At 41.0% G+C, this 57671-nt stretch carries 59 protein-coding genes (2 of these 59 running past the window's edge); 22 read left to right on the top strand and 37 right to left on the bottom strand.

All coding sequences use genetic code 11. From position 1 onward, the window contains the following. On the bottom strand, positions 1 to 364 hold the beginning of the coding sequence (locus SAE01_RS07270; RefSeq protein WP_246113181.1) for a L,D-transpeptidase family protein. Its footprint begins 401 nt before the window's first position; only the first 364 of its 765 coding nucleotides appear in the window; its start codon is at positions 362 to 364; the stop codon falls past the left edge of the window. A gap of 170 nt (positions 365 to 534) precedes the next feature. On the opposite strand from SAE01_RS07270, the gene SAE01_RS07265 reads away from it, so the two are divergent. Further along, positions 535 to 1668 (top strand): 5-(carboxyamino)imidazole ribonucleotide synthase, encoded by a 1134-nt coding sequence (locus SAE01_RS07265; protein ID WP_147203004.1) that lies wholly within the window; start codon positions 535 to 537, stop codon positions 1666 to 1668. 27 nt (positions 1669 to 1695) lie between these two features. Here SAE01_RS07265 and SAE01_RS07260 read toward each other — a convergent pair whose 3' ends face one another. Together SAE01_RS07260 and SAE01_RS07255 are read right to left on the bottom strand one after the other, a co-directional pair. Next, complete coding sequence (locus tag SAE01_RS07260) at positions 1696 to 1992, bottom strand: type II toxin-antitoxin system RelE/ParE family toxin (RefSeq protein ID WP_147203003.1); 297 nt, start codon at positions 1990 to 1992, stop codon at positions 1696 to 1698. Further along, the gene (locus SAE01_RS07255; RefSeq protein ID WP_147203002.1) at positions 1977 to 2219 is read right to left on the bottom strand and encodes a hypothetical protein; all 243 of its coding nucleotides are present in this window, start codon (positions 2217 to 2219) and stop codon (positions 1977 to 1979) included. Before SAE01_RS07255 ends, SAE01_RS07260 begins: the two co-directional genes overlap by 16 nt. Positions 2220 to 2370: 151 nt before the next feature. On the opposite strand from SAE01_RS07255, the gene SAE01_RS07250 reads away from it, so the two are divergent. Next, positions 2371 to 3384, top strand: a complete 1014-nt coding sequence (locus SAE01_RS07250) for a phosphatase PAP2 family protein (protein WP_147203001.1) — start codon at positions 2371 to 2373, stop codon at positions 3382 to 3384. A 116-nt stretch (positions 3385 to 3500) separates the two neighbouring features. Continuing rightward, positions 3501 to 4124: a DUF4142 domain-containing protein gene (locus tag SAE01_RS07245; protein WP_246113180.1), complete on the top strand. Its 624-nt coding sequence runs from the start codon at positions 3501 to 3503 to the stop codon at positions 4122 to 4124. Between the two features lie 204 nt (positions 4125 to 4328). Here SAE01_RS07245 and SAE01_RS07240 read toward each other — a convergent pair whose 3' ends face one another. After that, on the bottom strand, positions 4329 to 4910 hold the full coding sequence (locus SAE01_RS07240; RefSeq protein ID WP_147202999.1) for a DUF3347 domain-containing protein: 582 nt from the start codon (positions 4908 to 4910) through the stop codon (positions 4329 to 4331). 155 nt (positions 4911 to 5065) lie between these two features. Here SAE01_RS07240 and SAE01_RS07235 point away from each other — a divergent pair, with 155 nt between their 5' ends. Continuing rightward, positions 5066 to 7042 (top strand): ABC-F family ATP-binding cassette domain-containing protein, encoded by a 1977-nt coding sequence (locus SAE01_RS07235; RefSeq protein WP_147202998.1) that lies wholly within the window; start codon positions 5066 to 5068, stop codon positions 7040 to 7042. A gap of 111 nt (positions 7043 to 7153) precedes the next feature. On the opposite strand, the gene SAE01_RS07230 is transcribed toward SAE01_RS07235, so the two are convergent. The 9 genes from SAE01_RS07230 to SAE01_RS07190 all read right to left on the bottom strand — a co-directional run bounded on the left by SAE01_RS07230 (position 7154) and on the right by SAE01_RS07190 (position 17501). Continuing rightward, on the bottom strand, positions 7154 to 8200 hold the full coding sequence (locus SAE01_RS07230; RefSeq protein WP_147202997.1) for a formimidoylglutamase: 1047 nt from the start codon (positions 8198 to 8200) through the stop codon (positions 7154 to 7156). A 228-nt stretch (positions 8201 to 8428) separates the two neighbouring features. Then, positions 8429 to 9244, bottom strand: a complete 816-nt coding sequence (locus SAE01_RS07225) for a CHRD domain-containing protein (protein ID WP_147202996.1) — start codon at positions 9242 to 9244, stop codon at positions 8429 to 8431. A 76-nt stretch (positions 9245 to 9320) separates the two neighbouring features. After that, positions 9321 to 9890, bottom strand: coding sequence for a hypothetical protein (locus SAE01_RS07220; protein WP_147202995.1), 570 nt, complete (start codon positions 9888 to 9890; stop codon positions 9321 to 9323). A gap of 127 nt (positions 9891 to 10017) precedes the next feature. After that, positions 10018 to 11226 carry a T9SS type A sorting domain-containing protein gene (locus SAE01_RS07215; protein ID WP_147202994.1) on the bottom strand — a complete coding sequence of 403 codons (1209 nt, stop codon included), beginning with the start codon at positions 11224 to 11226 and terminating at the stop codon, positions 10018 to 10020. 65 nt (positions 11227 to 11291) lie between these two features. Then, positions 11292 to 12107: an N-acetylmuramic acid 6-phosphate etherase gene (gene murQ / locus SAE01_RS07210; protein ID WP_147202993.1), complete on the bottom strand. Its 816-nt coding sequence runs from the start codon at positions 12105 to 12107 to the stop codon at positions 11292 to 11294. A gap of 239 nt (positions 12108 to 12346) precedes the next feature. Next, a complete protein-coding gene (locus SAE01_RS07205) occupies positions 12347 to 13201 on the bottom strand; it encodes an N-acetylglucosamine kinase (protein WP_147202992.1) in 855 nt (284 codons plus the stop codon). A gap of 24 nt (positions 13202 to 13225) precedes the next feature. Further along, the gene (locus tag SAE01_RS07200) at positions 13226 to 14659 is read right to left on the bottom strand and encodes an aromatic amino acid ammonia-lyase (RefSeq protein ID WP_147202991.1); all 1434 of its coding nucleotides are present in this window, start codon (positions 14657 to 14659) and stop codon (positions 13226 to 13228) included. A 242-nt stretch (positions 14660 to 14901) separates the two neighbouring features. Beyond that, the gene (locus tag SAE01_RS07195; protein ID WP_147202990.1) at positions 14902 to 16392 is read right to left on the bottom strand and encodes a family 43 glycosylhydrolase; all 1491 of its coding nucleotides are present in this window, start codon (positions 16390 to 16392) and stop codon (positions 14902 to 14904) included. 29 nt (positions 16393 to 16421) lie between these two features. Continuing rightward, positions 16422 to 17501: a glycoside hydrolase family 43 protein gene (locus SAE01_RS07190; RefSeq protein ID WP_147202989.1), complete on the bottom strand. Its 1080-nt coding sequence runs from the start codon at positions 17499 to 17501 to the stop codon at positions 16422 to 16424. Positions 17502 to 17789: 288 nt separating this feature from the next. Here SAE01_RS07190 and SAE01_RS07185 point away from each other — a divergent pair, with 288 nt between their 5' ends. The 4 genes from SAE01_RS07185 to SAE01_RS07170 all read left to right on the top strand — a co-directional run bounded on the left by SAE01_RS07185 (position 17790) and on the right by SAE01_RS07170 (position 19685). After that, positions 17790 to 18299: a hypothetical protein gene (locus SAE01_RS07185; protein ID WP_147202988.1), complete on the top strand. Its 510-nt coding sequence runs from the start codon at positions 17790 to 17792 to the stop codon at positions 18297 to 18299. A 16-nt stretch (positions 18300 to 18315) separates the two neighbouring features. Continuing rightward, entirely contained in the window at positions 18316 to 18879 is a 564-nt protein-coding gene (locus tag SAE01_RS07180) for a GNAT family N-acetyltransferase (protein ID WP_147202987.1), read from the top strand. A gap of 43 nt (positions 18880 to 18922) precedes the next feature. Then, positions 18923 to 19318, top strand: a complete 396-nt coding sequence (locus tag SAE01_RS07175; RefSeq protein ID WP_246113179.1) for a DUF7793 family protein — start codon at positions 18923 to 18925, stop codon at positions 19316 to 19318. An 85-nt stretch (positions 19319 to 19403) separates the two neighbouring features. After that, positions 19404 to 19685 carry a DciA family protein gene (locus SAE01_RS07170; RefSeq protein WP_147202986.1) on the top strand — a complete coding sequence of 94 codons (282 nt, stop codon included), beginning with the start codon at positions 19404 to 19406 and terminating at the stop codon, positions 19683 to 19685. A 324-nt stretch (positions 19686 to 20009) separates the two neighbouring features. Here SAE01_RS07170 and SAE01_RS07165 read toward each other — a convergent pair whose 3' ends face one another. Together SAE01_RS07165 and SAE01_RS07160 are read right to left on the bottom strand one after the other, a co-directional pair. Beyond that, positions 20010 to 20774: an SDR family NAD(P)-dependent oxidoreductase gene (locus tag SAE01_RS07165; protein ID WP_147202985.1), complete on the bottom strand. Its 765-nt coding sequence runs from the start codon at positions 20772 to 20774 to the stop codon at positions 20010 to 20012. Between the two features lie 32 nt (positions 20775 to 20806). Beyond that, on the bottom strand, positions 20807 to 21316 hold the full coding sequence (locus tag SAE01_RS07160; protein ID WP_147202984.1) for a GNAT family N-acetyltransferase: 510 nt from the start codon (positions 21314 to 21316) through the stop codon (positions 20807 to 20809). 145 nt (positions 21317 to 21461) lie between these two features. On the opposite strand from SAE01_RS07160, the gene SAE01_RS07155 reads away from it, so the two are divergent. Continuing rightward, the gene (locus SAE01_RS07155; protein ID WP_147202983.1) at positions 21462 to 22775 is read left to right on the top strand and encodes a gluconate:H+ symporter; all 1314 of its coding nucleotides are present in this window, start codon (positions 21462 to 21464) and stop codon (positions 22773 to 22775) included. Between the two features lie 71 nt (positions 22776 to 22846). Continuing rightward, positions 22847 to 22999, top strand: a complete 153-nt coding sequence (locus tag SAE01_RS24420) for a hypothetical protein (protein WP_170234101.1) — start codon at positions 22847 to 22849, stop codon at positions 22997 to 22999. A gap of 85 nt (positions 23000 to 23084) precedes the next feature. On the opposite strand, the gene SAE01_RS24775 is transcribed toward SAE01_RS24420, so the two are convergent. The 5 genes from SAE01_RS24775 to SAE01_RS07130 form a co-directional block, all read right to left on the bottom strand. Further along, positions 23085 to 23546 carry a YqaE/Pmp3 family membrane protein gene (locus SAE01_RS24775; RefSeq protein ID WP_218029106.1) on the bottom strand — a complete coding sequence of 154 codons (462 nt, stop codon included), beginning with the start codon at positions 23544 to 23546 and terminating at the stop codon, positions 23085 to 23087. A 95-nt stretch (positions 23547 to 23641) separates the two neighbouring features. Next, positions 23642 to 24463, bottom strand: a complete 822-nt coding sequence (locus tag SAE01_RS07145) for an MOSC domain-containing protein (RefSeq protein WP_147202982.1) — start codon at positions 24461 to 24463, stop codon at positions 23642 to 23644. An 11-nt stretch (positions 24464 to 24474) separates the two neighbouring features. Continuing rightward, entirely contained in the window at positions 24475 to 25521 is a 1047-nt protein-coding gene (locus SAE01_RS07140) for an ABC transporter permease (RefSeq protein WP_147202981.1), read from the bottom strand. 160 nt (positions 25522 to 25681) lie between these two features. Continuing rightward, a complete protein-coding gene (locus SAE01_RS07135) occupies positions 25682 to 26800 on the bottom strand; it encodes a BT_3928 family protein (RefSeq protein WP_147202980.1) in 1119 nt (372 codons plus the stop codon). A 2-nt stretch (positions 26801 to 26802) separates the two neighbouring features. Beyond that, positions 26803 to 27345 carry a DUF1599 domain-containing protein gene (locus SAE01_RS07130; protein ID WP_147202979.1) on the bottom strand — a complete coding sequence of 181 codons (543 nt, stop codon included), beginning with the start codon at positions 27343 to 27345 and terminating at the stop codon, positions 26803 to 26805. Positions 27346 to 27549: 204 nt separating this feature from the next. Between SAE01_RS07130 and folP the strand changes: the two genes are divergently transcribed. Beyond that, positions 27550 to 28380, top strand: a complete 831-nt coding sequence (gene folP, locus SAE01_RS07125) for a dihydropteroate synthase (protein WP_147202978.1) — start codon at positions 27550 to 27552, stop codon at positions 28378 to 28380. Positions 28381 to 28638: 258 nt separating this feature from the next. On the opposite strand, the gene SAE01_RS07120 is transcribed toward folP, so the two are convergent. Then, positions 28639 to 29652, bottom strand: coding sequence for an FKBP-type peptidyl-prolyl cis-trans isomerase (locus SAE01_RS07120; protein WP_147202977.1), 1014 nt, complete (start codon positions 29650 to 29652; stop codon positions 28639 to 28641). A gap of 6 nt (positions 29653 to 29658) precedes the next feature. Next, positions 29659 to 30666, bottom strand: coding sequence for a DHH family phosphoesterase (locus SAE01_RS07115; protein ID WP_147202976.1), 1008 nt, complete (start codon positions 30664 to 30666; stop codon positions 29659 to 29661). A 131-nt stretch (positions 30667 to 30797) separates the two neighbouring features. On the opposite strand from SAE01_RS07115, the gene SAE01_RS07110 reads away from it, so the two are divergent. Next, positions 30798 to 31214, top strand: coding sequence for a nucleoside-diphosphate kinase (locus SAE01_RS07110; RefSeq protein WP_147202975.1), 417 nt, complete (start codon positions 30798 to 30800; stop codon positions 31212 to 31214). Between the two features lie 62 nt (positions 31215 to 31276). Here SAE01_RS07110 and SAE01_RS07105 read toward each other — a convergent pair whose 3' ends face one another. The 6 genes from SAE01_RS07105 to rpmB all read right to left on the bottom strand — a co-directional run bounded on the left by SAE01_RS07105 (position 31277) and on the right by rpmB (position 34939). Next, on the bottom strand, positions 31277 to 31594 hold the full coding sequence (locus tag SAE01_RS07105) for a hypothetical protein (protein ID WP_147202974.1): 318 nt from the start codon (positions 31592 to 31594) through the stop codon (positions 31277 to 31279). Between the two features lie 178 nt (positions 31595 to 31772). Beyond that, on the bottom strand, positions 31773 to 32984 hold the full coding sequence (locus SAE01_RS07100; protein WP_147202973.1) for an MFS transporter: 1212 nt from the start codon (positions 32982 to 32984) through the stop codon (positions 31773 to 31775). A 104-nt stretch (positions 32985 to 33088) separates the two neighbouring features. Then, entirely contained in the window at positions 33089 to 34051 is a 963-nt protein-coding gene (gene ftsY, locus SAE01_RS07095; RefSeq protein WP_147202972.1) for a signal recognition particle-docking protein FtsY, read from the bottom strand. Between the two features lie 198 nt (positions 34052 to 34249). Beyond that, complete coding sequence (locus tag SAE01_RS07090; protein WP_147202971.1) at positions 34250 to 34423, bottom strand: DUF4295 family protein; 174 nt, start codon at positions 34421 to 34423, stop codon at positions 34250 to 34252. Between the two features lie 75 nt (positions 34424 to 34498). Continuing rightward, positions 34499 to 34681, bottom strand: coding sequence for a 50S ribosomal protein L33 (rpmG, locus tag SAE01_RS07085; RefSeq protein ID WP_147202970.1), 183 nt, complete (start codon positions 34679 to 34681; stop codon positions 34499 to 34501). Positions 34682 to 34702: 21 nt separating this feature from the next. Continuing rightward, complete coding sequence (gene rpmB / locus SAE01_RS07080) at positions 34703 to 34939, bottom strand: 50S ribosomal protein L28 (protein ID WP_147202969.1); 237 nt, start codon at positions 34937 to 34939, stop codon at positions 34703 to 34705. 137 nt (positions 34940 to 35076) lie between these two features. On the opposite strand from rpmB, the gene rocD reads away from it, so the two are divergent. Beyond that, entirely contained in the window at positions 35077 to 36309 is a 1233-nt protein-coding gene (rocD, locus tag SAE01_RS07075; protein WP_147202968.1) for an ornithine--oxo-acid transaminase, read from the top strand. A gap of 47 nt (positions 36310 to 36356) precedes the next feature. Next, a complete protein-coding gene (locus SAE01_RS07070; protein WP_147202967.1) occupies positions 36357 to 37058 on the top strand; it encodes a VIT1/CCC1 transporter family protein in 702 nt (233 codons plus the stop codon). 107 nt (positions 37059 to 37165) lie between these two features. On the opposite strand, the gene SAE01_RS07065 is transcribed toward SAE01_RS07070, so the two are convergent. Continuing rightward, the gene (locus tag SAE01_RS07065; protein WP_147202966.1) at positions 37166 to 37552 is read right to left on the bottom strand and encodes a hypothetical protein; all 387 of its coding nucleotides are present in this window, start codon (positions 37550 to 37552) and stop codon (positions 37166 to 37168) included. 593 nt (positions 37553 to 38145) lie between these two features. Here SAE01_RS07065 and SAE01_RS07060 point away from each other — a divergent pair. From SAE01_RS07060 to SAE01_RS07025, 8 genes are all read left to right on the top strand, one after another. After that, complete coding sequence (locus tag SAE01_RS07060) at positions 38146 to 39489, top strand: APC family permease (RefSeq protein WP_147202965.1); 1344 nt, start codon at positions 38146 to 38148, stop codon at positions 39487 to 39489. A gap of 170 nt (positions 39490 to 39659) precedes the next feature. Then, entirely contained in the window at positions 39660 to 40826 is a 1167-nt protein-coding gene (locus SAE01_RS07055) for a trans-sulfuration enzyme family protein (protein WP_147202964.1), read from the top strand. 42 nt (positions 40827 to 40868) lie between these two features. Further along, entirely contained in the window at positions 40869 to 41264 is a 396-nt protein-coding gene (locus SAE01_RS07050; RefSeq protein WP_147202963.1) for a VOC family protein, read from the top strand. Between the two features lie 133 nt (positions 41265 to 41397). After that, the gene (locus tag SAE01_RS07045; protein WP_147202962.1) at positions 41398 to 41850 is read left to right on the top strand and encodes a nuclear transport factor 2 family protein; all 453 of its coding nucleotides are present in this window, start codon (positions 41398 to 41400) and stop codon (positions 41848 to 41850) included. A gap of 322 nt (positions 41851 to 42172) precedes the next feature. Next, positions 42173 to 43309 carry a Gfo/Idh/MocA family protein gene (locus tag SAE01_RS07040; RefSeq protein ID WP_218029105.1) on the top strand — a complete coding sequence of 379 codons (1137 nt, stop codon included), beginning with the start codon at positions 42173 to 42175 and terminating at the stop codon, positions 43307 to 43309. A 137-nt stretch (positions 43310 to 43446) separates the two neighbouring features. Further along, the gene (locus SAE01_RS07035) at positions 43447 to 44748 is read left to right on the top strand and encodes an acetylxylan esterase (RefSeq protein WP_147202961.1); all 1302 of its coding nucleotides are present in this window, start codon (positions 43447 to 43449) and stop codon (positions 44746 to 44748) included. Positions 44749 to 44833: 85 nt separating this feature from the next. Then, positions 44834 to 45676, top strand: coding sequence for a sugar phosphate isomerase/epimerase family protein (locus SAE01_RS07030; protein ID WP_246113178.1), 843 nt, complete (start codon positions 44834 to 44836; stop codon positions 45674 to 45676). 64 nt (positions 45677 to 45740) lie between these two features. After that, complete coding sequence (locus tag SAE01_RS07025) at positions 45741 to 46256, top strand: glutathione peroxidase (protein ID WP_147202959.1); 516 nt, start codon at positions 45741 to 45743, stop codon at positions 46254 to 46256. 128 nt (positions 46257 to 46384) lie between these two features. Here SAE01_RS07025 and SAE01_RS07020 read toward each other — a convergent pair whose 3' ends face one another. The 8 genes from SAE01_RS07020 to SAE01_RS06995 form a co-directional block, all read right to left on the bottom strand. Beyond that, a complete protein-coding gene (locus SAE01_RS07020; protein WP_246113177.1) occupies positions 46385 to 47227 on the bottom strand; it encodes an endonuclease/exonuclease/phosphatase family protein in 843 nt (280 codons plus the stop codon). Between the two features lie 25 nt (positions 47228 to 47252). Then, positions 47253 to 49028 carry a RagB/SusD family nutrient uptake outer membrane protein gene (locus SAE01_RS07015; protein ID WP_147202958.1) on the bottom strand — a complete coding sequence of 592 codons (1776 nt, stop codon included), beginning with the start codon at positions 49026 to 49028 and terminating at the stop codon, positions 47253 to 47255. A 50-nt stretch (positions 49029 to 49078) separates the two neighbouring features. Continuing rightward, the gene (locus tag SAE01_RS07010) at positions 49079 to 52306 is read right to left on the bottom strand and encodes a SusC/RagA family TonB-linked outer membrane protein (RefSeq protein WP_147202957.1); all 3228 of its coding nucleotides are present in this window, start codon (positions 52304 to 52306) and stop codon (positions 49079 to 49081) included. Between the two features lie 313 nt (positions 52307 to 52619). Then, a complete protein-coding gene (locus SAE01_RS07005) occupies positions 52620 to 55307 on the bottom strand; it encodes a bifunctional YncE family protein/alkaline phosphatase family protein (protein WP_147202956.1) in 2688 nt (895 codons plus the stop codon). A gap of 251 nt (positions 55308 to 55558) precedes the next feature. Beyond that, complete coding sequence (locus SAE01_RS24770; protein ID WP_218029104.1) at positions 55559 to 55918, bottom strand: outer membrane protein assembly factor BamB family protein; 360 nt, start codon at positions 55916 to 55918, stop codon at positions 55559 to 55561. Beyond that, positions 55911 to 56195, bottom strand: coding sequence for an outer membrane protein assembly factor BamB family protein (locus tag SAE01_RS24765; protein ID WP_218029103.1), 285 nt, complete (start codon positions 56193 to 56195; stop codon positions 55911 to 55913). Before SAE01_RS24765 ends, SAE01_RS24770 begins: the two co-directional genes overlap by 8 nt. Continuing rightward, positions 56192 to 57406 carry an outer membrane protein assembly factor BamB family protein gene (locus SAE01_RS24760; protein WP_218029102.1) on the bottom strand — a complete coding sequence of 405 codons (1215 nt, stop codon included), beginning with the start codon at positions 57404 to 57406 and terminating at the stop codon, positions 56192 to 56194. Before SAE01_RS24760 ends, SAE01_RS24765 begins: the two co-directional genes overlap by 4 nt. 39 nt (positions 57407 to 57445) lie before the next feature. Continuing rightward, positions 57446 to 57671 carry the 3' end of a glycoside hydrolase family 16 protein gene (locus SAE01_RS06995; protein WP_147202955.1) on the bottom strand. It continues 620 nt past the right edge of the window, so only the last 226 of its 846 coding nucleotides appear in the window; its start codon lies beyond the right edge, outside the window; its stop codon occupies positions 57446 to 57448.

The following is a 57671-nucleotide window of genomic DNA, read 5'->3' as shown; positions in this document are numbered from 1 at the left end:
CATTGATGTAGTAAAAACCTTCAGGAACCTGGTAGTCGCCCTGCATCCGCTTTGGGCCAATTGCACCGGCCATCGCACAGACCTTATATGTTTTGAAGAGTTTGAAAGGCTGACCGTTTGTGTACCGGACCCAAACTTCCAACTGGCTATCATATTTGAAAGAGCGGACGTAAATCTGCTTTGCCGGCCAAGGAAGTCCCTGCTTCGCGAACTGGCTTTTTAGTGTATCCTCTTTTAACCTAAGCGCATTTGCTACTTTGGGGTAGGTTCGTTGATAATCAATAAAAGAAGGTTGGGCAAAAACAGTCGACGAGACAACTTGTAGAACAAAGACCAAAAACAGAGAGGATAGTAAACGTTTCATCGGAGTCAAAAATATTCTTTACAGGTTGATTAACGGGAAAAGTAAAGTTAAAGTATGAAAAAGTGCAATTTAAAAGGTAGGATGTGCATTAGTTCCGCGTTGTAAAATATTTTTAGAACAGTAGTCGGAATGGTATCTTCGCGCCTTCCAGAAAGTAATTAATAAGTAATATGAAAGTAGGCATTCTTGGTGGCGGACAATTGGGTCGTATGTTGTTACAGTCAGCACTAAATTATCCCGTTGAGACATTTGTTATGGAAAATGATCCAAACTGTCCGTCTGCCCATTTGTGCCATCATTTTGTTACCGGCAATATCCAGGACTTTGACGCCGTATACAATTTCGGCAAAACACTTGATGCCATTACCATAGAAATCGAAGCGGTTAATGTAGGTGCGCTGGAGAAATTAGAAAGCGAAGGCGTGGCAGTATTTCCTAATAGTTCGGCTATTAAAACGATTAAAAATAAAATACTGCAAAAGCAGTTTTATAAAGCCAGCCAGATCCCTTCTCCTGAATTCCTGGTAACAAATAGTCTTTCCGAGTTACGGGTACAAACCTCTTTTTTACCTGCGGTACACAAGATTGCAGAAGGAGGCTATGACGGTCGCGGAGTACAAATTTTAAGGACAGCCGCAGACTTCGAAAAAGGGTTTGATGCGCCGTCTGTCTTAGAAAAAATGGTCACCATAAAAAAGGAAATAGCATTAATGGTGGCCATGAACGCAAAAGGTGAGACAGCCATCTATCCACCCGCCGAAATGTTTTTTGATCCTGTTTTAAACTTGCTTGACTTCCAGGTAAGTCCGGCCCAGATCCCGCCAAACGCATTATGGAAAGCGGAGGCGGTGGCATTGAGAGTAGTGAAAGAATTAAAAAGCCCGGGCATTTTTGCAGTCGAAATGTTTATTGATAAAAATGATGAAGTGTGGGTGAACGAAACTGCTCCACGTGTACATAACAGCGGCCATCATACAATTGAAGCGAACTACAGTAGTCAGTTCGATATGCTTTGGCGGGTCATACTTAACTACCCTCTTGGAAACACGGATCCCATTCTTCCGGCGGCCATTGTAAACGTTTTAGGAAAGGAAAATTTTTCCGGAAAAGCGATCTACAAAGGGCTGCAGGATGTGCTGAAACTTGACAACGTTTTCGTGCACTTATACGGAAAGCGCGAAACAAAACCAGGACGGAAAATGGGCCACGTTACTATTCTAAGCAACGAAAGGCAGGAACTCATTCATACCGCGCTTAAGATAAAGAAGATGCTTGCGGTAGAAAGTGAGGTCGATAACCTTTAGAAGAGCTTTCAACACGCCCGGAAATAATTAATAAAATCTACTTTTTTTAATGTCTTTGCTATAGGCGTAAATACTTAGTAACACGAGATGTTTTCCTTCAAGCGAAAAGAAAACGGCGTTCTTACGATCAAGTTTATAAATATACACGGCAGTTTTAGAAGTTGGGCGACCAAGGGAAGGTATCGCTGCCAGTCGTTCTAATTTGTTGTATGATCTTAGTATAAATTTTTCTGCAACTTGTTGAGACCATTCTTCTTTAAGGGATTTTACAATTTGCCTGAGATCATTATCAGCTTCTGCTGACCATACTATTTCAAAAGCCATTGCTGCATCTTTGATTTCATCTCTTCGTGGGTGATATACCGGCCGTCTTTATAGTCGTTCAATGCTCGAAGAATTTTAGTTTGAAGTTCCAAAGGAAGGTTGCCCAGGGTAACATCTTCTACTCCTGCCTGTGGATGTACCAACTCATATACTTCCTCAATTAATAGTTCATCGCTAGTTGATTGAAGTGCATTAATAATTTCCTTCTTTTTATCTCCAACTTCCATAAGTGACTTTTAGTAGCTAAAATTACTGGAAACGAATGGAAAATTAAAAAGCCTACGACAAAGGAAAAAGGTATCGGAGTCTTTTATATTTTAATAAACCTCCCAGTATTTGTTTTCAATCTAAATTTGGCCTTCTACTATTTCTTTACCGATGAACAAAGCTTTTCTCTCTGCCCTGCTTCTTTGCTTTTTTAATTCATTTCTCGTTAATGCACAAACTACTATTTTAACCGACACTACTACCCCCCCTAGCAAAGTTGCCAAAACGGAAATGCGATATGATGTAGGCAACGGGAAAACTCTGATCTATAAAACGCCTAAGAAATTTGCTTTCATAACCGATTTACCCAAAGATGCTGCAGGTATCGTAACTACAACTTTCAGCAAAAAAAGCATTAAACCTTTGTTAGCTATAGCAGCAAGTACGGGCCTCTTAATAATCGCGGATCAGCCAATAACAGATGGAGTCGAAGATTTTTCAAGACGGATACATTTAAGTCCTGACGAGAAGAACAAAAACGTGATTGTAAAGCTCGGAAGTAAGGACGTAGCACTTCTTCGATTCCCTGGAAATTTAAACACCGCATTCTACCAGGTTGGTCAAGGTTTTCCAAGCTTATTAATTGGTGCCGGTTTATATACTTACGGAAAGATTAAGGATGACTACCGGGCTTTAAGTACTGCAAGTCAACTTGCAGAAGCTTTTATTCTGATGGGTGTAGGTACGCAAATAGTTAAGAGAATAACAGGAAGACAAAATCCGAGCGAGTCCACCGTGCCCGCGGGAGAATGGCACCCTTTTCCTTCTTTCTCAGATTATCAAAATTACACGCCCAATTACGACGCTTTCCCTTCTGGTCACCTTGCAACACTAATGTCGTCTATTACCATTTTCTCCGAAAACTATCCTGAAAAAAAATGGATTAAACCGGTAGGATTTTCACTTACAGGATTAGTTGCTTACTCGATGATTAATAACAAGGTGCATTGGGCAAGCGACTATCCATTAGCGTTGGGAATGGGTTACCTCTGTGCAAAACAGGTGGTAAAACGAAACAGGCGAGTGGAGTCCAAAACGGGCGCACGTAAAAAACGTGGAGAATTAGAATACACTTTTAATTACGTTGGGGGATCTTTTATGCCAGGAGTCATTTATAAATTTTGAGTTTGTTTAACCCTTATAAATCTGGATAGATCGCAAGGCTTAACAAAAACGTAAACACCTTAACGCTACCTATTGGCATACTTTTTTTGATATTATCGTTAATTAAATCATTGATAATGAAAAAATTAATAATGCCTTTTGGCCTGATGGCCTTTCTTGCTTTCGCGTCCGGATGCGGTGGAGGCACAAGCACTGACACAACAACAAGTGGTGATACATCTACTACCGTTAGTACTACTACAGACACGTCTACTGATGCATCTGCATCAAACACAACCGCGATTGGCGGCAACTCTGACACCAGCATGGCCGAAGATCGCGAGTTTGTAATGGAAGCTGCTAGTGGAGGGCTAATGGAAGTTGCTCTTGGAAAAATTGCAGCTACTAATGCGGCATCAGCGCAGGTAAAAGAATTTGGTCGGATGATGGTTACAGATCACACGAAAGCCAATGCAGAACTTAAAGCGGTTGCTGCAAAAAAGAATGTAACGGTTTCTCCGCACCCTATGGAAAAACATCAAAAGCACATAGATGAATTACAGGCTAAAAAGGGTGCCGACTTCGATAAAGCTTACGTAGAAATGATGGTCGACGACCACAAAGAAGATGTTAGCAAATTTGAAGATGAAGCAAGTAAAGGAAACGATGCAGACGTAAAAGTCTTTGCTACTAAAACTCTTCCCGTGCTAAAAAAACACCTGGAGCACATTCAAAAAATACAGGATGGAATGAAGAAGTAAGCCTTGCTTAATAATTCAGGATCTTAAAAAAAGAGAGGACGTGTTTCACGCCCTCTCTTTTGATTTTAGGTTGACAACACTTTATTTTCAAACTTGTTATTAATAGTGCTAAATGGAAATGTGGGTGACATAATCATGCTACCAATGAAAAATCCTGTCGTAAGTAAACAGGATTTTTTATGAATTGAATTATTAAACTTTTGGTTATTTCCCTCTAAAATCTATTGAGTCTTTCACCTCACCGCAGGTCAGCATCTTCCTACCGAAATAAGGATTTTTAACATCTGCTGTTGCACTTAACCAATAGGCACCGGCATCATTAAAAGCCATCGGGCAGAACTGGTGATAAACTACATCTTTGTCAAAACGTACCGTTCTTACAAGGTCATACATCGCATCGCTAATTATTTGAAATGATTTACGCTTCGCTTCAATATCTTTCTCCTGCCCCAACGCTTTCGCCTCAGAAGATACAGTCTGCAAATATCCTTTAGCCATCTCAACTATACTGCTGTCAGCCTTCACTTCATCCAATTTCAACCCATCTGCACTGGTAACCAAAAGACTTGCAGAAGAAGTAGCCATGTCACTATTTGATAATACAAAAGCGTCTTTTAAATGATAGTAATTATTCAATAAGTCAGTAAACTTTACATTAAAATCAGAGGAGTTTTTCGTCTGGGTTAAAGGCTCATCCTTTTTTGCTTCCTGGGCCGGAGTATTTTCAGAAGAACCACCACAGGAAGTTAAGATAGCCAAGGCGGCAATCGCCATATATTTTCTCATGTTAAAAAACGTTTTTACAAAAGTAAATGAAATTGCTTTCCAAAGTCATTGCCATACTTTTGCAAATCGTCCTTAAAACCGTTAAAACGGGAATAAATTAAGAGGAGCTTTTTTTATTAATTTAAAATTTAAACCCTTTTCGGGTTGGGGTAATTATGTTATTAGGTCTTCAAAATGTTACGTTCGAATTTGGTGCAAGGGTTATTGTAAGTGATGCAACATGGCATATTCAACCGGGTGATCGCATTGGTCTCATTGGATACAACGGTACCGGAAAATCTACTTTGCTGAAAGTATTAGTTGGTCAATATTCGCCATCAGCAGGAACTGTTGAAAAAGGACGTGAAACGACGATCGGTTACCTACATCAGGACTTGCTAAGCTTTGATACAAACGAAAGCATTACAGGCGTTGCACTGGGTGCATTTGAACGTGTACAACAACTCGAAAAAGATATTGAAAGACTTGGTAAAGAATTAGAAGCAAATCCGGAAAGTGAAGAGATTTTATTAAAATATACTGACGCGCTACATGAGATGGACGTGTTGGACGGATACAACGTTCACTACAAAGCTGAAGAGGTTTTACACGGTCTTGGCTTTTCTAACGAAGATCTCGAGAAACCGTATAAGCAGTTCAGCGGAGGCTGGAGAATGCGTGTGCTGCTGGCTAAAATGATCTTACAAGCTCCCGATGTTTTATTGCTTGATGAACCTACTAACCACCTTGACCTACCGTCGATCGAATGGTTGGAAAAATACTTGTTGAACTATAAGGGAAGCGTCGTTATTGTCAGTCACGATAAGTTTTTCCTTAACCGAATGGTGAATAAGATTGTGGAATTATATCAAAGGCAGTTACACATCTACACTGGTAATTACGATTACTACGAGCGGGAGAAAGATATCCGGATAGACATGCAACAAAGGGCCTATGAAAATCAGCAGGATTACATTCGACAGCAGGAAAGATTTATAGAGCGCTTTAAGGCTAAGGCAAGTAAAGCTGCACAAGCACAAAGTGTGCAAAAGCGACTTGATAAGTTGGATGTAGTTGAGGATGTGCAGTTAGAGCGTCCCGACATCAGGATTAACTTTCAAATGGATAAAACACCGGGTCGCGTGTTGGTTTCTTTAAAACATATTAACAAGAGATTTGGCGATAATGTAATTCTCGAAAATGCTACCGGCGAAATTGACCGCGGTGATAAGATTGCATTGATTGGTGCGAATGGTAAAGGTAAATCTACCCTTTTGCGGATAGTGGCGGAAGCCGAAACTTTTGAAGGAGAAAGGGTGTGGGGACACAATGTAGACGAAAGCTTTTACGCTCAACATCAGTTAGAAGCTTTGAACCTTAATAACACGATTCTTGACGAAATGAAAGAATGTGGAAGCCAGAAAACTGAGATGGAACTGCGTAGCTTGCTAGGTGGATTTTTGTTTGGAGGTGATGATGTGGAAAAGAAAATTAAGGTATTGAGTGGAGGTGAAAAGGCACGTGTAGCCCTGGCAAAAACAATTGTAAGCAAAGCCAACTTCTTAATGCTCGATGAACCTACCAACCACCTTGATATGCACTCTGTGGAGTTATTGGCTGGAGCGCTAAACAAATATCCCGGTAGTTATATCCTGGTTAGTCACGACCGTTTTTTCATTTCTAAAACTGCTAATAAGATCTGGGAAATCGTTGATCACAAGATCAAAGAATTTAAAGGCACTTACCAGGAATGGGTTGAATGGAACGAGCGAATGGCGAAAATTGACGCGGATAAAAAAAGTGAAGGCGGAAAACCAAAAACCGAAAGTGTAAAAAAAGAAGAAGCGAAACCTGCAGCACCAATGCAGGAAAAAGCTGTCAGTAATGCTCCTGTTAACCGTGAGTTGCAAAGGGAATTGCAGAAGCAACAGAAAAGATTGATGGCTCTCGAAACCGAAATAAGCAAAGCCTCAGATGAAAGAGCGAGGCTTGAAAAGGCGCTTGGTGCCCCTGAAAATTATTCTGACAAAAAGAAATTTGCACTCGTTGAGAACGACTATAGAAAAGCCCACGACACGTTGCAATCTTTAAACAAAGAATACGAATCGCTTTTCGAAAAAGTAATGGAACTGGAAACACAGGCAGCAGGATAAGAGTCTCGAGACTTAAGCTGCTAGTTTCAAGCTACAAGCCTAGAACGTTTCTTGTTATCGTCGCTTCGCAGCTCAAGCTTGCGGCTTATAGCTAAACGCTTGAAGCTTTTTTCACTCTTTTGCCTTTAAAAAATCACTTACAAGATAAGCGATCAGCTTGCCGGTAGTTTCGCTGCTTCTTCCATCAGAAAGTCTCGTGGCTCCCTCACAAATGTGTAAGTACGCCGTCTTGCTATCTGCAGAAGCGTAAGATATAAATTGGCGTGCATGTAATGGCTCAACTCCACTTGGTGTAGCTGCACTACTTAGTGTATTTTCTATACAATCTAAATCAAGTTCAATACCTGTGTAGTTGTCTTCTGTAAAGGTTGTGGCGTGTGCAATTGCTTCCAGAAAATTTTTCTTCTCGTGGATAAAAATGTCCTCATAAGTTATAAAGTCTATGAAAGGATTATTCACCACATCCATCCAGATATTTTGGGTTAGGTAGTTTTCGTGAATGCCAATAACGCAGTACTTCTGCAGAAATCCATCTTCCTCAGCGTATGAAAAAGCATTGCCGCTATGTCGACCTTCTAAAGGCCTGAAATCAGCATGAGCATCGAGGTTGATGCAATTTATTGACGCCAGTGGAATGAGACCCGATTTGTACAATCCTTTTGCAGCGCCTTTGATGAGAGGGTAAGCATTATTGTGGCCTCCTCCAATAACAATGGGAATTTTATTATACTGTGTGATTAGTTTAACCAACGGCTCAACAGCTTCATCTACTTCATTTACCGCATGGCGATAAGCATCTACCTTTTCTTCAAAGTTGTGTGCATTGGTTTCTATCAATGCTTCTATTTCGGTAAAGTCAAACCTTCCAAGTAATATTATCTCGCTTCCTTCAAGGAAATCATTGCTTTGAATATTGACAAAAGAAGATAAGAAAGGCTGCCATGCTGTTCCTGTTCCCCCAACACCAAAATTCGCCCTGACTCCTATATCCTCAGGAATACCAAAAACTACAAACTTGGCTTTGGATTCTTTTAGCGACTCTTCCAGTTTATTAGGGTCTGAAATAACCAACAGTCGCTCTCCTAACTTAGTTTCAAACCGACGTGTATTGGTAATAGATAATATTTCCTGCTTACTGTAGAATTTGAAATACTTCATATGGTTATTTGGTTTTGCAGCTTTCTAAACCTAGTCCGTATTGGGTTTAGAAATAAAGAAGTAAATGTATCAATTTTATAACATCTCGCTTCGCTGGAAAAGAAATTCCAAATAACAATAAAAATGTTTCTTCTTGTACCCGCTAACACTAAAGGCTACGCCTTTACATTTATAGTGAAACGGAAATATTGCAGTTAAAATGTTGAAAGTATCGAGTGGGAAAATAGGCTACTTTATTTGTCCCCTTAATTTTCCTACCGGCTTAAGAGCAGAACTCAAAGTAACATAGGTGTTACCATTTAAAAGAGCAGTAGAAACTGAAGAATTTACGCTAGCTTTCTTTGCAACCCCAATATCCTGCGGAGTAGATGCCAGAGTTACGATTGCAGGACCATTTGCTGCAGAGCCGCCCTGGTTTATGGTGGCCATCGTAACAGGATCGGAAGGATCGTTATTAGTAAGGACGATTTTACTATACAAAACATTGTTAGCAGTTAACCGCAGAAAGGCAGTGCCGGCGGTAGTGGTCGTTACTGAAGGAACAACAGCGCTTCCCGATAAACTTACATTCTTTGATAAGACCAACTCTGAGTTCAGCTGTCCGCGAACAAGTCCTAAAGGCGCCTTGTTGGATGTAATGTTTATATACTTCTCTATGTCATTATTAAGTAAGGTATCCATTAAGCCTGCCCTTAAACCAGGCAGTACGCCGCTGGCATATGTGCTATAAATTCTTACAGGAAGATCGATCAGTAAGCTGCCTTCTGTTAGTGGGTCTCCTAAGTTTATCCTTGCTGCTACAATTCTATCTGCGCTGTCTATTTTTACATCGTACCTGATGCTGTTATCAGCAAGGGCAACCATGTGAAAAGTTGCACTGGTCTCAATTGCAGGTGTTGCATAATTTTCGTTGAAAGAAGAAAGTGTAAAGTTCCACTCTTTTATAACCTCCACATTTCCGTTGTAGTCATTTCTTTTGTTGCAGGAAGTAGCTATGGCAAGACAAGCAAGTATATATATAGAAGTGTAAAGTTTAATTTTCATCAGTCCCTTATTTAGAAAGTATTGACAACATTTTTTGATAAAAAGTTGCCTTTACTACAATTACTGCGTCGGGGCTTTACACATTACCGATCCTGTTGCTAATGTCGGTATCAATTTTATCAAATAAATGTTGCGGTTTGTATACCCTCCAATTTGGAATATTAACCAGTTCAATAAAATAGTTAAGCTTTTTTCTTTTGAAATCGTACTGCGTTTGCTCAGGCATGTTGATGGCAACAATCCATCCACCTTCATCAGTCACCTCTTCGAACCATTCTTCATAATAATCTTTATCACCGCTATGGAAGTTCAGCACATTTTCAGTTATCAAAATAAACTTGGTAATATGTTCAAAGAACATTTCATCTATAACGTCGCGTTTCAGTGTCATTATATCATTCTCAATCGCGTCGTTCCATTCACCGATTAACTCAATGATTGCAAAGTTCTCTGAATAGTCAGCATACAAAACTTTCAAATACAAAGTCTTGCTGCCAAACTCATCCCATTGGGGATGGATGTAATAATTATAAACCGATTGGGAATATTCGAACTCACTGTATGTACGGCCAAAAAAAGGAGATTTCTCATCTTCTTCAGCGGTGTACATGTGCCTCCAGTTAAAATATGGTTCTATATCGTGCATAAAATCTATCGCCTCTTTTCTTATTGCAAATGTTTATTTCCTTTCTTAAAAAAACAACTAATATTCCTTAAAAATGAAACAAAAAAAGGGCCGCTTTTGCGGCCCTTACTTTAGAAATATCCTGAACTTACTGCACCACTATTTCCTGGTTAAAGGCAGCAGTGTCAACGCTGCCTACCAATTTTACAAAATAAGTTCCGCCACCTGCTGTGCGTGGTAGAGCTACTCTTTCAACCTGACCTTTCATTGCGATAATTAATGATTTTGATAGAACTGCGCGACCAGAAGCATCAGTCAAAAGCATGTTGTATCTACCTAAAGGAACTTTATCAAACTGCACATTAAAGACCTTGTTTGTAACGGGGTTAGGAAAAACACTTAGAGCATCATTTACTTTGATGGTATTAAATACATTAGCTAGGCCCTTCTTCTGGTACAACAAATTTTTGTTCGCTAAATCTGAACTATTGAAGACAGTCATTTCTTTCTTTTGGATAGGTGTAGCATCAAGCGTTGAAATATTCACCTTATAATAATTGTCGGTAACCGTTGCACTACTTACAATTAATTCACCTTCATCATCTACGACAGCACCGTTGCTGGTGAACTGCTCGGGTATACCTTTTAACTGACCTAAATAATCGGCAACTCTTGTATTAGGATTGATCTTGAAAAGATGGTTGCGATAAGTTACGAGATACAAATTTCCATAAGCATCACCGACCATATCACCACCCCAGCTCGTAGCCTGGCTATGGATACTTATTTTGCCGTTTTTACTACCATCTGTTAATTCACCTAAGTTGGTCACAGTTGGCTTATCATCAGTTGTAAAACGAATGAAACCTTTACCATCATTTGAGATAGCATATCCATATCCATCAGAACCAAAAGCCATACGGGTAATTACGTTTCCCTCGTTGTGCTTTATGCCGGTATTGAAAGCCGGATTATTGTTGACGACAACGTTTAGATCGTTTGTGCTAAGATCAAAATATTGCAAAGCATCACCTCGCATGCTGGTAAAATAAAGGCGGTTGTGCAAGGCATCAAAAGCTGCAGCCGCAACCCCGGCGCCGGTTGCCGAGTGAACCGTAGTGTTGGGCTTTAGGTCAGATCCCTTTGCAGCTTTATAACTGATATTTTTGTTAATGGCGGGATCATACAGCGTTCTGATTACTTCGCCTGTCGACAAATCAATTTCCCGGATTACATTCCAGTTAAAACTTCCCTTATTGGCGGCTGTAACAGCAAATGCAGTATTTTTTTGAGCATTAGACTGTGAAGAAAGTAAAACGGCAGTAATGGTAATAATGGGTAAAATTCTTCTTTTCATACAGATGTTTTTAGTTTACTCTAAAGTTACAACTATTGCACAACTATATAAAAGGCAAGAAAAATTTATTCCCGCGTTTCTACCGCTTTTTTTACGCTGCCATTTTGTAGTAAAAGTTGCTTCGCTTTATCGTAGTCATCAAGGTTCAGTTGCTCCATTACCATCTTTACACCCCGGTCCACTAGCTTCGCATTTGTCAGTTGCATGTTCACCATCCTGTTGTCCTCTACCCTGCCAAGTTGTATCATCACCGATGTCGAAATCATGTTCAGCACCAGCTTTTGAGCAGTACCACTTTTCATCCGGGTGCTACCCGTTATAAACTCTGGCCCCACAATCACTTCTACCGGAAACTCTGAAGTAGCAGCTACCGGGCTATTGGGATTACAAACAATGCAGCCTGTTTTTATGCCATTTTTTTTGCATTGTTCCAATGCGCCTACTACATAAGGCGTGGCACCGCTTGCTGCCAGGCCGACCACCACATCTTTCTCACTGACAAAATGTTTTTGCAAATCGTTCCAACCTGCCTCCAGGTCGTCTTCTGCAAATTCCACTGCCTGCGTTATTGCCTTTTCGTTGCCGGCAATTAATGCGATCACCAATCCATGAGGAACGCCAAAAGTTGGAGGGCATTCACTTGCATCCACTATCGCAAGCCTGCCGCTTGTTCCGGCTCCCAGGTAGAAAAGTCTTCCGCCAGCCAGCATACGATCAGATATGATGCTTACCAGTTTTTCTATCTGCGGAATGGCTTTCTCTACAGCAGCAGGAACTGTTTTGTCTTCATTATTTATATTCGTTAGAAGTTCTTTGACAGACATTTTTTCAAGGTGCCTGTACTTCGACGATTGTTCTGTTACTTTAATAAAATCTGGCATAATAATGTAGACTCAAGGAGAGCTTTGATGATAAAAATGACAACTTCAGTAAAGGTTGTATCGCAAAGTTAATTTCTATTATGTTACCAGCTTTTGCTCGCTATTAAACATTCTTGCGTCGCACACTTCAGGTTTTCGAATTCAGAGGAACAAGCGGGAAAAACATTCAAACCTTCGGGCGAAATAATACCGTGAGCCAGAACAAATTAACGACGCCGTGAAGCGTAACGGAAGCGTTATCACACAAATGAAGATTGAGAATGAAATTTTACCAAGCCGTCCATCGGAGCTTTTAAAACTTTGCCTAACTCTAACTGGTAGGTGTTACAAAGTTCCTGCAAGACATCTTTAAATCCGAAGGCGACGCTGCCAACAAAGTTGATGGGTGAGGTCCAGCTTTCGCCATACTTGTTTAGGTGGTTGAAGAAAAAATCGTTCAGTCCGTCTTCCAGTATATTTTCAACCATGTAATGTCCACGGTTTTCAGAAAGGAAAGAGGCAAAACCCGCGAGGTATCGATTAGGAAAGGGTTTTTGGTACACATTCTCAAGTATCTCCATGTACGTAGTTACGAACTGGGCATCGAACCTAAATCTTAAGTCCTCGTCAAAAGTATTGTAGAGGTAATATTGTATTACTTTCTTACCTAGGTGTGCACCGCTTCCCTCATCGCCCAAGACATAACCAAGGCTTGCAATATTTTTGTCAATCTCCTTGCCGTCATAATAACAGGAATTTGAACCAGTACCGAGAATGCATGCGATCCCCCTGTCATTACCACACAACGCCCGCGCAGCCGCTAACAAGTCTGTGTTTGCCTCAACGCTGCTTTGGGGCAGCAGTGCCTTCAAAGCGCTGACTATAGTAGCCACATTTTTAGGGTTACCAAGACCTGTCCCATAGTAATAAGTTTCATTTACCACCATATTGTCCAGGTGCGGCAGCAAGTCCTTTTTCAAAAGCTCTACGATTTCTTCTTCCTGCAGGAAGTAAGGGCTAATACCGGTAGTAAAAATTGTCTTCTCTATTCCATTACTCACTAAATGCCATTCGCATTTGGTAGCACCACTATCGGCAATTAATTGAACAGACATAAACTAAAAGATTGAATAAATGGACTATGATACAAGCGATACATTAAATGAGCGTAAGAACTGGATTGCTTTTGTCAGGTTGTTATTTGCCCCAGCCTCTTCTTCTGTCAATGAAACCTGTTCCCTAAAACTTTTCGTGAAAACGTTTAAAGCTGGAAGCGTCCGATCTAATCCTTCAAATTCCCGGGTACGTGTTGCAGCCACCAATTCTATAGCAAGAATCTTTTCAAGGTTGTCTACAGCCTTTAAGCATTTCTTACAGCCATCTACCTGGTAAACTACTCCACTTTTTATGTCACTTGCTAACGTAAAATTAACAGACGAGGGGGCAGAAAGTTTTCTGTTTTCACTGGATATTTCGGTAGCCCTGGACAAAATATTTGCAAGGAATACGGCTGACAATGGACTGCTTTCGACGCCCGCTAACTGTTCGATTTTAGCTACAGATAAGTTAGCTACGCCAGTTAGGGCGATAACGAGATAATCAAGCGCAAGCATCAAAGGCTGAGGATGAGAATGAACACCGTTTACAACCAACCCTTCATGTGAAAAAATGGATCGTTCTTCGGTTACAGAATTTATCTCTTTTAGAAAAACATCTAAAATATATTCAAAGCTGTCCTTTGCCGCTCCATGAATCCCGATAGTTAAGTTAGCTAAATCAGCATCATTCGACTTCTGCTCTTTTGCTATGAGATTCCCACTCCCTTTCAAATATTTGTTGAGCGCCTTGGCTGTATCCGCCTGTCCCTTGTGACGTTGTGCCGTGTTAATTTTTTCATTTAAACTATTGGTCGAAAAACTAATTACATTCAATGATACAGCTGCTATTATATCTGCAAATTTTAATAGCAGCTCGGATTTCTTTAACACATATAAAGCATGAGCGCTGATAAAATGCGTTCCCGTTGTTAGCGCAGACGTTTCTCCCGTTTGCAATTTTAAGGGCTGCCAGTTTAGTTCGTCGAAAACAGATGAAGCCAATTGTTTTCGTCCTTTGTAGTAAACCTCGCCTCTGCCGACCAATGTCATCAGTAGTTGGCTCAGTAAAGGATTGCTTTCTTTTTGTGCTCCATCTACATCAACATATACAACCGGAAAAACGCTATTATTATACATTTCCATCAACCGCTTCACAGTTTCAATTTGCACCCCGCTCTGGCCATGGCTGAGTGATTTAATTTTAAGCATGAGTAACAGCTTTACTATATCGATGGCCACCTCCTCACCTGATCCAATTACATCACTTTCAATTACACCTTTTTGTACATTTTCGATATTGGTAGACGAAACCTCATTATTCTCTCCCACCGAAATACTTTGGATGTACTCATGGCTCTTTAATATTCTTTCGTGCGCATCGAAAGTTATAGAGACTAACTGATCATAATCCAATAGGTTTTTTACCTGTTGAAAGCTCAGCCATTTTCTGTCGAGTGGTAAATAATTGTAACTCATTCAATAAGATTAAGATCAGCGACAAAGTAAATCATTATAGCAATACAGGAGGAAAGGGAAATAGCTCGATGATACCATCGCTACATGGACGGCTATATTATTAAAGCCTTGCGACTCATTTTCGCGTTTTGCAGATTCGCTACGTATTTTATCAATAGTACAAGAGTGCGACGCAACGATGATTCATAGCGTTACAACAGCCAGCAAACAAAAAATCAAATTAGTATTTTAAATAGTCTAACCTACTCGCTCATCATTTGGAAAGACTCGAATTTTGCTTTGCCACTTCCCTTTGAAACAAGGCCTGCACGAACAGCCCTATCCCAGGGAGGCAGAAAAAGACCGTCTATAGGTTTGGAATTAATGGTGGTAAAAGCGCCACCATCAGTTGCAAAAGAGAAAGTGTAATATCGCCCGCCGGATGACTGCATTTTAAAGCTCACTTGTTGCTTTGGCTTTACGGGCATAGAAGCCAGTACCGTTGTTGTATCGTCCTTTAGCTTCACAAGCTGCACCGAGTCTTTTACATACAGCAGGCTCAAAGTATTTTTATCGTCTCCAATTGCTGCAATACCTGCAGCCGACTTTGAACCTTTTTTAACCAAGTTAGCTGTTGCGGTAAAATCGCCTGTATAAATCTTCTGGCCTAGAAAAGCCCCGGCAGAAACATTGGCTGCGTTCAACTGAAGCTGGCCCTTTTTTACCTTGTATTTGATGTCTTTCTGAAACACGCTCCACTGCCAGTTTACAGATAACGAACGATCAGTAAACTCGTCGATGATAGGCGCGGTCTTAGCAATTGGTTCGGGCACGTTTACAAACTTTACCCAACCGTCCGGCGTAAACCTAAACTCGCTCAGCAAACCTTGCCTGCCTGTAAATGCGTTCGTCTTTTTATCATAAGCATGATGCAGGAAGTAATACCTGCCATCTTTTTCAATAGGGGTACCATGACCAGGACATATCCATTGCTCGTTGTTTTTTAAAACCGGGTTAGCGGGATCTTTTTCCCATGGACCTAACAGATTCTTTGACCGGGCAATACCGACAATATAGTTGCAGCCAACCCCGCAGCAGCCAGCAGCTGCATAGAACGCGTAAAAGTATCCCCCGTGCTTCATCATCGACACTCCCTCTACGAGGTTCTCTTCCCAGGCAACTTTATTTCTAAATAATTCATGTTTTTCACCAATCAGACCTGTTCTGTCTTCCTTCATTTCCATTGCCCAAATAGGCGTTGGTTGCTTTACACTGTTTCCATCTTCCTTCCAGATCAGGTACAACTTCCCGTTCTCATCACGCATAGGAAACGCATCTATAGATCCTGCCGCCTCGCACATCATTGGGCCTAAGTCTTTGTACGGTCCTTCTGGTTTATCAGCCGTGGCAATACCAAGACACAAATTTCCGCCCTTCTTGTGCGCAGCATAATACACGTACACCTTCCCGTTTTCGTAGGTTATCTCCGGGGCCCAAAAATAATAGTCGGCCCAGTCAGGCAACTTATTGAAGATATAGCCCTCCGTTGTCCAATGAACCATGTCAGCAGATTTTAGAATGGGATAAGCGGGCATCCAGTTAGAAGTAGTGGCGCTGGCCCAATAAGTATCACCAATTTTAATGATAGACGGATCAGGAAAATCGCCTGGAAGAATAAGCCTTTGCGACGATACAGACGACATGGCGAACACTGCTGCTGTTAGCAATACCATGTAATATTTTACTTTTTTCATAGGTAGCGGTTTTACTATATAATTTATAACTATTGTGGAACGCGAAGAGGCACGCCTTCCTTTACAGGCTCACCAAAATTAGGGGTGCCGTCTTTGTTCCATGTAAATTTTTGCGCTCTTGGTGATCGGTTTCCTCCACAGCCCATGTTGGGAGCACGATTAGCGTGGTACAAAATCCAGTCCTCTTTGCCATTAGGAGATTTGAAAAAAGAATTGTGGCCGGGAGCGTACACACTGTTCAAAGACGATTGTTTAAAGACCGAAGCGGGTGATTTTCTCCACGAAGCTGAGTCGAGTAGGTTGTCGTCCTTCCCTGTGAAAGTCAGCATCCCCAACCCGTAATAATCTGTCCAGCATGCACTAGCCGAATACACCAAAAAAAGTTTGTCTTTGTGCTTTAAGATTTCGGGCCCTTCGTTCACATCCACGTGCGGTGGATTGTCTGAAGCCGAGTCTGCTATCAGGTCTCCATATTTTTCCCAATCGAAAGTAGGTGCAGAAATGCGCACCCGCGGACCGTCTATCGTCCAGGGATTAGACATCCTGGCGATGTAAATATCCTGCGATCCGTTCTTATGCGCCTCCCACCCTGCCCAGGTCATGTACCATTGTTTTTTATGCTCGAACACAGAACCGTCAATCGCCCATCGGTTGGTGCTGTCAGAAATTTTTCCCTTAAAAGTCCACTCACCTTCCAAAGGATCCTTTGAACTATTTTCTATCACGTACAGCCGGTGATTGACGTTTCTTCCATCGTCTGCAGCAAAATAGGCATACCACTTGTTATCGATAAAATGAATTTCGGGCGCCCATAAATTTCTTGACCATGCCGTGCCTTTCGGCGGCGTCCAAACAGTTTTATGCGGCGCTGTACTTAACTCTGAAATGTTTTTTGTTTTCCAGATTTCTATCCGGTTACCCATTGTCTGGGTGTAGTAGTAATAGCCATCTTTATAAATATTCCACGGATCAGCACCACGAGGCAAGAGAGGGTTGGTGAAGGTTTGACCCGCCTTTTGCGTCCCCTTAAAAACACTACACGAAGCAAAGAGGAATGCGATAAAAACCAGGAACAACTTTTCGGAAGGAGTTTGTAAGGCAATAATCATTGGGTCAAAAATAATGATACAGACATAATCGCTTTTAGTTTTTTTATTGAACCGGCATTGAAACTTTACTCAACATAGTTGTGTCACTCACTTGTGCTTTTCTTATTTCGTCCAGCTATTTTATCAGCTAAAGCTTCCATCTACTTTTCACCTTTTTAGAAAGTGATTTGTAAATAATCTAAAAGCCGGCATGTCTTATCGTAAAAGTGCCCTTGAGTTTGCCTCAGGCTTTACTTATATTTAACCTGGAGTGCAGTGTCGGAATTTGCTTTACAATAATTAATTTTTATGAGCCGGTTATCTACCCAAATAATAAAAGCAGGATTGATTGTAGGAACCCTGGACATCTTTTCAGCCTGCTTGTATTATTATCTAAAAACCGGCGGATCAAACCCGTTGAACGTTTTGAAATTTGTAGCAAGTGGTGTTTTTGGCAAAACCGCTTCCACCGGCGGAAGCACAATGATTATCGCCGGCCTTATTTTCCATTATATCATTGCATTTTCATTTACCGCTTTTTTCTTCTGGCTGTTTCCCAGACTGAAATTTCTATCAAAACATAAAATTCTAACCGGAATTGTTTATGGGCTTTTTGCCTGGTCAATTATGAACCTCGTTGTCATTCCTTTATCTAATATACCTAACAGACCGTTTAATCTTGTCAACTCAATCATCAATGCGGCTATTTTAATTGTTTGCATTGGTATTCCCCTTTCCTTTATGGCTCACAGCTATTATAGAGCACCGGTATTAAAGAATCCAGGAAATCAAAAAGTACCTGAATTGGCAAAAAATTAAATGCGAGATCGACTAAATGGAGCCTACTATTTTTACAACCTTTCCAACATTAACTACTGACCGTTTGATTTTAAGAGCCCTTTCCATCGCAGATGAGAAAGAAATATTTGCGCTGCGGTCTAACGAGCAGGTCAACAAATATCTCGACAGAGAGCCATGTAAATCTTTGGAAGATGCACGCGGATTTATTCAAAAAATTACTGAGGCAGTTGTGAAGAATGACGCAAAATACTGGGCTATTACGATGAAGAACAGTGACAAACTAATTGGAACAATCTGCTATTTCAACGAGCAGCCTACAGATAGGAAAGCAGAGATTGGATTTGAACTAATGCCGGCATTCCATTCAAAAGGAATAATGCAGGAAGCGCTGGCGAAAGTGATACAATTTGGATTTCAAACTTTGCAACTAACGGCCATTGAAGCTTTCACACACAAGCTGAACGAACCGTCTATTCGGCTTCTAAAGAAGTTTAATTTTAAAGAACAAGTTGCTCCTATGTCTCCTTCGGAGGAAGAGCTTATTTTTCTAAAACTTTCAGCCCTTGATGCACAAGACCTGCTTTCCAATGTCTCGTAGTCTATTTACTTACTTTTAATGAAATTGACAGTAAAAGCTTGAAATGAAAATAATAACTCCACCTACAGACAGGGAAATATTCAAGGGCGAAATAGCGGACTACTGGCTCGATGACGGCGTCCTGGTCTCACTATCCAAGAGCCCTAAAAGAACCGTCGAAAACATTACAGGCAATGTGGCTTTGGTTAAAAGTATCACCAACAATAAAAAAGTTCCGCTTCTAATATATCTATCGAATTCTCCCATTCCTGACAAGGAGACACAGAAGTTTGCTTCTCAGCAATTACCGCAAATCTATACTGCAATGGCGATGGTTTCAAAGCCCGGTCTTGCATCTTTCATCATGACTATTTTGTTTAAGTTCAAAGCGCCGCCAATACCCATGAAAAACTTTACGGACGACAAGGAAGCAAAGCAATGGTTAAAACAATTTTTATAATAGAATGAGGAAGTTCCGATATTAGTTTGCCTGTTCATTATCCACACTTTCCTATTCGCTCATTTTTCATTTTTACCTTTACCTCATGTCTGAAATTTCGATAGGTGACGCAATAAAAGCTTTTCTAAAAAAGAGCCGATTAAACAGTGGTATCCAGGCTTTACAAATTGAACAGATTTGGGAAACAATGATGGGTAAGACGATCGCCAAGTACACTGATAAAATTCAAATCATCAACCATACACTTTTCATTCGCACCAACGTCGGTCCCCTTAAGCAGGAATTAATGTACCAGAAAGAAAAAATTATTGAAAGGGTTAATGAAGCTCTAGGAGAAAAGGTGATAAAAGAAGTGGTAATACAGTAGGGTTGGCAGATGTTGGATGACGATGTTGGATGACAGTTGTAAGATGACGGTTGACAGAAGGGAATTGCTTTAAAACAATATAAATGACCTTTACAGATTTATTGATTTCTCCGCGGAGGTACCAAGGTTTTTACAATAAAAATCTACAATTCGATAAATGCTGCTTTAAAAATTCCAACAGTTTAACGGAGCGTCGCAACGTTGGTGCTATGAAAAACAGTTGCTGGATTATTAAAATAAGAAGATAAAAATCGAGGCTACTACCACTTCACCGCAAACTAGTATCTGGTAACGGGAAACTAGTATCTGGCAACGGCAACAGCACTAACTCCGCAAATAAGAAGCTCCATTCAAATCGACTATTCCACCGGTCATAAACTCTAGCCCGTCGCTTGCAAAAACAGCTACAATTCTCGCTACTTCTTCAGGCGTTGCCACACGATTAAGCGGACTCTGTTTTTTGACAAGGTCGCCTGCCTCACTTTCGAGATATGGTGCTGCCATATCAGTTTCTACAAAACCCGGTGCGATTACTCCGACAATCACGTTATGCTTTCCTAGGGCAACTGCCAGCGATTGACTCATTGCGTTCAGTCCTGCTTTGCTAACTGCATAGGCGGGATGATCAGGTTCTCCACGAAAAGCTCCGCGCGAAGAAATATTTACAATCTTTCCTTGCTTTTGTGCAGACATGTGCCGGCTGGCAAAATAACAAAGGTTGCTCACGCCGATTAAGTTTGTAGTCAGTGTCTCGCTCCATTTTTGTTGCCATTCCAAATAAGAAACTTCATTAATCTTATGCTCGACATACACCCCAGCGTTATTCACCAAAATATCTATTCGCTGATACTTGTCAACCACCTCTCGAAAGAATTCCTCTATCGCCTCAGGCTTAGTTATATCCAACTGGTACATACTATGGTTTTGCTTGTCGTTCAACATCGCCAAAGTCTTCTCAGCTTCTTCGTGGTTAGACTTATAAGTGAAGATTACATTGGCGTTGAGTTCTGAAAACAACTTAGCACAAGCACGCCCTATCCCGCGTGAACCTCCTGTTATTAACACGTTTTTGTTTGTAAAGTCTATCATAATCTCTGATAAAATATGGTGGAATGATCTGCCTACAAACTTTTTTCCATAACCAAAAATTCAAGCGGCTGCTTTGGCTTACCGAATCGCTCGCTTTTAGGAAAAGGTTGCTTTTCACCTGTTTCTTTGTAGCCATGTCGTTTGTACCATTCTATCAACTCTGTTCGACTGGTAATAACAGTCATTACAATGCTTTTGCATCCTTTTTGTCTTGCCCGTTCTTCCGAAGCCCGTAGCAACAATTTGCCAATGCCTTTTGCTTGTAATTCAGGTAAAACCGTTAGCATGCCCAGATACAAATGCTCGCGCTCCTGTTTCAGATACACACACCCAATGATTGCATTTGCATCATCAACACATTTTAAAATACAGGAGTTTTTATGTTCTATATAATCTTCAAGCATCTGCTCATCTATGCGTATTCCATCTAATAAATCGGCTTCAGTTGTCCATCCCTTACGTGAAGTATCACCGCGGTAAGCGCTGTTTACAAGTGCACAAATGGCAGCAACATCTGTAAGCTCTGCTTGCAAAATCTTCATTGCTTAAATGGTTTTTACAAAGGAATAACAAAAGAGGTAAAGAGTTTATAAATTCAAAAATGGGCGGTAATTCTAACCTCGTAGTTCTTAACTATTTTCCTGCTTTTTACAAAACAACATATATCTTTCGTTTACAAACTAACGCATGTCATTCATCATTATTTTCTTTTGTATTGCGGGACTTATTCTATTAATCTCCTGGGGCAAGATCAACCCGTTTCTCGCTTTTTTGGTTGTTTCAATTACTGCCGGTTTATTTCTTGGTATTCCCTTTAATAAGATAATGGCTTCTGTGCAGAAAGGCATCGGAGATACGCTTGGCTCACTGGTTATCATTATTGTCTTAGGGGCAATGCTGGGAAAGCTGGTAGCAGACAGCGGTGCTGCACAAAAGATAGCAGCAGTGATGATGAAGTCTTTTGGAACAAAATATATTCAATGGGCTCTCGTAGTTACCGGGTTTATAATAGGTATCCCGTTGTTCTACGGAGTGGGATTTGTATTGGTCGTGCCTCTGATCTTTTCAGTGGTTTATCAATACAAGCTGCCTGCAGTATATATTGGCCTGCCAATGCTTGCGGCCTTGTCGGTCACTTTTGGGTTTTTACCGCCGCATCCGTCACCCACTGCGCTTGTTGTTCAGTTCAACGCCAACATGGGATTTACGCTTCTATACGGATTAATCCTATCTGTTCCGGCGATCATCATTGCGGGACCCATATATTCGAGAGCTTTAAAAAATATTCATTCCGTTCCTTTACAAACTTTCCAACCGCACACGCTTACTGATGACCAGCTTCCAAGTACTGCCAACAGTTTTATATCGGCTCTCTTACCAGTTATTCTCTTAATGGTGACCACGCTTATTCCTCACCTTGTAGAGCTACCACCTCAACTTCAGCAGATATTTGCTTTCATTTCCGAACCCGGTACGGTGATGTTGATTGCCCTTGCATTTGCCACCTATAAGATCGGCATTCAGCAAGGAAAAAAGATGAAGGATCTGATGGCAACGTATGCAGACTCGGTAAAAGATGTTGCAGGCATATTACTAATTATCGGAAGTGCCGGCGGGTTGAAACAGGTGCTAACAGATAGTGGCATCAGTCAGCAAATTGCGGGACAGCTGAACAACGTGAGCATTCACCCGCTTTTGCTTGCTTGGTTGATTGCGGCAATCATTCGGATCTGTGTAGGGTCGGCTACTGTTGCAGGCCTGACTACCGCCGGTATCCTTGCGCCTGTTATTGCCCAGGCTCATGTTAATCCTAACTTGATGGTACTTTCAATTGGTGCCGGTAGCCTGGCGTGTTCGCATGTGAACGACTCCGGCTTTTGGTTGTTCAAAGAATACTTCAACCTTAGCATCAAGGATACTTTGCGTTCATGGACAATGATGGAAACAATCATTGCAGTGGTGGGATTGATCGGCGTGATGCTATTGAACCTGATAGTATAAGTTTTTAAGTTTACTGAAATTCTTATTGTCGGTATTAAGCCGCCCCTTAATTTTGCTAAAACTTCAAACAAATGGAAACAACAAAATCTACCGGAAAATATTGGCTGTATTTCGTCATTTCGCTTATCGTGTTGGTTATCTTCTGTCTATTTGCACCAAAATTCTTTTGGGTAGTGCTTCCATTTAATTTTACCTATTTTGCTAAGGGAATGGATTTGTTATAATCAAGAGTTTTAATCGAAATAAAAAATCAATATAAAAAAAGAACCTCCAGCTGGAGGTTCTTTTTTATGTGTAAGTTTTACAGATCTAACTACCCAGAATAACGATCAGCGCATATATAATAGCAGGCAATGTTCCTAAGAACAATATTCCTCCAAAATTAAATAGCACAAGACCAAGTATTGTTAGCAATACTGAGATCCAAAACCGATTGTTGGTTTCACCCTCATGCAGATACACGGCTAAAGGTGGAATAAATAGCGCAAGCAGTACCAGTAAAAGTGTGTTGGTACTAACATCGCTTCCCGCCTTTTTTTGTTCTTTAAATTCCTTAATCGCTTTTTTCATTTCTTTAAAGCGACTTTTCTTCTCTCGCCTTGAAAGGCTGTTAAACTCCTTCAACGCTTCCTGGATACTACCAATTGCAGGCTCAGGGCTAACAGCAGAAGCAGCTTCTGTAATCTCTTTGGAAGTTGTAGCAGCCAAAGTAGTTATAGGCGGCATCGCTAATAAAAGAGGGAAAGAGAGGAGTAAAAATTTTTTTCTCATAATGTTACCTGGATTTTTAATTGACACATTCATATTCCTACAAACAATTACGCCGTTTTTTTAATGTGTTGTTAAATAATTAGAGCAAAAATATTCTAAGTTTCAATAGAAGTAGATAAAATTTCAACATTATCGCCTGTTTTTATCAGCCCTAAATTTCTTGGAAGCAAATTTTGACCAAAGAGAATTTTGTTGTTAAAAGTTCTAAAGCTAGCAAGTGTCTTTAAAGGCTCTTGCCCTTTGACACCGTCTTCCTGGTTTACAGTTGTTAATACACATCGGGCACAGGGCTTAACAGCAGCGAAAGCAACCTCTCCCACCCTGAACTCTTTAAATAAATCTTCTGCATAGGGTTGCGCTCCACAAAAAACGAGGTTAGGTCTGAAACGGTTCATCAAAACCGGAATTTCAAGTCTCTTATTCAGATCGTCCAGCGAAGACTGACCGATCATTAGTAGTGGATAGGCATCAGCAAAACTTACTATCTCATTGTTAGATGCATAATGATTATCAACAAGTCTTCGGGTAGTATCGGGCATATATACAAGGCGGGCAGTCATACCAAGAGCTTCGGAAAACCAGCGGTTCGCATCCATCCCAACTTCTAACGCAGTACATACATCATCCCAAATTTTTACTGTCACTTCCTTTCCCGTATGCTTATCGAAGGGAAGGGTAAGTGGCTGGAGTTTCCTCTTCTTATGACTTACTAGTAAACCATCTGATGTAATGCTAACCTGAAGCATAGCCATTTCGGCAAAAGCTCTTTGAGATAAAAAATTCCCCTTCTCATCAGTGAGCATCCACCGTCGGTCGTATTGAAGCCCTGTTGGCAGCACTTCTGCCTGCGTCAAAGAAATACCACCTAGTGATTTAATAGGGTAGATATAAATGTCCTGCAGAAATAAGTCCTCCATATAAGCTCTATTTATTTAGCCCTGATTCTTGGATCAACAATCGCATAAAGCAAGTCTGCCAAAAGGTTTATGGCAATAAAAAAGGTGGCAGTAATTAGTACGCTTCCCATTACTACAGGAAAATCTAATTTTTCAAGGGCATCCACTGTAATTTTTCCAATTCCCTTCCAACCAAAAATATATTCTACAAAGAAAGCGCCGGCAAGTAGTTCTGCAAACCAACCCGTGATTGCTGTGATGACCGGGTTAAGTGCATTTCGTAAAGCATGCCTGAATATTACCACTCTCCTGCTTAGTCCTTTCGCATAGGCAGTGCGGATAAAGTCCTGGTCAAGAACATCTAACATGGCACTTCTTGTAAGCTGGGTAATAATTGCAAGTGGTCGTATGCCAAGCGTTATGGCTGGAAGAACTAGGTTTTGCAATTGTAATTCTCGTCCTTTAAACGGGTCAATGTTGTAAAGACTACCGGTCATGTTGAGGCCGGTATACGGGCTAAGAAGAAACCCAAAAACATAGGCTATAACAATACCCATGAAAAATGAAGGTGCGGAAATACCTAAGACGCTGGCAAAAATAGCAGAGGTGTCCCACCAGGTATTTTGCTTTACCGCTGCCAGCACTCCAAGCAATATACCAATGATTGTAGCAATCAGCATAGCAGAAAAGGCAAGCAGCATAGTGCCGGGTAGCGCATCGAGCAATACTTGTGACACATCTCTTTTACTTTGGTACGAACGCCTGAGATACGGCACTTTTATACCCAACTTCGTATCGCCGCCAATAAAAATTCCCTTTAGCTTCTTGTTGTCGATATCTTGTTTCGTATGTATGCTAAGCGGAGAGACATCATTAAGGTAAAGTGCAAATTGCTTCCACTTCGGCTGGTCGAGATACAAATCTTTCCTGATGTTACTCATCGTAGCACTGTCGCCCGTTTGCCCAACGATTAATCTTGCCGGATCTCCAAATCCCTGGAATAAAAAGAAAACCAATATAACCACACCAAACAAAACAAGCAGGCCGTACATTAATTTCTTGATGAGGTAGGGAAACATATTTTTTAAAAGCTGCAAGCTGCGAGCTGCCAGCTTCTAGCTTTTCGTGTTTTTAAGTTTTTTGTCCGCCAGGTTTAAACGTTTATTGGACGTTTTTTCTATTCTTAAAAAATTAAATCATCAACCCCCGTTGGATCGTAGCTCACAGACAAAGCTCCACCTACCTGCTTCCCGCTACTTGTTTAATAACTTTCTCGTAATCTACGTTTGCATACTTTCCTTCAACCGTTGCTTGTTTCATTATAACATAAGTTGGGTTTACCCGTCCGGCAGTTTTAATAACGGTTGCATCACATTTTAAATATTGAACATTTTGAACGTTGTTAAGCTGACTTCTTGCTGCATCCGTTGTAGCCGTGACAATAAAAAAGGGTATTTTTTTCTCAAAACATGTTGCGGCCACTTGTGCCGCGTTTTTGTTCCAATCTTTTTCTGCCTGGTTTGCGTCTTTAGTAAACAACATCACGTAGTAACCCGGTTGATTTAGTATTGCCATCGTTGTATCTTCCCCGCTATCTCCGTACAAAATAAAATCGTTGATTGGCGCAGTCGCTGTACCCGGCCTTACTAGTTCTTGTACGCGATCGACAAACGTATAAGTAGATTCATCAAAGTCGTCAGGAAAATGATCGCTGTCGAATACAACCTCCTTACCGGCCTTTTTATATTTAAACTTTATAGCGAAACTATCACTTACTGCCCCTTCGGGTACCTTCATTTTCTCAATGATATTATTTCCCGTTTTGTAAGCAAGGCAATCGACAACAGGCAAATGTGTAAGAACATACCACTGTGAAATGATACAGAAAAGAACAGTGAGGGCAATGAGGGAGGTGCTTACGACATTTTTAAATAAGGGAACAATCGCGTCGCGGGCAATAAAAATTACGATAATCAGCACCAGCAAAATGAGATCTTTGATGAAAGACTGTATAGCTGTCAAAGGAATACAATCGCCAAAGCAACCGCACGTTTTTATTTTTCCTGAAAAAAGAGCGTAACCGGTTAAGAAAGTAAAGAAGATAATAAGTATCAGTAAGAGCCAGCTAAACAGCTTCATCCGCCATCCTAATAGAACAGCAACGCCGGCTACAATCTCAAAAGCGTTCATAATGATTGCAAAAGCAAGCGTGTAGTCGTTCAGAAAATCTATACCCCAAACTTCGAAAAACTCCTGCATTTTATAACTCAAACCTGTGGGATCGTTCGCCTTGATAAGCCCTGAGAAAATAAACAGAACGCCTACAATAATTCTTATAGCAGCTATTACAATTTTCATATTTAATGTTTTCCTTCAGCAATTAGTATCAATGCAAAAATGGAATAGTTGATAATGTCAGCAAAGTTTGCATCGATACCTTCGCTGATGAGGGTCTTGCCGTCGTTGGCAATAATTTGTTTGATGCGGAGGAGTTTCACTAAGATTAAATCAACAAAACTTTCCTGGCTCATATCGCGCCACGCTTCGCCATAATCGTGATTTTTGTCTTCCATCAATTTCTTTGCAAGCTCCGTTTTCTCATCATAAAGCCTTGTAGCTTCCTCTACGGAAAGATCTTCAACTATAAAGATGCCTTTATCAATTTGTATGAGCGCAATGACTGCATAATTCACTATCCCTTTAAATTCTCCTGCGATGTCATCGGCAACCCGCTGCTGTTTAAGTTCCTGTATTGTTCTTATTCGCAGCGCTTTGATAAAGATTTGGTCAACTATTGAGATCATCCTGAGAACGCGCCATGAAGTGCCATAGTCGTGGGCCTTTTTAATAAAAATCTCCCTACAATTATTTACTACCTGATCGTACTGATTCGTTGTGTTCATTGTTTCATTTAAAAGTCGGTCAGAAAGAAGCTGCACGTTGATTAGTCGTTAAGGAAAGCTTTTTTATTTCACATTTGAATAAAGCTGGTTTGTCTTTTTTCCTGAAATTCATTAACGAACTTATTGGCTTTTTCGCTCAAAGACTTATTAACTCAATGAGTTATGACTTACTGTACCTTCGCCAAAAATAAAGGAAACGACTGAATGTTTACCCTCAATTGTAACGGCAGACTACTCGTAATTGATCAGCCAATAGTGATGGGCATTATAAATGTGACACCCGACTCATTTTACAGTGGCAGCAGGAAGACCGGGCCAGATGAGATATTACGCCAGTCAGAAAAAATGCTCGATTCTGGTGCAAACCTCCTGGATGTAGGTGGTCAAAGTACCCGGCCAGGAAGTGAGGATATCGGCGTTGAAGAAGAATTAAACCGCGTGCTTCCTGCAATTGAGGCTGTAAAAAATCACTTTCCAGAAAGCATGATTTCAATTGACACTTATTACTCAAGGGTTGCGACAGAAGCAGTATCGGCTGGAGCATGCATAGTAAATGACATTAGCAGCGGAAGCCTTGATAATAACATGATCGCAACTGTTGCCTCGTTAAATGTTCCCTATATAGCCATGCATATGAAAGGAACACCACAAACAATGAACGGCCTTGCAAACTATGAAGACGTGACACTTGAAGTGCTTGATTTTTTTATTAAGAAAATAGAAGAATGTCGTCTTGCAGGAATTAAAGACGTAATAGTAGATGTGGGATTCGGTTTTGCGAAAACAATCACCCACAACTTTACTTTGTTGAAAAATCTGGCAATTTTTAAAATACTGCAAAAACCCCTGCTAGTTGGTCTTTCGCGAAAGGCAACTGTTTATAAGACTTTAGAGATTTCGGCTGAAGAAGCTTTAAACGGAACAACTGTTTTAAATACGGTTGCATTACAAAATGGTGCGAGTATCTTAAGGGTACACGATGTGAAAGAAGCTGTGGAGGCGGTTAAGTTGATTACGGAATTACAATGGATTTGAAGAACAATTCCTGGAGTCATTAAGTTATGTAGTCAATGAAAAAGCTCAAGAAAATCTACAAACTGAAGTGTGCGACGCAACAATGATCAATAAAGTATCTGCAGCTCGTAACAAAAAAATATTATTGGTACAGAAAACCTGGAAACTACAGAACTGCTTCACAGAGGCATCCTTCTCCTCATGAGAAGGAACGAGGATGAGGTTAATTAAAAAAGCTCCCTTTTGGGAGCTTTTTTAATTTTTCAAATATCCGTATAATTATCGTGGAGCTTGTTGCTGACGAGGGTCTTGTTGCTGACCTCTTTGCTGTTGCATTTGCTGCTGTAATTGTTGAATTTGCTCAGGAGTAAGATTATTCATTCCACCGGGTTGACCAGTTGGAGCTGCCTGCTTTGGCGCATCTTTTACGTCTCTTATTTCTATATCAAAAATCAGGTTTGCATATGGAGGAATAGCACCCTGGCTTCCTTGCGGGCCATAAGCAAGCATAGCCGGAACAAATATTTTTCCTTTGCCACCCTTACCAAATAAAGGCAATGCCTCTTCCCATCCTGGAATTACCTGTCCTTGTCCAACAGGAACTTCAAGCGGGTCAGTGTGCCCTTTTGATGAGTCCATATTAGTATCAAAAATCCTCTTGTTATCATCCACCAAATAACCTCTGTACATGATAGTAGCAACTTTGCCTGGTTGTGCTTTTTGCGCATCACCTGCATTATCAATTTGTACAAAAGCACCATTTTTTGTTTCCTGGGCTTTAATGCCTTTTTTAGATAAATAGTCCTTGATTTCTTTTACCTCACGATCCTTCTCTCCCGCCATTTCTTTTTCGTAATCAGCCTTTATATCATTTTCATTTGTAAAGGTTTTCAGGATGCTCATCTTGCATTTAATCTGGTCGCCCCTTTTAAACATTTCGTTGTAGTCCGGGATAGCACCTTTTGATTTTAAGCTGTCTACACTTATCGAGAAAATAACGCTGTCGCCTTGTCTAACCTTGGGCAACAACTCCATAAAAGAGTAGGCCGTTTTTGCACTTGTATCAACAGCCGTAAAAAGTGGAACTTTTCCATAAGTGCTATTTAAGATAGTGTCTTTCGGACTTAACAGGTATTCTATGTTCAACTTTGCAAACATCCCCGCTTTTAAAGTTGACCCACCTCCTTTACCGTGGATAATTTTATAAGTAAGACCCGATTTAGTCTTCTCATAATTCGTGTTGCACGATGCCATTACTACGGCAAGCGCTGCAAGCGCTAACATTTGTTTCATTTATAATTATTGTAATTGTTCCTGATATTGTTTTATTACTTTTTTAAACTTCCATACTGTTGCGTCAAGCGACTCGTCCGTACGACCTCCTGCTGCGTTGAAGTGTCCTCCGCCCTCAAAATGAGTGCGGGCAAATGTGTTCACATCAAAATCACCTTTACTTCTAAAGCTCCACTTGCGCTCTTCGTCTCGGTCGATGACCAGCGCTCCAAGTTTTATTCCCTGGATGGTCAACAACTGATTAACTAAACCCTCTGTGTCGCCAGTTTTTATACGAAACCTCAAAAGGTCATTTTTAGAAATAGACATCATTGCCGTATTGCATTCGTATAATACTTCCATTCGGTTTAGCAGTGCATAACCAATAAAACGCACCCTGTTTTCAAGAAAGCTGTCATATATGTTTTCATGAACAATGGTGTGATTAAAGCCGGTATCTTTTAGACGGGCAACCATCCTATGAACATCACCTGTTGTTGATGGAAACCTGAAAGAACCGGTATCCGTCATGACGCCGGTATATAAACATTGGGCAACGTGAGTATCTATCTTATCTGCAAAACCGCTATCAACAATAAAATCATATACCATTTCACAAGTGCTACTTTTATTGGTATTGCTTACTCCATAAGTAAAGTATTCTTCCTGCGGCTGTTGATGATGATCGATAAGAACCTTTGTGCATTCCAGTTCCGCTAAAACAGGTTCCATGTTTTTTGTTCTGTGCAACACATTAAAATCAAGACAAAAAAGAAGTTCTGCTTCTTTGATCAACGCTATCGCGACCTCTTTCGAAGCTTCAAAGTCAACAACGTTAGCTACGCCCGGCATCCATTTTAAAAAGCCTGCCCAGTTAGTAGGTGAAACAACAGTGACCGAATGACCAAGGCTCGTTAAAAAGTGATATAAGCCAAGTGAAGAACCCATAGCGTCGCCATCAGGTTTTTGGTGAGTGGTTATAATCACCTTTTTCGGTTCAGCTAGTTGAGGGTAAAAGGCTTGAATAGATTGCATAGAAAGGCGGCAAAATTGTATTATTTGCTTAACAACGTCAAAATAATTTTACACTCTTAACAAAAACCAATATAAATATTAGGCTTTTTAACCTATTCCCCGCACTTTTGCGCAGCAAATAGAAATAGGTTATGACAAACAGAACTTTCACAATGATTAAGCCTGATGCCACTTCGAAGGGACATACAGGAGCTATTTTAGACCAGATTATTAAAGCCGGATTTACCGTTAAAGCAATGAAGTGGACTAAACTTTCAACTGAAAAAGCGGGTGAATTTTACGCTGTACATAAAGAGAGGCCGTTTTATGGTGAGCTAGTAGATTTTATGAGTAGCGGTCCAATAGTGGCGGCAATTCTTGAGAAAGAAAACGCGGTTGCAGATTTTCGTAAATTAATTGGAGCGACTAATCCTGCTCAAGCTGAGGAAGGAACGATCCGTAAAAACTTTGCAGCGTCTGTGGGCGAGAATGCGGTTCACGGAAGTGATAGTGATGAGAATGCAGAAATCGAAGGAAACTTCTTTTTCAACTTTTTCGAGAGGTACTAATTTCTCAGATATAATTTAAAACAGCCTGAATTTTATTCGGGCTGTTTGTATTTAAGGACTACCTATAGTTCAAAGTCCTCATTATCTTCCATATCGAACTGGTCAAATTGCTCTTCTAACGTAGCATCAAAAATTTCGAAATTGAAGTCGAGGCCAGCTTTTGCAATACCATACACAAACCCATAATTCAAGTCGAATAGATCGTTTTGAGTCAACCAATCTTCAGCGGTAGCACGAAGGATCCAATCATAAAAAACAGTATTGTCTGTACTATCTTGTCTGGTTGCATTTAGTTCGCTCAGCGGCATTGAGAACTTATGTATCCCCCCACCTTTCCATTCGATATTGCTGTCTGTAACTTTCCAATTTCCAAAGTCCATAGCTTTTTTTTCAAATGTAAGTATGTGTGACGAAAAAGATTGTCTTTTTTTGCCGTCGGCATTTGTATTCTAAGCGCCTTCGTTGCGACGCTCCGTTCAACTTTTCAACATCATTGAGCCGAAGTTTAGAAATGGGGTAAAATAACTTTTGCATCACCAGCTGACATACTTGCTTGCATCAGGCCTTTAACAGTTGCATGCGGATCTTAATAATAAAAGCTGAAAGCAATGTAATACAGCCAACAATGATAATGGCAACTTGAAGACTAAACTGATCGGCTAAAACACCAGTTAACACCGCACCTAACGCATAACCGAGATCTCGCCAAAAACGAAAAATGCCAATGCTTTGTGCTCTTTGCTGAGGATGAGAATTTTCGGCAATGGCGGCAGCAAAAATTGGATACACGGTCGCCTTACCTAATCCTAACACAACCGACAGGACAATAAAAAACTGTAAGGCAGAAGCGGTAGACAACACTAATAAGGTCAAGCCTTGCAGGAACATACCTATAAAAAGAAACCTCTTTTTAGGTACAAAGTCGCCCAAACGCCCCGAAAACAATTGTCCAATTCCCCAACAAGCAGGATAAATCGCCGTTACTAAACCAACTTGTGCAACAGAAAATCCTTTCGCGTGCAACAACAAAGGATATAGTCCCCACATCATCCCATCATTCATATTATTAACCAAGCCGGCCTGGGTAACTGCACTTAAGTTTTTATTTAAGAGCGTTGTTCCCCAAAAAACATTTTTCAGTTCGCCAGACGTGTCAGTGGCTGATGCTGCTAATGTCATCTGGCTTCTGGTATCTTTTATAAAGAATATACTACAAAGTAAGCCTGCAATTGAAAAGACAACACCTACAAAAAACGGGTATGGTCTCAATCCATATTCTGCAGCCAAATAAGCAACCAAAAAAGTGATAAGCCCTACAGCAAAATAACCGGCAAATTCATTTAAACCCATTGCCAATCCCCTGTTCTTTTCTTCTGCTAAATCTATTTTCATCACTACAGTGCTTGACCACGCGAGGCCCTGGTTTAAGCCAAGTAAAATATTAGCAGCGATAATCCAATTCCAGGTAGGAGCATACATTAATATCCAGGGGATGGGAAGAGCAAAGAGCCAGCCGGTAACAAGTAAATTTTTGCGGCCGTAGTTATTTGCAAAAAAACCGGTGTAGTAGTTAGTAATTGCTTTGGTAGCTCCAAAGGCTACTATGAAGGAAAACATGGCAGTTTTCGATGCCAGGTGAAAGATCTTTTCAGCAAGCTGGGGAATAAGCGATCTTTCCATCCCAACCATTCCACCTATAAAAGCAGTGATAATAACAAGTAAAGTGAATTGCTGGAGATTGTTTCGAATTCCAACCTTAACGTGCTCCATCAGTTTAAATAATTATTCTAGTCTTTTGCCGAATAGCAATAAAAAAGAGCAGGCTTAAATGATTAGGATTATAAGGTTGGGAAACGATATTTAGAAGGCTTATATTAATCCTCTAGTTTGAATAAGCTATCCACGAATTCGTGTTTATCGAAGATCAGCAAATCCTCCATCTTTTCACCCACACCAATAAACTTAACGGGAATTTTAAACTGGTTTGCGATTGCCAGCACAACTCCACCTTTTGCAGTACCATCGAGCTTTGTAATGGCGAGGGCCGTAACATCGGTAGCTGCGGTAAACTGTTTGGCCTGCTCCACCGCGTTTTGGCCAGTCGATCCATCTAATACCAGCAACACTTCATGAGGCGCATCAGGAATTACTTTTTGTACAACACGCTTAATTTTTCCCAATTCTTCCATCAGGTAAATTTTATTGTGCAAGCGTCCGGCTGTATCTATGATGATGACGTCGCTTCCTCTTGCCACGCCACTTTGCACCGTGTCAAATGCAACTGCCCCGGGATCGCTTCCCATTGGCTGTTTTACAATAGGCACTCCTGTTCGATCGCTCCAGATTGTAAGCTGGTCAACAGCAGCTGCCCTAAAGGTATCTGCAGCACCCAGCAATACATTTTTGCCGGCCTTGGTAAAGTTGTAAGCAAGTTTACCGATGGTGGTTGTTTTACCAACTCCGTTAACGCCTACTACCAGAATAACATAGGGCTTTTTACCGGCAGGGGTAGAAAAATCTTTGTAACTATTTTCTGGCGAAACAACAAGCATCGCCCGAATCTCGTCCTGCAGGATTGAGTTCAATTCGCTTGTGTTTACATATTTGTCCCTTGCAACACGGTCTTCAATTCGCTTTATTATTTCTATGGTTGTGTCTAATCCCACATCTGCACCAATAAGAGCTTCCTCTAACTGGTCAAGCACCTCTTCATCAACCGTACTTTTACCCGCAATGGCTTTTGTTATCTTGGTAAAAAAATTTTCCTTGGTCTTTTGCAAACCCTGATCGAGACTTTCCTTTTCTTTTTTTCCAAATAACTTTCCTAAAAAACTCATACTGTGGTTAGTTTAAATGCTTGACGATTTACGTTGATTAGAATTACTGTAAGTTGAAGTGTGCGACGCAACAATGCTGATAAAAGATGAACGGGGGCTTCAAAAAAATATTAAAGTTTGCAATATAGATAAGTAAAATACAAAAAGCCATCCCTCATAGGACAGCTTTAATTATTTCAACACCAACTTAGGCAACAATTACTTGCTGGATAAAAAATCCTTAACCTTGTCCTTGTGTACGATAGCTTCTTTAAAAGTGTAAGCTCCAGTTTTAGGGCTACGAACTGCCTTAATAACCTTGCTCCAGTTTTTAGCTTCTGCTGCTGCCTTTTGGTCTTTAGTCTTAATCGCTGTTTTAGCTGCTTTTGCCATGTTTATAAGTTTTATGTTTAAGGTTTAAGGATTCGGGCTGAAGCAAACTTGCAACCCAAAACCAACAACTTTAAACTATTTAATTTCTTTGTGTACAGTTACTTTTTTCATGATCGGGTTGAATTTCTTCAACTCCAAACGCTCAGGGCTGTTCTTTTTATTCTTTTCAGTGATGTAGCGGCTTGTACCTGGCAATCCACTGTTTTTGTGTTCAGTGCATTCCATAATCACTTGTACCCTGTTACCTTTCTTTGCCATTATATAAAAATTTATGGGTGTTTATATTTTAACGCCTTTCGCTTTCATTTCCTTCAACACGCTAGACAATCCGTTTTTATTAATAGTACGGATAGCTTCTGAAGAAACCTTTAAAGTGATCCAACGATCTTCTTCAACAAAGTAAAAACGCTTTGTTTGTAAATTTGGAAGGAAACGACGTTTGGTCTTAATGTTTGAGTGAGAAACAGTATTTCCAACGATTGGCTTCTTACCGGTTACCTGACATACTCTCGCCATGATTTGTTTTTTTTCGGAGTGCAAATGTCATTAATTTCATTAAAAGAAACAAAAGAAATTGACTCTATTTTAAAAAAGAAAGGCAAGTGCATCAAAATTAACTTTTCAATACGCCCACTTCTTAATCAATCATCACCATGACAATTAATACCGCCAATTCTCATACTGCTCATTTCCTGGACTTGGAAGAGAAATATGGCGCACATAATTACCATCCTTTGCCAGTTGTACTTAAAAAGGGGCAGGGTGTGTTTTTATGGGATGTTGAAGGCAAGAAATATTACGATTTTTTAAGTGGTTATTCTGCAGTTAACCAGGGACATTGTCACCCGAGAATAATTGCCGCGTTAGTAGAACAAGCGCAAAAACTAACACTTACAAGCCGCGCTTTTCATAATAATTTATTAGGAGAGTACTGCAGGTATATAACAGAATACTTCGGATACGATAAGGTGTTGCCCATGAATACTGGTGTCGAAGGTGGCGAGACGGCAATAAAGCTCGCTAGGAAGTGGGGTTATATAAACAAGGGTATTCCGGACAATAAAGCGAAGATCGTTTTTGCTACACATAATTTCTGGGGACGAACACTCGCTGCTATCTCTTCATCGACTGATCCTGACAGTTACACAAATTTTGGCCCTTATATGCCCGGTTTCGAACTGGTTCCTTATAACAATCTAACCGAACTCGAAAGAGCTTTCCAAGACTCTAATGTAGCAGCTTTTATGGTTGAGCCTATACAGGGAGAAGCGGGTGTAGTGATCCCTGACGATGGTTATCTAAAAGGTGTTCGTGAATTGTGTGACGAGCACAATGTTTTATTTATTGCCGATGAAATTCAAACCGGCTTATGCCGGACGGGAAAAATGCTCGCATGTGATCATGAAGATGTAAGGCCGGATATACTGATACTTGGCAAAGCCTTAAGTGGAGGTGTCTTGCCGGTTTCAGCGGTGCTTGCAGACGATGAAATAATGCTCAACCTAAAAGCAGGCGAGCATGGCTCAACTTACGGAGGAAATCCGCTGGCATGCGCAGTTGCAATCGAAGCTTTGCAAGTCTTAAAAGACGAAAACATGGCTCAAAATGCAGCGGATATGGGAAAGCTTTTAAGACATGAACTTGAGAATCTGCGCTCCCCTGCAATCCAACTCGTTCGTGGAAAAGGCCTTCTAAATGCCATCGTTATCAACCACGCTGACCCTAACGCTGCGTGGCATCTCTGTATAGAATTAATGAAAAATGGTTTGTTGGCAAAACCAACGCATGGCGATAAAATCAGGTTTGCGCCTCCATTAATTATCAGTAAAAAGCAGGTTTTGGATTGTATTCAAATTATTAAACAGTCGCTAAAAGTACTCGAATAGGTAAAAATCTTTAGTTGCCGGTTTTTATCCAGGTTCAAACCAATTACATGCACGATCATTACTCGCACGAAGAGCATTCCAACAGTTCTGATGTTTTAAGAGATATTGTTATTGGTATGAGTGACGGGCTAACCGTTCCGTTTGCCCTCGCTGCAGGATTAAGTGGCGCTGTCGACAACACTAGTCTTATCGTTATAGCAGGGCTGGCTGAAGTTGCGGCAGGGTCAATCGCAATGGGACTTGGAGGCTACTTAGCGGGTCAGACCGAGGTCGATCATTACAATGCGGAACTTAAGCGGGAATATGACGAAGTCGAAAATTTGCCCGAAAAAGAAAAAGAAGAAGTAAGAGAATTTTTTGAAGGACTTGGACTGAGTAAAGAAGTGCAGGAGAAAGCGGTTCAGGAACTTACAAAAGACAAAGACGTTTGGGTGGAATTTATGATGAAGCACGAACTGGGCCTCGAGCGGCCGGATGAAAAGAGAGCCCGTAAAAGCGCTTTTAACATCGCCCTTTCTTATATCGTTGGTGGACTTGTGCCGCTATCGCCCTATTTTTTTACTGACAACACTCTTAAAGGTTTGAAGGTTTCTGCCATCATTACTCTTATTTGCTTATTTATTTTTGGCTATTATAAATCTACCATGACCGGTGTAGCACCGATACAGGGAGGTTTAAAAGTAATGTTTATCGGGGCTCTCGCAGCGAGTGCAGCTTTCGTGATTGCAAGACTTATTGAAGGACATTGACCTTTGGTAGCGCGCATTTGAATAAAAGGAATCTTCTCTTGCGTCGCACTCTTGTGCGCTTGTTCAATACTGAAAATTTTTTAAATCTGGAGCACCTCCTCAATCATCTACTCTTTCAACTTCACCTTTGGAATAGTGGTCATGACCAGCATTAGTATGGAGAGTAAGAGAATGGCATAGATGCCGAAACGCTTCTCCGGGCACTCTCCAAAATCGCAGTGCGTAACAATTAAAAAGTTGCGGATGCCCCATGCAAAGTTGAATGCTCCGACAAAAAGATTAGTTCGTTTCGCCCACAACGTTGGGATTAGAAAAAATAGTATGCAGAGAACTGAAAAAGCAATATGAAGAATTCCAGGTTTACCGTAGCGTGTCGGTTCAGTGTGAAGGCCGGTGATAGTAGTTTTAATAGATTCAATATATACCCAAGGTAAAAAGCAACAGCCAATAAGTAGAATAGCGACGATTACACCAACATAATTTGAATACTTCATAATACGATGAACAACTTAGGATTTTGCAAAAAATAGATGAAAAAGGTTAAAACTAGCTTTTAAACAACCAGGCACCTTTAATGTTTCCTCGGCGCAAAAGTATATCTATTATCTCCGCTACCTCCTTTACAAACTTCCCTTTTCGCTGGTAGCATGCTGTCTCTAGAGCTTGTCCCAAATTTGGCATTATGTCCGAACAGGCTAAAGGTTTAACCTTTAGAAGTACTAAAGCTTGCTAACGCGGGGCAACTTTGAGCCACTCTAATAATTATACAATGACTGTAAAACAACCGCTAGCCCAGCTAGAAGAAAATAACAACTCCGAAGCTTCGATCCTGCTTTTTAGCTTTGTAATAGCTTTTGTCGCTGGAATACTTATGGTCAGCACGCTGTTTTTTACAGTTAAAAAATTAGAAAGTAAACATCTTTTATCTGATAACATTACTTATTCAAACAGATAATTAGCTAGTTCTTTCTGTCCTTCATTTGCGTGTCTTTCCAGGCCTTCCCGGTAACTATTTTACGAAAGCAAGTTTTAGTCGAATTAATGTTACTTGCTTTTTTATCAATAAATTACCGGCCTAATCTACTGCATGCAAACTAAAACGAAGCTCAACATTTTTGACTTCACCATGATCGTGGTGAGCCTGGTAATCGGGATGGGTATTTTTAGAACACCAGCTAATGTTGCGGCTGCAGTTCCTACTCCTTTTGTTTTTTTTGTTGTTTGGCTCGCTGGCGGGTTGGTCGCTTTATGCGGTGCACTTACTTATGCTGAAATTGGTTCGCGGTTTCCCGTTACCGGTGCTTATTATAAAATCTTTTCTTACTGTTATCATCCTTCCATTGCCTTTGCAATCAACTGCATCATCCTCGTTTCAAATGCAGCTTCGTTAGCGGGCGTTGCACTCATTGGCGCAGAGTACATAACAAAAGTAATTGCACCTAATGCTACAGATGTTCAATTTATACAGATAGGTATCGCCATATTTTCCATTGCAGTTTTTTATGGTGTAAACCTGCTTGGCCTCAGGATGAGTGCAAAAACACAAAACGTACTTACTGTTATAAAAATCTCCATGATCCTGTTGCTGATGGCACCGCTATTTTTTGCAACACCTTCGGCAGATTTCATTCCTCAAACTTTACAAAATGCCAGCCCGGCTTTCACTGAATATATCAAAGCTTTCGGCATTGGCCTTGTCGCTGTTTCTTTTACTTATGGCGGGTACCAGCAAACGATCAACTTTGGTGCAGACGTAGAAAATCCCCGTAAAAACATTCCCCGCGGAATCTTTATTGGCATTTTTGTAATCATCACTCTTTATCTCGCAATCAACTATGCGTACATAAGAGTAATAGGTTTTGACAATTTAAAAGGCGCAAAAAACATTGCGGCAATTATGGCGTCGCATGTGTTTGGAGACGCGGCAGGCAGAATACTATCAGTCCTTTTATTTCTGTCTGTATTGGCGTACGTAAATGTACTACTCATGAGCAACCCAAGAGTGATGTATGCAATGAGCGAAGACAACGTGCTGCCGAAAGTCTTCGGCGCAAAGAACGAGCGTACAAATGTCTTAACGACTTCACTTTCCGTTTTTGCAGCTATCTGTATCCTGATTGTTTTTTGGGCGAAAGAGTTCGATGAAATCCTCGGTTTTACTATTTTTCTAGACTGTATCGGCATGGCCACTTCCGCTGCAACCATTTTTATTCTAAGAAAGCGAACAGCTGATCTCGACGAGACAAAGATTTATACCGTTGGCCTCTACCCTCTTCTTCCGCTGATATTTATTGCTGCTTATATTTTCGTAGCCATCAGCATTTTTATCGATCGGCCAGCTACTGCCCTTACTGCTTTAGCCGTGTTGGGCGGGTTTACAATTTTATACTTTGTAACAAAAGGCACTCAAAAACAATCAAAGCAGGCTTAGAGGTTTATTACTGTTTTTGATACAGCCATTTGTTTTTAATGAGTCATCGTTGCGTCGCATTTCGTTCATCAGAAAATCTTTGTGCATCTATTCCTACTTGTTATGTTGCGGGCGAAATGCCAGCCCAATAAATAAAAAAATGATTTATTTGCCATTCTAAAAAATCTCCCTTGGATACATCTTATCTTATAAATGAGTTTGCTGAAGATCGAGCGCTTTATTTTAATGCAGTCGCCCCACCTATTATGCAGACAAGCAACTTCGTTTTTAAAACGGTTGATGAAATGCGCAGCGCGTTTAAAGACGAATATTCAACTTACCTCTATAGCCGTGGCTTGAACCCCACAGTTGATATGCTTCGCAAAAAACTTGCAGCGCTCGATGAAGCAGAAGATTGTCTCGTTTTCAATAGCGGAGCTGCCGCCATTTTTGCTGCTGTGCTGGCCAATGTAAAAACGGGCGACCACATCGTTTCCGTTAAAGCACCCTACTCGTGGGCTCAAAAAACTTTCGATGTATTTCTTACTCGTTTCAACATTACCACAACCTATATCGACGGAACCGATATTACGAATTTTGAAAAAGCTATTACTGCCAATACATCCATCATTTACCTTGAATGTCCCAACAGTTGGGACTACTCCCTGCAGGATTTGCAAGCTGTAGCGCAACTAGCCAAAAAACACAACATCGTTACTATTTGCGATAACAGTTATTGCACGCCAATTTATCAAAAGCCTATCACTTTTGGAATCGATCTTGTTTTGCAATCTGCTACCAAATATATTGGCGGACACAGCGACACAGTTGCAGGAGTTTTAAGTGGCAGCAGCGAAATGATGGCAAGAATCTTCAATAGCGAATACCTGAATATTGGAAGCGGCATCCAGCCTTTTAATGCGTGGCTTTTGTTGCGTGGCCTACGGACTCTGCCGGCAAGGTTAGAACGTATTTCGGCAACAACTCTTGAAGTAATAAAATTCCTACAATCCAATCCAAAGGTTGAAAAAGTAATCTATCCGCTCGACGAAAGCTTCCATCAATATGAGCTTGCTAAAAAACAAATGAAAGGTGCCGGTGGATTACTAACGTTTGTATTGAGGGCTGAAACGGCGTGCGAGATAGAAACTTTTTGCAACTCACTAAAACATATTTTAATGGCAGTAAGTTGGGGGGGTTACGAGTCTTTAATCATACCAAAAGTAGCGGGGATGGAACGACTAACATTTGATCGAAACATTGCGGACCATCAAATGGTAAGGCTATATGTCGGCCTTGAAGAAGCGACCTACATAATCGAAGATTTACAGCAAGCTTTTGATAAAATGAAAGAATGACTATTTTGACGAACGATTCTTTTACAATCAAAAAAGTTAGCTATGCCTGAACCACAAAAAACCACTTTCGCCCCGCAGCTTAATATACAAAGCGGCGTTACCAATATTGATTTTTATATAAATGGCTTTGGTGCCATCGAATTAAGGAAATGGTTAAACGACGACAGTTCCATACACGTTGCAGAGTTATCAATAGACGGAGCAGTATTTCACCTTCACGAGGAGACTCTTAGATTGGGCAGTTTTAGCCCGGAAAGGCATGGAGGAACGACAACAACCGTAGGACTATTTGTACCGGATGTGGATGCCTTTATAGCGCGGGCAATTGCAGCAGGCGCAACAGAAATTTCACCAGCACAAGATTATGATTATGGCTACAGGCAAGCTAAGATTAAAGATCCGTTTGGACACCTGTGGATGATCGAGATGAAAATTTAAGTAGCCTAGAAACACGGGGTAACGAACAGAATAGTTAAAAGAAATTCTGGCGGGTTAATTTAGAAATTAGAATGTAAATTACAAGGCGATTAATAAGATTGCTTTCAAAGATTTTAAAATAAAAATGATGGTTATGCTAAAAAAGAGTTGCTTGTTTTTGTTCCTCGTTTTATCTACAGTGCTAACCTTTGCCCAGGCTAAAGAAGAGCAGGCAGTGGCCCAACAAGTAGAAAAATTAAGAAAGGCTATGATTGATGGCGATCAAACGGCGCTACAAAATCTAACCTCTGATAAACTTACTTACGGCCATAGTTCAGGTACTATTGAGGACAAAAAGTTATTCATTGGAAATATTGTGAATAAGAAATCTTCTTTTGCTACGATGGACCTCACTAATCAAACCATTAGCATAAGTGACAACGTTGCGCTTGTTCGGCACAAATTAGATGCTGTAACAAGCAACGATGGAAAACCTGCCGAAGCGCATTTATTCGTTTTGCTTGTATGGCAAAAGACAGGTGGTCAATGGAAGCTTGTGGCAAGGCAGGCAGTAAAACAACCCGTAGAAACTGCTGCTGCTAAATAATTAATATATAAAACTTATGTCAGGGGCAGTCTCAATGCAAGAGGCTGCCTTTTTCATTTTATGTTGCAAGCCTTTAGTAACATTTTAAAAGAGGTTGTTTCACCGACTTAATTATCAAAAACGGTTTATCTCTTTTAAAATATTACGACATTGCAACCGGCTAAGCAATAAAGCGTAAGAAAAGATGCATCGTTACGAAAAGTACAAGTGAGTGACACAACGATGCTTAATTGAAAAACAAGAGCTGGTCCCAAAAAAATAAGTTATTAAAAAGGCTGCAAAATATATAGTTAGAGCTAAGAATAAATTGTAAACATCTAGTATGAAAACGGAAATATTAAATCAAGAATTGGGTTCGATAAAATCACCTTCGAGAAGAGATGTAATTAAAACGCTTGCTGCTGCCAGCGCGGGATTAATCTTTTCTCCAAATACTTTACTCGCCGCCACAAGGCAGAAAAAAGACAAGCTGGGTGTAGCACTCGTAGGCTTAGGATATTATAGCACAGACCTGCTGGCACCCGCGCTACAGCAAACAAAAAATTGCTATCTCGCCGGTATCGTAACCGGCACTCCTGCCAAAGCAGAAGCATGGAAAAAGAAGTACAACATACCCGACAAGAATATTTATAACTACCAGACTTTCGACCAGGTTGCAAACAACCCGGACATAGATGTTATCTACGTGGTACTGCCGCCGTCGATGCATAAGGAGTATGTGATACGCGCAGCAAATGCGGGCAAACATGTGTGGTGTGAAAAACCGATGGCAATATCTGCAGGCGAATGCGGTGCAATGATAGATGCCTGCAAAAAGAATAAGCGCTCGCTGGCGATTGGTTACCGCCTGCAGCATGAACCAAATACCCAGGAATACAGAAAATTAGTAAAGCAAAATAAGCTTGGCAAAGTACTTAAAGCTAGCTGCGGCGCCGGGTATGTAGAGAATCGCACTGATCATTGGAAACAAAACAAGGCCCTCGGCGGCGGCGTTTTGTACGACATGGGTGTGTACGCAATACAAGGTTCAAGACTTGGAACTGGTTTGGAGCCTGTAGGTGTAATGACTGCAAAGACCTCTACTAATCGTCCGCAGATTTATAAAAATGGCCTTGACGAAACTACCACTGCTACCCTTGCATTTCCCGGTGGTATTATGGTAGATATAAAAACGAGCTTTGGAGAAAACATCAATTATCTCAATATCAACTGCGACAAGGGCGAGATAAAAGTTGCGCCCTACCAGGCATATGCCGGCGTAATTGCTGATAGTCCGTTGGGTCAGATCAATCATCCTTACACTGTTCCCTGGCAGCAAGCCAAACAAATGGACGACGACGCAACTTCCATTATCCAGGAAAAGCCAATGCTCGTACCGGGCGAGGAAGGCCTTCGGGATATCAGGATCGTTGAGGCTATTTACAAATCAGCCGCAACCGGAAGACCAGTTGAAATATAATCTACGCTTAGCTGTTACTGGTCGTTGTCTTTTGAAAACGTAACTTGATTTTGGTGACCAACAGCTGAATAAAAAGGTACATTGTTGCGTCGCACACTTGCACGTTTTTGTATTTATGGAACTTTAAATAAAACCATATGAATAAATCGAAAGCTCTATTTCCTACTTTCCTACTCTTTGTATTTCTTCAGCTGACTGCTTACAGTCAACCACCTAATCAACTGGTAAAAGTGTTGGTCGCCCCGGACCATCCGAATTGGATTTACAAAACAGGGGAAGAGGTAAAATTCACAATCTCAGTTTTGCGCTATGGCAACCCCGTTCCTAATGCAAAAATCAAATACGAGATAGGGCCTGAAAAAATGGAGGCTTCTAAAAAAGACTCATTAAATCTTGCCGATGGAAAGATCACTGTTAGCGGAGGGACCATGAGAACTCCTGGTTTTCTTCGCTGTACCGTAGTTGCTTACGTGGATGATAAGGAATATCGCAACCTTGCTACTGCCGGTTACGACCCTGAGGCTATTAAGCCAACTGAAAAAAATCCTGCAGATTTCGTGCAGTTTTGGGATAAAGCAAAATCAGATCTGGCCAAAATCCCGATGGATGCTCGAATGACTTTGCTACCAGAACGCTGTACCGAAAATGTAAATGTTTACCACGTAAATCTTCAAAACTATCGTGTTGGTACAAGGCTTTATGGAATTTTAAGCGTTCCTAAAAAAGAGGGCAAATATCCTGCATTGCTTAGAGTTCCCGGAGCTGGCGTAAGACCCTACGGAGGAGATATCGCAACTGCTGAAAGAGGGATTATCACATTCGAAATCGGCATTCACGGAATCCCTGTTAATTTAGATCCTTCTGTTTACACCAGCTTAGGTGCTGGCGTACTCAACGATTATCCAAGCTATAACCTTGATGATCGTGACAAGTATTTTTATAAAAGAGTTTACGTTGGTTGCCTGCGGGCCAACGACTTCTTAACCAGCCTTCCCCAGTATGACGGTAAGAATTTAGGAGTGGCGGGTGGAAGCCAGGGCGGCGCGTTATCTATCGTAACGGCTGCACTAGATAAGCGTGTTAAATGTCTCGTTTCTTTTTATCCCGCTATCAGCGATGTCACCGGCTACCTTGAAGGAAGGGCCGGCGGGTGGCCTCACTTGTTTGCAAAAAACAATGTGGCTTACAATAACACGAAAGAAAAATTGAATACGGTGCAGTATTACGACGTAGTCAACTTTGCAAGGTTATTGAAAGTACCGGGCATGTATTCATGGGGGTTTAATGATGAAACGTGTCCACCTACCTCAACTTATTCGGCTTATAATGTTATCTCTGCTCCAAAGCAATTGTTCCTTGCGCTCGAAACGGGTCACTGGACTTTTCCCGAACAAAATGAAAAAACCAACAACTGGATCGTGGATCAATTAAAGAAATAGCTTGGCAAGCCAGGCACTTAGAATTTTTCTTTTTTTAGAAATAATCCCTAAATACTTTCAAACCTCTTAACACACAAATATGAAAATGAAAAAAGTTACTAGCAGGGTAATTGCCGTTGGCCTTGCTTTAGGTCTTTCGCTGAACGGGCTGTTTGCACAGAACATAGGTTTGCAGTTGTATAGTCTGCGAAACGAATTTAAAAAGGACGTACCGGGAACGTTAGCTAAAATAAAAGAGTGGAAAATAACGCTCATAGAAGGCGGTGGCTCTTATGGTCTTCCTATGGAAGAGTATAAAAATTTACTTAAGCAGAACAACCTGACAATGGCAAGCGTAGGTGCCGGATTTGAAGAATTAGAAAAAGACCCGCAAAAAGTTGTAGACAACGCAAAGGCATTTGGAGCCAAGTATGTTATGTGCGCATGGGTACCGCACAAAGAAGGAAACTTCACAATGGAAGAAATTAACAGGGCAATCACCGTTTTTAACACAGCAGGGAAAGTGCTGGCTGACAACGGCATTAAATTTTGTTATCATCCACACGGCTACGAATTTAGACCCTATGAGAAAGGAACAATGTTCGACTATATGGTTAAGAAGACTGACCCTCGATATGTAAACTTCGAGATGGATGTCTTTTGGGTAAAACATCCCGGGCAAGATCCGGTAGCCTTACTTAAAAAATATCCAAAGCGTTTCTTGATGCTTCACTTAAAAGACAGGGAGCCGGGAACAAAAGGCAACCAGGAGGGACGCGCACCAGATGAGACAAACGTAGTTTTGGGAAAGGGAGATGTGGGTATAGAAGCAATTATGAAGCAGGCAAAAAAGATAGGGGTGAAATATTATTTCATAGAAGATGAGTCGCCTAAGTCGGTCGAACAAATTCCTGAAAGTCTTAAGTTTCTTAGTAACATTAAATACTAGGGATCTATTAACAAGTTGACAAAAGTTGCAAATGAGCTAACTTTAGATCTATAAAAATTTTATCATGAAAACATTACTCCTTATTGCGCTAACTTCTTTCCTTCTCGCTTCTTCCATCTATAGTTTTAAAGTAACAGGCCTAAGTGGAGAAACGATTGATTTCTCAAAGTTTAAAGGAAAGAAAATAATGATTGTAAATACTGCTTCTAAATGCGGTAACACTCCACAGTATGCCGAGCTTGAACAGCTTTACGAAAAATATAAAAACAAGCTCGTAATCATCGGTTTCCCTGCCAACAATTTCAGGGAACAAGAACCTGGAACAAACGCGGAAATCCAGGAGTTTTGCAAGAAAAATTACGGAGTTACTTTTCCAATGGCTGAGAAGGTTTCTGTAAAGGGCGATGACATTGCTCCTCTATTCCAATACCTCGTTGACGAGGCTAAGAAGCAGGGAATAGAAGATCCGATCAAATGGAACTTTACCAAGTTTTTGCTAGACGAAAAAGGAAACCTTATTACAGTGATACATAACAAGACAAAGCCAATGAGCGAGGAAGTATTGAAATATTTCAACTAGAAACCTCTCCCATTTATTTCGACTTTGGTACTGACTATAAAAAGAACTAGCCGCCCATTTGGGGCGGCTAGTTCTTTTTATACCGGCTTTAACCAGGTAATTGTTTCAGCTGTTACCAACGTTGTCGATTACTTCAGTTCGACTACTGCTAAAACAGGAAAATGGTCTGAAGGATATTTGCCGAAATAAGTGTCAGTTAATATTCCCCATTTGACCGCTGTAAAGTGTTTCGTCATGAAGATATGGTCTATAACTGTTTTGCCTCTCGGTGTCCTGAAACTGTTAAACGATGCATTGTTGGCATATGGAAACTTGGTGCTTGCAAATACATCTGTTAACAGGTTGGACGTAGCCAGAGCCTGGTACCATTCGCTATCTCTTCCACCATTCAAATCTCCAGTCAAAAGAACTGGAGCCTGGCCGGCGATTTCCTGAATTTTCGCCAGAATTAGTTTGCTACTTTCCCGGCGGGCCACTACTCCCTGGTGATCGAAATGTACATTGAATGCGTACAATCGCTTTTTTGTTTTCTTATCTTCAAGATAAACCCACGAGCAAATTCTGTTGCAACAAGTGGCGTCCCACCCTTTACCAGGTTTGTCAGGCGTTTCAGACAACCAGAAATCACCGCTTTTTAATAAGGTGAAACGATCCTTCTTGTAAAAGATTGCAGAGTGTTCACCCGCATCCTGTCCATCGTCGCGACCTTTGCCATACCGGGCGTACTCGGGCAAGGCAGCAGCGATATCGTTCACTTGATTTGGCAATCCCTCCTGCGTACCAAGTACATCAAAATCATGGAAGCGGATGAGGTTTGACACAATGGGAGCTCTGTCAACCCACAAATTACCCGTATCTCGAGGGTTGTCGTAACGAATATTAAAAGTGCCAATAGTAATTCTCTGAGCGCTTATGCTAACTGAACCGAGGATAAGAAAAGCCCCAGCCATCCACATTCGGACATTCATCATTTGAAAATTTAGTCTTCTGTTCATCTTAATTCCAGCCTGGGTTTTGTTTTAAGTTCGGATTGCGCTGCAAATCGTTCAAAGGAATTGGATAGTAGTAGTTTTTGTCGCTCCATTTTCTCTGAACTTCATTCATCCATATCAGTTCACCCGACGTACCGTTCTTCAGTTGTAACGAATTAACTGCACTGCCAATCTTAGGGGAAACATCAACAAAGGATGTTACGCCACTTATGGTAGGTTTTGTTCCCTGGTAAAATACTACATCAAGAATACCATCCTCATTTAAATCCATAGGCGTGTTCAGCGCCGGCACATAAAACCCATTCCATTCTTTTTCCATCAATTCCCCTCTTTTCCACCTTAACAGATCTGGGAAACGAAGTCCTTCCAGGCTCATTTCAATACCTCGCTCCCTCCTGATTTCGAGTATAGTTGGGTCACTAATATTTGGAAAATAATTTGTCCTTAAATAAGGATCAGCTATAGTTGGCTTGGTAGTTAAGCCGCCCGTAATACCTGCTCTTGATCTCAGTGCACCAATCGTAAGTGCCCAATCTTGATTTGTCAGCGTGCCTAACTCCGCTTTTGCTTCTGCATAATTTAATAATACCTCTGCATACCTGAACAAAGGCACAATGTTCGTGTTCAACGCGCCTGCGTCGAAATAGACATCGTCAAGCGTCATCTTAATTGGCTGATACCCTGTAAAAGTGTAAGAGAAAACAGGCGGTGCAGGTACGAGTTGTCCATTGCTAATCCTTTTATAATCACCTGTACGGATCGTCTGCTTCAGCCTAAGATCGCGATTCTTTACCTCATCTTTAAACACCATTGTGGTGTAGGCGGGATTGTCGGTAAAGGGTGTACCATCTAGTTTGAGATAGGTGTTGATGAACGTGCGGATAAAACTTGCTTTTGCGCCATAAGTTCCGCTGGTATACCACCAATTGGCATCACTTAATACCCCAAGACTAACGTCTGCAACTGCCGCTTGCAACACTTCATTGGCTAAAGGTGTATTGCTGGTAAACACCTGGCGGTAAGACACTCCCGGGCCCCCTGCTGTGTTAAGCGAGAAACCACCGTTTTTAATAATTTGGTCAGCCGCTGAAGCCGATTCCTCAAGCCATTTGTTAGCCGAACTTACCAAATTCAATTCTGTATGGTACTTTCTATAAGTCCCTTCAAAAAGACAAACTCTTGATTTAAAAGCATAAGCTACCCATTTAGTAATGGTGGTGCGGCTTGGATCATTGGTAGTTTGAATGTTTGTAGTAGCAAAATTGAGATCGGCCAATACGGAGTCCATAACAACCTCTCTTTTATCACGACCAGCTGTTAAGGCCGGATCTTCAATATCCAGCGGTTTCCCAATCCACGGCACATCACCAAAGCGAATCACCTTGTCCATGTAAAAATACGCCCTGAAATAGCGGGCGATACCCTGGTAGTTGTTGCGAACAGCTTCAGGGATTGCCGGATTATTATTATTTTGAATAAAATAGTTGATATTCCTTAAGTCTGACCAGCTCCATCCAGAGCTGGTGTTAGCGCCATAGCCTCCTTCGCGAATAAAGTTATCGACTGCTTTTACTGCCAGGTAGTCTGTCATAGCCTCAAGACTGATAGTGTTTCTAGGAAGAAAACCCATTCCATAAAAGGAATTCGTGTACAATTTCAGGCCATTCTCGTTGTTGAATACGGCCTCTTTTGAAGCGGTTGATTGTGGGAGCTGGTCAAGTTTGTCACAAGCTGTAAAACTTAAACTACCCAGTAAAAGCCCTATACATAGTTTTTTCATCTTTCTAATATTTTATATTTAGCTGCCTTTTCGCAGCAATCAATGTCAAATTAAAAGGTAAGGTTTATGCCAAAAGAAAAACCCTTTAATAATGGATAATTATAACCATCACCAGCATTACTAGAGTTCAGGTCCTGGTCTGCAGCTACAGCGTTTTCTACGTCAATGGTATTTTTGACGATCTTGTACATTGGCGAATAAGTGAACAAATTCTCGCCGGAGAAATAAACCCTTAAGCTGCGGGCACCGATACGGCTGACCCATGCAGAAGGCAAGTTGTAGCCGACCTGGATATTTTTCATTCTTAAATACGCAACATTTTGCAGGTAACGCGTCTGGGCTACACCCAATGTACGGTTCGTATTGCTAGATGCAGCTCTTGACATTGTTCTTGGGAAATACGCATTGGTATTTTCCGGAGTCCACATATTTCCCAGATGGAAGTTTGGTATGTTATTGTAAGGGCGATTGTATTGTCCCCAAAACATTTCTGCCTCAGTACTTGGATACCATTGTTGCTTCCCAATACCTTGGAAAAAGACAGAAAATGAAATATTATTCCAGTCCGCACCCAGGTTTGCAGCATAACTATACCTTGGGGAAGAATTGCCGATAATTCTCCTATCACCAGGCGCGTCCACTCTATTCTCCCCCACGTTAATCAACCCATCTTTATTAAGGTCTCTCAGCTTGATATCACCCGGATACCATAAATTGGATGGAGAAGCCCGCATTTGCGGATTTTGTTTGGCATGTGAAGCAACATCTGCCGCATCAATAAAGAAACCTTCTGTTTCGTAGCCCCATATCTCACCGATCGTTTGCCCTTCGTAGTAATCGCTTAGCAATTTGGTAGGGTTCAAGTACCGGTCGATTGTTGATTTATTGTCAGATAAAGTCAATCGTACGTTATACCTGACCGGCTTTTTGCTATTGCCAATTTTGTCGTTCCAGGTAAGGGAAGCTTCCCAACCCCTGGTAGTGAGGTCAGCGTAGTTGCCCTTTGGAGTACCTGCTCCAAAGACAGCAGGAGGCGTGAGGCCAGTTGTAAACATGTCTGTTGTTTTGCGAATATATGCATCGCCCGAAAAACTTAAACGGCCCGACAACATAGCCACATCTAAGCCAATGTTACTGGTAGTAGAAGTTTCCCAGGTGAGGCCAGAAGGCACCACGGCAGGGTTACGGGTGGTTTGAGGTCTGGCTCCGTTTAAGATCACTCCTGACTGGCTAATGTTAAAGACCTCCTGGAAGGCATAGGATGCGATGTTACCATTACCTAACGATCCATAAGAAGCCCTGAGCTTTAAATCGGAAATAGCCCTTGGGGAAACATTCCAGAATGACTCTTTATTAATTCTCCAGCCTGCAGATACAGATGGGAAAAAACCATATTGTTGGTTGGACGGGAATTTTGATGAGCCGTCGTAACGGCCGTTAATTTCAACGAGGTAACGATCTTTAAAAGCATAATTGAGTCTTGAAAAGCCTCCTAGGATAGCCCATTGTTCATACCCCCCACCAGTCGTTATAGCCTGTCCCAAAGCAAGGTTCAGATCAGTGGCATTTTCGAAAATCAGACCGTTACGCTGTATTGCAACACGGTTAAAAGTAGATTGCTCATAGTTATAACCAACCATCGCTTTCAAATAGTGATTTTCCCCCAGATGGTTTTCATATTCAGTATAGATATTCGTTGCCCAATACCTGGTTGTACGATTATCAAAGGCTAAATCATTAGTGGTTGTTCCAACATAAGAAGTAACTCCCTTGAAGTTACTATAGGGAACCTGCACACGTCTTTGTTCTCTGTCATTTTCTGTATTACGAAACGTAAAATCAACGTTTACACGGAACTTGTTATTAAAAAACTTACTTCTCAAACCGGTAATGTTTCTGAATACCTCGCGACGTGTATCAATACCGTTTTTCCCATATACAAAATCTCCGACTGTATATACTGAAGAAAAAGTTAACGAACCATCGGGGTTAAACAAAGGCATGGTGGGATGTCCCTCGTCGGCTATATTTCTCCAGATACCGCCGCCTTCGCCCACGTTAATAGGGTTATGATAATCTACAGTGGAATAATCTGTATTGTTTTCAACTGTTAACCAGGGGAACACATCAATAGAACCCCTTGCCCGGATATTTTTTGTATTGTAGTCATCGCTATTGTACCTGAATAAACCGTCCTGCTTTAAAATTCGCCCCGAAATCAAGAACGTTGCTTTCTCACCACCTCCACTTATTGAGATATTGTTTTCAAAGGCGCCTAAATTTTTCTTATATAATGCTCCGTAATAGTCGGTGCTGCCATAATAGGTATACTCACCGGTGTTCGGATCTATTTCAATCTCATTATAAGGCTGCCCTGATTCTTTTCTTCTCTTAAATTCATCGAGGTATGCCTGAGAAAATTTTTGTGTCTTATTAGCATTCTGCGGAAATGATCCATCACCATTTACGAACGCCTCTGAAAACATTTTTGCCCACGTGTAACCATCGGTTACGAAATCAGGCCTGGTGACGGGCGCTTTTATGGCATAATTGTTTGAATACGTTACACTAGTCCGACCTTTTACTCCTTTCTTGGTAGTAATTAACACCACACCAAATACTCCCCTTGCACCGTAAATAGCAGCCGATGCTGCATCCTTGAGGATGGATACGGTTTCAATATCGTTTGGATTTATCAGACTTGGATCACCTTCAAAGCCATCTATCAAAACGAGCGCGCTACCTCCCTGGCCGATTGAAGTAGTGCCCCTGATATTGTAACTGGGCGATTGGGTAGGCTTGCCATCCCCCATTTTCAAATTCAAATTCGGTAGCAAACCCTGTAAACCCTGGCTAAGGTTAGTCATTGGGCGATTTTCCAAATTTTTCGAACTGATTTGATCAACCGCACCTGTTGCATTTGCTCTTTTTTGTGTACCATAACCTACGACAATAACCTGCTCCAGCTCCTGGCTTGTGGAAGCCATTTGCACATTAATAGTATTACGTCCCTTAATCGCTTCTGTTTTACTTTCCATTCCGGTAAAAGTAAAAACGAGTGAAGTGGCGCCACCCGGATCTACAATAGAATACTCACCGTTTTCATTGGTTGTAGTTGCAGGCCTTTGACCTGACGTAGTATTAACGGTAATACTTACTCCCGGCAAAGGAGTACCGTTAGTTGCATTAATTACTCTGCCTTTAATGGTGCTGCTTTGAGCAAATATTCCAAAAGGGAGTAAGACTAGTAGCATCAGCCAATAGTAAATTTTTTTCATACTGTTTTGTTTAGCAAGTCTTAATAAATAAAAAATGGGTCGGAATTGGTGAAGTGAGAAGGTGAGAGTATCTCGCGCAGAGGAATTAGCAGCGCGAAGAAAAGGGTACATTTCCATTAGCAATCGTTTTTTGTTAGGGCAGAAATGGCAACGAAATTATAGAAGTCGGGTACATAAGACTTCAGTATTTAGAGAACATTTTATCGTAATTCGCTGCATTAGTGCAAAATTTTTGGCTCGTATCAGCTTTAGTATTAATCAGATAGCTTTTTTTTATACTTTAAAAATGAAAAGAAAGAGGGAACTACATTCCCTAGTCATCGTCATCATCGTCTTTCTGTTCTTTTTTTGGAAGCGTGTTTTGTTTTGGATAAGGCTTATTGCCATTTGCGGCAAACCACAAAATCCTGTTTAAAAGGTCATCATTACCGCCGTCGATATGGTCAAACTCAGGTGAAGCCGACAAAATAGAATATTTTTTTGCCTTCCCTTTCAATGATGCGGTGTTTTTGTTCATCTCGTTGAGTGGGATATTATTCTTTAAAAACGTGTATGGCGTTTTATCAAAATTGCCCGTAAAACAATCAAACATAGGAAGGGCTGTCGCATCGAAAAGGTTCATAGGCGGGATGCCAAGAATTTGCTCTATTGTGCGAATAATACAAGTTTGATTATAGTTAGTCTTCACAGTTTTTGCCAGGCGGGAATAAGGGCTCAATACAAAACCAGTTGTGCGATAAGGTGACACGTGATCCCATCCTGATTGCGAATCATCTTCCGTTACAAATACTGCCGTAGAGTCCCAAAACCGGCTTTTAGTTAGTGCATCTATTATCTTTCCTAAAGCAAGATCATTATCCGCTACCATCGCTCTCGGTGTAGGAAATCCTTCGCGGGTACCACTTGTATGATCGGCCGGCAGTGCGAGTATCATCAACTGGGGAAGCTGATCGCCCGGCATCTGCTCATAAGACTTTAGCTCCCTGACAAAATCGTCTGCCCTAAACTGGTCGTTGATCCTGGCACCTTCATAACAGGGGTACGTGGTTGATAGTATTGGACGCAACCTCGAGATGGTAGTTTCGTTTTTAAAATCAATCGGCTTACCCTCAACATACGCCTGGTAAATATTTGTCCAGTTTGAACCGGCTGGTAATCTCGGCACGCAGGCTTCGCCATATACCCGTACTGTTTTGCCGTGATCTAAAGCATTATTCCAGATAAAGCCTTCTTTGTTGTAAACCAACGCATCAGCTAGCACATGAGGGTAACTTCTAAACCATGCGCGAACATTTTTTTCGACGTAATCTGTAACTATTGCAGCAGTGGACCAGGAGTGTCCTTCAGCAGAGGATTTTCCGGAAGCATAGAAATTATCCATCAACATAAATTCTCTTGCAAGCTTATGCTGGTTTGGCGTCACCTCGTTTCCGAAGATACAAAGCTCCTTTTTTCCATTGCCTTCGACCATATCCCCCAAAACCTGGTCATACGTTTTGTTTTCTTTTATAATGTACACGACATGCTTAAAAACAGAAGGCTCTCCTATTCTCTCCGGAACTGGCCGTGGAGCAACTTCTTTCCTCGGTAATAGTTGGGTAATTTTTGTTCTAAATAACATGTTAGCTACTTCTACCCTTTTTGTATAAGACGCCAACTGACTTTTGCCGGGCAACGAAATAATTGATACTGTTGCTTCCTGCTCATGAATAGTCATTCCCTTTTTCGAGGCAACCCTCGCTCCTTCACCTTCCAGGTTCGCCACGTATAAGGCATCCTTTGTCAACACCATTCCTGCCGGGTATGCTTCGGTTGGGATAAAGCCTTCCACTACAGATTTTTCTATGCCTGACGCAGATGATTTCGAACCAAGCCTAATCACGGCTATCGCATTGTCCATTCCATTTGACACGTATAATCTTGTGCTGTTATCGTCGATAGCCAATGCATTTGGAGAATCACCAATATACTTTGTTGCTTCACCACCCAATCTCACAGATATAGAATCTACCACCTTGTCAGTTGCCGTGCTAATCACGGAAATGTTATCACTGTTTCCGTTTGCTACGTACACAAAATCACGCTCCTTATTAGTGATGATCGCGTTTGGATGCAGACCTACTTCGATTTCTGATTGTTTCTTCCCGCTTTCAAGATCAATTACACTTACCGTACCCATTGCAGTAGCCCCTGTGCGAGGGTCTATATAAACGTTTGCATACGGTACGCCTGCAGTTTGGCGTGAAGCATCTGTTGGTACCGGTCCTGCCCAGTTGGTTACATATGCTTTCGAAGCAGTGAGCGCAATACCAAAAGGAGCCATCCCGGTAGCAGTTGTCCAAATAATTTTTTTATCGCTCATCCTTACTTTCACCAACTGGCTGTTTCCATTAAGCACCACATACAAATAATTCTCACCGCCCTCTTTATTAATAGCTATATCATTTGGCAGCGCCATTGGAGAGGGGGCCATGCCTTGAAATAGAAAAGCGTCGCTGATGACTGCTTTTCTGCCATCCCATGTAGCATCTATGATGTAAGAAGCCTTTGTTGCAGGATTAGAAGCACCCCAATAAATATGTACTTTTCCCCCATCCTCTAAAACCTTAATTCCTGAATAAGTGCTCATCAAACCTTGGTAAGTTCCTTCGTAATCCAGGTGATAAAGAATGCTTTTAGTAGTGAGGTCAATGAAGGCAAGGCCGTATCGATCTTCTACCGCAAGTATTTCATTACCGGGTAAAAGAGCGCAGTCAAGACTATGATTTTCTAAAACGGGATTACCAAAGCGAATAACAGTACCAGCAGGATCTATAAACCGGTTATAGGGCATCAGCACAGACCTGCTGTCTACCGCCAGAGTTGCATTATCGTAAGAACTGTGGTAACCATCAGTAACTACAGACGATTTCATCGTACGTGATGACCGGCAGGCCGCTAGCGTCGATACGATCGCAATCACAGAGTATTTTAGTAGCAATGAAAGCCTCTCATTTTTCATATTTTTCAAATTTCTTTTTTAATATCTCTGGTGTTACCAAATCCTGTTTTATTAAAAATCCCCGCTGTGCTTTTAATTATGAACCCCGTTTTTTGCAAGCATTTGTTTTCCAACGAAGCATCGTTGTGTCACTCCCTTGTACTTTTATATTTCAATCGTCAAAAAGTAAACAACGGCCAATTTGTTAAACTAAACCCAACTGCAAAAAAAATAATACAAATATTACTTTGAACAAAAATGACGCGGTTTTATCAAAACTGTAAACAACAAATCTTACCATCAACTGTAGCCACAACTAGTCTATTATCTGCTATTGGCATTACCGAGTTTATCATGCTATCCGAAACTTTATGCTGCCACAATAATTTTTTTGTTCGACCGTCTATAGCATTTACTACTCCCGAATTAGACGGCACAAATATGACCCCTTTACTTTCGACAATTTGGGAAGCACAAATGTCATTTGATAATTTCAAATCAACGCTAAAAACTGTTTGCATTTCTGACGCTGAAGTTGATATTCCAAACAGCTTTCCGTCAGTAGTTTTTATATAAACTAAAGAACTGTCTGTTGATAAGCCCATCGACTCTCTCAACTTTATATTAGGCATAGTAGCGCGACACTATATGTCCGTCCGTTGCATCAAAACAAGTCATGTATTGATCTGGCGCGACAATGAACACTTTCCCATTTGTTGCAACGGGCCGACAACCCGCTGGTGAAAACATCCGGGTAGTAGAGGTGTCTTTCCACTTCCACGTAAGCTTTCCTGTAGACATATTGAGTGCGTAAAATTCACTACCCCAACTTCCAAAATAAGCCTTGCCTTTATATAGTAGTGGCTTCGTCATCACGAAATCTCTCACTCCATTAAAGTCCCATTTCAATTTACCGTCTTTAGATTAATTGCCCGAAAATGTCCATCGGAGCTTCCGATAAATATGACGCCATTTTTTTCACCAGGTGAAGAAACAAACGGTCGTGAAGATTTGAATTTCCAAATGAGATTTCCGGTGGTTGCATTTAAACAATAGATTGTGCTATCCGTGCAAGGAGCAATTACAAAATTTCCTGCAACCGTCGGCGTACTGTAAACTTTTCCTTTCGTTTTGAAAGACAATTTCCTCCCTCCGTCTTTTTCGTCTAAAGCATAAATAAAACCTTCATTGCTTGTCGCAATAACAAGATTGCCTTTCAGCGCTGTTCCACTACCAATGTCATATTGCTCTTCGTGCTGCCAAAGCTTTCTTACGTTCGAGTACATATCGTTCATGGCATAATAAGGACGAGGATACCGTGTAGTATCCGTGGCAAAATGATGATGAGTTAAGATCGCTTCTGCCCATTTTTTTTGTGTCCGGATCAAAGGCTTTCTTTCTTCAAAAGTGACTTTGCCGTTTTCAAATGTTACTATGTTATACGCGCCTGTCGGGTCTGCTCCTCTTGTATTTGTTCTCCCCATTATACCCGGTACTCCCTCAAAAAAGTATTGCTTGTTTTGATGACCATGTCCAACAAGGAACAACTGGATATTTCTTTTCTTAAGCCTGTCAATTGCTTCATATGAATTCCGTTGCGATTGATCCTGGGGATAATGGTTGACATAAACAATGGGAATGTTCTTGTCTTGCAAATTATTCAACACCGAGTCCAGCCAAACCAGGTCTTCTTTAGGCACTTGTCCCGGCGCTTTATGTTGCATATTTGGTCCTGCGTTCGTACCAATAAAAAGGTATCCTTTGTGTTGAAACAAGAATCGGCCACTACCAAAAACCGTGGTAAATATTCTTCCGCCATTCGGAGACCAGTAGGTATCATGATTACCTGTTACGATATATAAGGGCTTATTCAGTTTTGAGAGTATGCTTTGAGCCATCCACATTTCTTCATCAAAACTATTCTCTGTTATATCGCCCGAAATGAGGATGAATTGGAGAGACGTATCTGCATTTATATCAGCAACAGTTCTTCTCAGGTCTTCATCTGCATTCTTTACTCCAATATGAGTATCTGAAAGAAATGCAAACTTGAAACTTTGAGAAAAGAGATCGGCAAAAATGAAAGTACACAGCAGTATAAAAAGTAAACGTATGCTCAATTGATTGCTTTATAATTTTTAAAAACCCATCCCTTGCTCTTACTCTTTTTGATAAACTCGAACATAGTCAACGATAAATTTTTGAGGTAAGACAGCGTCGTCGATAGTTTTGCCCCAACTGCCGCCAAGCGCAAAATTAATCAACAGGTAAAATGGCTTGCGGAATGCATTACTTAAATCTTCACCGGCCTTATTGAGAGGAAAAGTGTGGTACACTCTTCCGTCAAACAGACACCGCATTTCCTCATTGTTCCATTCTGCAGAA

Source organism: Segetibacter aerophilus, assembly GCF_007991655.1.
GTDB classification, from domain to species: Bacteria; Bacteroidota; Bacteroidia; order Chitinophagales; family Chitinophagaceae; genus Segetibacter; species Segetibacter aerophilus.
Note: the sequence above shows the minus strand (reverse complement) of the source record. Positions and strands in the feature narration are given on the sequence as shown.

Coding starts and splice junctions, on each gene's coding strand:
- SAE01_RS07265 (WP_147203004.1), top strand. CDS start 535: ATGAAAGTAGGCATTCTTGGTGGCGGACAATTGGGTCGTATGTTGTTA.
- SAE01_RS07260 (WP_147203003.1), bottom strand. CDS start 1,992: ATGGCTTTTGAAATAGTATGGTCAGCAGAAGCTGATAATGATCTCAGG.
- SAE01_RS07255 (WP_147203002.1), bottom strand. CDS start 2,219: ATGGAAGTTGGAGATAAAAAGAAGGAAATTATTAATGCACTTCAATCA.
- SAE01_RS07250 (WP_147203001.1), top strand. CDS start 2,371: ATGAACAAAGCTTTTCTCTCTGCCCTGCTTCTTTGCTTTTTTAATTCA.
- SAE01_RS07245 (WP_246113180.1), top strand. CDS start 3,501: ATGAAAAAATTAATAATGCCTTTTGGCCTGATGGCCTTTCTTGCTTTC.
- SAE01_RS07240 (WP_147202999.1), bottom strand. CDS start 4,910: ATGAGAAAATATATGGCGATTGCCGCCTTGGCTATCTTAACTTCCTGT.
- SAE01_RS07235 (WP_147202998.1), top strand. CDS start 5,066: ATGTTATTAGGTCTTCAAAATGTTACGTTCGAATTTGGTGCAAGGGTT.
- SAE01_RS07230 (WP_147202997.1), bottom strand. CDS start 8,200: ATGAAGTATTTCAAATTCTACAGTAAGCAGGAAATATTATCTATTACC.
- SAE01_RS07225 (WP_147202996.1), bottom strand. CDS start 9,244: ATGAAAATTAAACTTTACACTTCTATATATATACTTGCTTGTCTTGCC.
- SAE01_RS07220 (WP_147202995.1), bottom strand. CDS start 9,890: ATGCACGATATAGAACCATATTTTAACTGGAGGCACATGTACACCGCT.
- SAE01_RS07215 (WP_147202994.1), bottom strand. CDS start 11,226: ATGAAAAGAAGAATTTTACCCATTATTACCATTACTGCCGTTTTACTT.
- murQ (WP_147202993.1), bottom strand. CDS start 12,107: ATGCCAGATTTTATTAAAGTAACAGAACAATCGTCGAAGTACAGGCAC.
- SAE01_RS07205 (WP_147202992.1), bottom strand. CDS start 13,201: ATGTCTGTTCAATTAATTGCCGATAGTGGTGCTACCAAATGCGAATGG.
- SAE01_RS07200 (WP_147202991.1), bottom strand. CDS start 14,659: ATGAGTTACAATTATTTACCACTCGACAGAAAATGGCTGAGCTTTCAA.
- SAE01_RS07195 (WP_147202990.1), bottom strand. CDS start 16,392: ATGAAAAAAGTAAAATATTACATGGTATTGCTAACAGCAGCAGTGTTC.
- SAE01_RS07190 (WP_147202989.1), bottom strand. CDS start 17,501: ATGATTATTGCCTTACAAACTCCTTCCGAAAAGTTGTTCCTGGTTTTT.
- SAE01_RS07185 (WP_147202988.1), top strand. CDS start 17,790: ATGAGCCGGTTATCTACCCAAATAATAAAAGCAGGATTGATTGTAGGA.
- SAE01_RS07180 (WP_147202987.1), top strand. CDS start 18,316: ATGGAGCCTACTATTTTTACAACCTTTCCAACATTAACTACTGACCGT.
- SAE01_RS07175 (WP_246113179.1), top strand. CDS start 18,923: ATGAAAATAATAACTCCACCTACAGACAGGGAAATATTCAAGGGCGAA.
- SAE01_RS07170 (WP_147202986.1), top strand. CDS start 19,404: ATGTCTGAAATTTCGATAGGTGACGCAATAAAAGCTTTTCTAAAAAAG.
- SAE01_RS07165 (WP_147202985.1), bottom strand. CDS start 20,774: ATGATAGACTTTACAAACAAAAACGTGTTAATAACAGGAGGTTCACGC.
- SAE01_RS07160 (WP_147202984.1), bottom strand. CDS start 21,316: ATGAAGATTTTGCAAGCAGAGCTTACAGATGTTGCTGCCATTTGTGCA.
- SAE01_RS07155 (WP_147202983.1), top strand. CDS start 21,462: ATGTCATTCATCATTATTTTCTTTTGTATTGCGGGACTTATTCTATTA.
- SAE01_RS24420 (WP_170234101.1), top strand. CDS start 22,847: ATGGAAACAACAAAATCTACCGGAAAATATTGGCTGTATTTCGTCATT.
- SAE01_RS24775 (WP_218029106.1), bottom strand. CDS start 23,546: ATGAGAAAAAAATTTTTACTCCTCTCTTTCCCTCTTTTATTAGCGATG.
- SAE01_RS07145 (WP_147202982.1), bottom strand. CDS start 24,463: ATGGAGGACTTATTTCTGCAGGACATTTATATCTACCCTATTAAATCA.
- SAE01_RS07140 (WP_147202981.1), bottom strand. CDS start 25,521: ATGTTTCCCTACCTCATCAAGAAATTAATGTACGGCCTGCTTGTTTTG.
- SAE01_RS07135 (WP_147202980.1), bottom strand. CDS start 26,800: ATGAAAATTGTAATAGCTGCTATAAGAATTATTGTAGGCGTTCTGTTT.
- SAE01_RS07130 (WP_147202979.1), bottom strand. CDS start 27,345: ATGAACACAACGAATCAGTACGATCAGGTAGTAAATAATTGTAGGGAG.
- folP (WP_147202978.1), top strand. CDS start 27,550: ATGTTTACCCTCAATTGTAACGGCAGACTACTCGTAATTGATCAGCCA.
- SAE01_RS07120 (WP_147202977.1), bottom strand. CDS start 29,652: ATGAAACAAATGTTAGCGCTTGCAGCGCTTGCCGTAGTAATGGCATCG.
- SAE01_RS07115 (WP_147202976.1), bottom strand. CDS start 30,666: ATGCAATCTATTCAAGCCTTTTACCCTCAACTAGCTGAACCGAAAAAG.
- SAE01_RS07110 (WP_147202975.1), top strand. CDS start 30,798: ATGACAAACAGAACTTTCACAATGATTAAGCCTGATGCCACTTCGAAG.
- SAE01_RS07105 (WP_147202974.1), bottom strand. CDS start 31,594: ATGGACTTTGGAAATTGGAAAGTTACAGACAGCAATATCGAATGGAAA.
- SAE01_RS07100 (WP_147202973.1), bottom strand. CDS start 32,984: ATGGAGCACGTTAAGGTTGGAATTCGAAACAATCTCCAGCAATTCACT.
- ftsY (WP_147202972.1), bottom strand. CDS start 34,051: ATGAGTTTTTTAGGAAAGTTATTTGGAAAAAAAGAAAAGGAAAGTCTC.
- SAE01_RS07090 (WP_147202971.1), bottom strand. CDS start 34,423: ATGGCAAAAGCAGCTAAAACAGCGATTAAGACTAAAGACCAAAAGGCA.
- rpmG (WP_147202970.1), bottom strand. CDS start 34,681: ATGGCAAAGAAAGGTAACAGGGTACAAGTGATTATGGAATGCACTGAA.
- rpmB (WP_147202969.1), bottom strand. CDS start 34,939: ATGGCGAGAGTATGTCAGGTAACCGGTAAGAAGCCAATCGTTGGAAAT.
- rocD (WP_147202968.1), top strand. CDS start 35,077: ATGACAATTAATACCGCCAATTCTCATACTGCTCATTTCCTGGACTTG.
- SAE01_RS07070 (WP_147202967.1), top strand. CDS start 36,357: ATGCACGATCATTACTCGCACGAAGAGCATTCCAACAGTTCTGATGTT.
- SAE01_RS07065 (WP_147202966.1), bottom strand. CDS start 37,552: ATGAAGTATTCAAATTATGTTGGTGTAATCGTCGCTATTCTACTTATT.
- SAE01_RS07060 (WP_147202965.1), top strand. CDS start 38,146: ATGCAAACTAAAACGAAGCTCAACATTTTTGACTTCACCATGATCGTG.
- SAE01_RS07050 (WP_147202963.1), top strand. CDS start 40,869: ATGCCTGAACCACAAAAAACCACTTTCGCCCCGCAGCTTAATATACAA.
- SAE01_RS07045 (WP_147202962.1), top strand. CDS start 41,398: ATGCTAAAAAAGAGTTGCTTGTTTTTGTTCCTCGTTTTATCTACAGTG.
- SAE01_RS07040 (WP_218029105.1), top strand. CDS start 42,173: ATGAAAACGGAAATATTAAATCAAGAATTGGGTTCGATAAAATCACCT.
- SAE01_RS07035 (WP_147202961.1), top strand. CDS start 43,447: ATGAATAAATCGAAAGCTCTATTTCCTACTTTCCTACTCTTTGTATTT.
- SAE01_RS07030 (WP_246113178.1), top strand. CDS start 44,834: ATGAAAAAAGTTACTAGCAGGGTAATTGCCGTTGGCCTTGCTTTAGGT.
- SAE01_RS07025 (WP_147202959.1), top strand. CDS start 45,741: ATGAAAACATTACTCCTTATTGCGCTAACTTCTTTCCTTCTCGCTTCT.
- SAE01_RS07020 (WP_246113177.1), bottom strand. CDS start 47,227: ATGATGAATGTCCGAATGTGGATGGCTGGGGCTTTTCTTATCCTCGGT.
- SAE01_RS07015 (WP_147202958.1), bottom strand. CDS start 49,028: ATGAAAAAACTATGTATAGGGCTTTTACTGGGTAGTTTAAGTTTTACA.
- SAE01_RS07010 (WP_147202957.1), bottom strand. CDS start 52,306: ATGAAAAAAATTTACTATTGGCTGATGCTACTAGTCTTACTCCCTTTT.
- SAE01_RS07005 (WP_147202956.1), bottom strand. CDS start 55,307: ATGAAAAATGAGAGGCTTTCATTGCTACTAAAATACTCTGTGATTGCG.
- SAE01_RS24770 (WP_218029104.1), bottom strand. CDS start 55,918: ATGCCTAATATAAAGTTGAGAGAGTCGATGGGCTTATCAACAGACAGT.